General features: G+C 65.1%; 53 protein-coding genes and 1 tRNA gene. 26 read left to right on the top strand and 28 right to left on the bottom strand.

Annotation, left to right across the window (positions count from 1 at the left end; translation table 11 throughout):
• Together Q0R16_RS19555 and Q0R16_RS06780 are read left to right on the top strand one after the other, a co-directional pair.
• On the top strand, positions 1-102 hold a 102-nt coding region (locus Q0R16_RS19555), incomplete at its 5' end, for an IS3 family transposase (protein WP_366857042.1).
• Between the two features lie 37 nt (positions 103-139).
• Entirely contained in the window at positions 140-934 is a 795-nt protein-coding gene (locus tag Q0R16_RS06780) for a hypothetical protein (RefSeq protein ID WP_295633970.1), read from the top strand.
• A 190-nt stretch (positions 935-1,124) separates the two neighbouring features.
• On the opposite strand, the gene Q0R16_RS06775 is transcribed toward Q0R16_RS06780, so the two are convergent.
• The 3 genes from Q0R16_RS06775 to Q0R16_RS06765 all read right to left on the bottom strand — a co-directional run bounded on the left by Q0R16_RS06775 (position 1,125) and on the right by Q0R16_RS06765 (position 4,181).
• Positions 1,125-1,200 (bottom strand) — tRNA-Ile (locus Q0R16_RS06775).
• Between the two features lie 67 nt (positions 1,201-1,267).
• A complete protein-coding gene (locus Q0R16_RS06770; RefSeq protein ID WP_295633967.1) occupies positions 1,268-2,263 on the bottom strand; it encodes a polysaccharide deacetylase family protein in 996 nt (331 codons plus the stop codon).
• Positions 2,264-2,342: 79 nt separating this feature from the next.
• Positions 2,343-4,181: a histidine kinase dimerization/phospho-acceptor domain-containing protein gene (locus tag Q0R16_RS06765; protein ID WP_295633964.1), complete on the bottom strand. Its 1,839-nt coding sequence runs from the start codon at positions 4,179-4,181 to the stop codon at positions 2,343-2,345.
• A 293-nt stretch (positions 4,182-4,474) separates the two neighbouring features.
• Here Q0R16_RS06765 and Q0R16_RS06760 point away from each other — a divergent pair, with 293 nt between their 5' ends.
• Together Q0R16_RS06760 and Q0R16_RS06755 are read left to right on the top strand one after the other, a co-directional pair.
• Positions 4,475-4,939 carry an Lrp/AsnC family transcriptional regulator gene (locus Q0R16_RS06760; RefSeq protein ID WP_295633961.1) on the top strand — a complete coding sequence of 155 codons (465 nt, stop codon included), beginning with the start codon at positions 4,475-4,477 and terminating at the stop codon, positions 4,937-4,939.
• A gap of 10 nt (positions 4,940-4,949) precedes the next feature.
• Positions 4,950-5,582: an energy transducer TonB gene (locus tag Q0R16_RS06755; RefSeq protein ID WP_295633958.1), complete on the top strand. Its 633-nt coding sequence runs from the start codon at positions 4,950-4,952 to the stop codon at positions 5,580-5,582.
• Positions 5,583-5,590: 8 nt separating this feature from the next.
• Here the strand turns inward: Q0R16_RS06755 and Q0R16_RS06750 are convergent, their stop codons facing one another.
• Entirely contained in the window at positions 5,591-6,427 is an 837-nt protein-coding gene (locus Q0R16_RS06750) for an isocitrate lyase/phosphoenolpyruvate mutase family protein (RefSeq protein ID WP_295633955.1), read from the bottom strand.
• The gene (locus Q0R16_RS06745; RefSeq protein ID WP_295633952.1) at positions 6,424-6,723 is read right to left on the bottom strand and encodes a chorismate mutase; all 300 of its coding nucleotides are present in this window, start codon (positions 6,721-6,723) and stop codon (positions 6,424-6,426) included. The genes Q0R16_RS06750 and Q0R16_RS06745 overlap by 4 nt, the downstream gene beginning before the upstream one ends.
• A 122-nt stretch (positions 6,724-6,845) precedes the next feature.
• Here Q0R16_RS06745 and Q0R16_RS06740 point away from each other — a divergent pair, with 122 nt between their 5' ends.
• From Q0R16_RS06740 to Q0R16_RS06730, 3 genes are all read left to right on the top strand, one after another.
• Positions 6,846-7,871, top strand: a complete 1,026-nt coding sequence (locus tag Q0R16_RS06740) for a polyprenyl synthetase family protein (protein ID WP_295633949.1) — start codon at positions 6,846-6,848, stop codon at positions 7,869-7,871.
• 71 nt (positions 7,872-7,942) lie between these two features.
• Positions 7,943-10,045 (top strand): hypothetical protein, encoded by a 2,103-nt coding sequence (locus Q0R16_RS06735; protein WP_295633946.1) that lies wholly within the window; start codon positions 7,943-7,945, stop codon positions 10,043-10,045.
• Entirely contained in the window at positions 10,042-10,755 is a 714-nt protein-coding gene (locus Q0R16_RS06730) for a DUF3142 domain-containing protein (RefSeq protein ID WP_295633943.1), read from the top strand. The genes Q0R16_RS06735 and Q0R16_RS06730 overlap by 4 nt, the downstream gene beginning before the upstream one ends.
• A 59-nt stretch (positions 10,756-10,814) precedes the next feature.
• Here the strand turns inward: Q0R16_RS06730 and Q0R16_RS06725 are convergent, their stop codons facing one another.
• A complete protein-coding gene (locus tag Q0R16_RS06725) occupies positions 10,815-11,840 on the bottom strand; it encodes a hypothetical protein (RefSeq protein WP_295633940.1) in 1,026 nt (341 codons plus the stop codon).
• Between the two features lie 444 nt (positions 11,841-12,284).
• Between Q0R16_RS06725 and rsgA the strand changes: the two genes are divergently transcribed.
• Positions 12,285-13,349: a ribosome small subunit-dependent GTPase A gene (gene rsgA / locus Q0R16_RS06720; protein WP_295633937.1), complete on the top strand. Its 1,065-nt coding sequence runs from the start codon at positions 12,285-12,287 to the stop codon at positions 13,347-13,349.
• 22 nt (positions 13,350-13,371) lie between these two features.
• Positions 13,372-13,563 carry a hypothetical protein gene (locus tag Q0R16_RS06715; protein ID WP_295633933.1) on the top strand — a complete coding sequence of 64 codons (192 nt, stop codon included), beginning with the start codon at positions 13,372-13,374 and terminating at the stop codon, positions 13,561-13,563.
• On the opposite strand, the gene Q0R16_RS06710 is transcribed toward Q0R16_RS06715, so the two are convergent.
• Entirely contained in the window at positions 13,556-15,196 is a 1,641-nt protein-coding gene (locus tag Q0R16_RS06710; protein ID WP_295633930.1) for an alpha-D-glucose phosphate-specific phosphoglucomutase, read from the bottom strand. The genes Q0R16_RS06715 and Q0R16_RS06710 overlap by 8 nt on opposite strands.
• A 113-nt stretch (positions 15,197-15,309) precedes the next feature.
• Between Q0R16_RS06710 and Q0R16_RS06705 the strand changes: the two genes are divergently transcribed.
• The 3 genes from Q0R16_RS06705 to Q0R16_RS06695 all read left to right on the top strand — a co-directional run bounded on the left by Q0R16_RS06705 (position 15,310) and on the right by Q0R16_RS06695 (position 20,080).
• Positions 15,310-16,839 carry an acetyl-CoA acetyltransferase gene (locus Q0R16_RS06705; RefSeq protein WP_295633927.1) on the top strand — a complete coding sequence of 510 codons (1,530 nt, stop codon included), beginning with the start codon at positions 15,310-15,312 and terminating at the stop codon, positions 16,837-16,839.
• An 83-nt stretch (positions 16,840-16,922) separates the two neighbouring features.
• Complete coding sequence (locus Q0R16_RS06700) at positions 16,923-17,996, top strand: helix-turn-helix domain-containing protein (RefSeq protein WP_295633924.1); 1,074 nt, start codon at positions 16,923-16,925, stop codon at positions 17,994-17,996.
• Between the two features lie 137 nt (positions 17,997-18,133).
• Positions 18,134-20,080 (top strand): S41 family peptidase, encoded by a 1,947-nt coding sequence (locus tag Q0R16_RS06695; protein WP_295633921.1) that lies wholly within the window; start codon positions 18,134-18,136, stop codon positions 20,078-20,080.
• Positions 20,081-20,112: 32 nt separating this feature from the next.
• On the opposite strand, the gene Q0R16_RS06690 is transcribed toward Q0R16_RS06695, so the two are convergent.
• The 9 genes from Q0R16_RS06690 to Q0R16_RS06650 are packed head-to-tail and all read right to left on the bottom strand — an operon-like array spanning position 20,113 to position 29,959.
• Positions 20,113-22,956: a bifunctional YncE family protein/alkaline phosphatase family protein gene (locus tag Q0R16_RS06690; RefSeq protein ID WP_295633918.1), complete on the bottom strand. Its 2,844-nt coding sequence runs from the start codon at positions 22,954-22,956 to the stop codon at positions 20,113-20,115.
• A gap of 42 nt (positions 22,957-22,998) precedes the next feature.
• On the bottom strand, positions 22,999-23,379 hold the full coding sequence (gene speD, locus Q0R16_RS06685) for an adenosylmethionine decarboxylase (RefSeq protein WP_295633915.1): 381 nt from the start codon (positions 23,377-23,379) through the stop codon (positions 22,999-23,001).
• Complete coding sequence (locus Q0R16_RS06680; RefSeq protein ID WP_295633912.1) at positions 23,376-24,983, bottom strand: NAD(P)-binding protein; 1,608 nt, start codon at positions 24,981-24,983, stop codon at positions 23,376-23,378. Before Q0R16_RS06680 ends, speD begins: the two co-directional genes overlap by 4 nt.
• A 5-nt stretch (positions 24,984-24,988) precedes the next feature.
• On the bottom strand, positions 24,989-26,539 hold the full coding sequence (locus Q0R16_RS06675; protein WP_295633909.1) for a polyamine aminopropyltransferase: 1,551 nt from the start codon (positions 26,537-26,539) through the stop codon (positions 24,989-24,991).
• On the bottom strand, positions 26,532-26,741 hold the full coding sequence (locus tag Q0R16_RS06670; protein ID WP_295633906.1) for a DUF350 domain-containing protein: 210 nt from the start codon (positions 26,739-26,741) through the stop codon (positions 26,532-26,534). Before Q0R16_RS06670 ends, Q0R16_RS06675 begins: the two co-directional genes overlap by 8 nt.
• A 13-nt stretch (positions 26,742-26,754) precedes the next feature.
• Entirely contained in the window at positions 26,755-26,916 is a 162-nt protein-coding gene (locus Q0R16_RS06665; RefSeq protein WP_295633903.1) for a hypothetical protein, read from the bottom strand.
• A gap of 4 nt (positions 26,917-26,920) precedes the next feature.
• Positions 26,921-28,231 (bottom strand): DUF4178 domain-containing protein, encoded by a 1,311-nt coding sequence (locus Q0R16_RS06660; RefSeq protein WP_295633900.1) that lies wholly within the window; start codon positions 28,229-28,231, stop codon positions 26,921-26,923.
• The gene (locus Q0R16_RS06655) at positions 28,228-28,938 is read right to left on the bottom strand and encodes a DUF4178 domain-containing protein (protein WP_295633896.1); all 711 of its coding nucleotides are present in this window, start codon (positions 28,936-28,938) and stop codon (positions 28,228-28,230) included. Before Q0R16_RS06655 ends, Q0R16_RS06660 begins: the two co-directional genes overlap by 4 nt.
• A gap of 25 nt (positions 28,939-28,963) precedes the next feature.
• The gene (locus tag Q0R16_RS06650) at positions 28,964-29,959 is read right to left on the bottom strand and encodes an SPFH domain-containing protein (RefSeq protein WP_295633893.1); all 996 of its coding nucleotides are present in this window, start codon (positions 29,957-29,959) and stop codon (positions 28,964-28,966) included.
• A 155-nt stretch (positions 29,960-30,114) separates the two neighbouring features.
• Between Q0R16_RS06650 and Q0R16_RS06645 the strand changes: the two genes are divergently transcribed.
• Entirely contained in the window at positions 30,115-30,891 is a 777-nt protein-coding gene (locus tag Q0R16_RS06645; protein ID WP_295633891.1) for an enoyl-CoA hydratase, read from the top strand.
• Here the strand turns inward: Q0R16_RS06645 and maiA are convergent.
• The 4 genes from maiA to hppD are packed head-to-tail and all read right to left on the bottom strand — an operon-like array spanning position 30,888 to position 34,502.
• Positions 30,888-31,526, bottom strand: coding sequence for a maleylacetoacetate isomerase (gene maiA / locus Q0R16_RS06640; protein ID WP_295633888.1), 639 nt, complete (start codon positions 31,524-31,526; stop codon positions 30,888-30,890). The genes Q0R16_RS06645 and maiA overlap by 4 nt on opposite strands.
• Positions 31,523-32,812: a fumarylacetoacetase gene (fahA, locus tag Q0R16_RS06635; RefSeq protein WP_295633885.1), complete on the bottom strand. Its 1,290-nt coding sequence runs from the start codon at positions 32,810-32,812 to the stop codon at positions 31,523-31,525. The genes maiA and fahA overlap by 4 nt, the downstream gene beginning before the upstream one ends.
• Entirely contained in the window at positions 32,809-33,375 is a 567-nt protein-coding gene (locus Q0R16_RS06630) for a VOC family protein (RefSeq protein ID WP_295633882.1), read from the bottom strand. The genes fahA and Q0R16_RS06630 overlap by 4 nt, the downstream gene beginning before the upstream one ends.
• Positions 33,372-34,502, bottom strand: a complete 1,131-nt coding sequence (gene hppD / locus Q0R16_RS06625; protein WP_295633879.1) for a 4-hydroxyphenylpyruvate dioxygenase — start codon at positions 34,500-34,502, stop codon at positions 33,372-33,374. The genes Q0R16_RS06630 and hppD overlap by 4 nt, the downstream gene beginning before the upstream one ends.
• A 200-nt stretch (positions 34,503-34,702) precedes the next feature.
• On the opposite strand from hppD, the gene Q0R16_RS06620 reads away from it, so the two are divergent.
• The 7 genes from Q0R16_RS06620 to Q0R16_RS06590 all read left to right on the top strand — a co-directional run bounded on the left by Q0R16_RS06620 (position 34,703) and on the right by Q0R16_RS06590 (position 43,365).
• Positions 34,703-36,439, top strand: a complete 1,737-nt coding sequence (locus tag Q0R16_RS06620; RefSeq protein ID WP_295633973.1) for a class I adenylate-forming enzyme family protein — start codon at positions 34,703-34,705, stop codon at positions 36,437-36,439.
• Between the two features lie 139 nt (positions 36,440-36,578).
• Positions 36,579-38,690, top strand: coding sequence for a PQQ-dependent dehydrogenase, methanol/ethanol family (locus Q0R16_RS06615; RefSeq protein WP_295633876.1), 2,112 nt, complete (start codon positions 36,579-36,581; stop codon positions 38,688-38,690).
• A gap of 41 nt (positions 38,691-38,731) precedes the next feature.
• The gene (locus Q0R16_RS06610) at positions 38,732-40,156 is read left to right on the top strand and encodes an aldehyde dehydrogenase family protein (RefSeq protein WP_295633873.1); all 1,425 of its coding nucleotides are present in this window, start codon (positions 38,732-38,734) and stop codon (positions 40,154-40,156) included.
• Between the two features lie 202 nt (positions 40,157-40,358).
• The gene (locus Q0R16_RS06605) at positions 40,359-41,231 is read left to right on the top strand and encodes an amidohydrolase family protein (protein WP_295633870.1); all 873 of its coding nucleotides are present in this window, start codon (positions 40,359-40,361) and stop codon (positions 41,229-41,231) included.
• The gene (locus tag Q0R16_RS06600) at positions 41,228-41,698 is read left to right on the top strand and encodes a sulfur transferase domain-containing protein (protein ID WP_295633867.1); all 471 of its coding nucleotides are present in this window, start codon (positions 41,228-41,230) and stop codon (positions 41,696-41,698) included. The genes Q0R16_RS06605 and Q0R16_RS06600 overlap by 4 nt, the downstream gene beginning before the upstream one ends.
• Positions 41,691-42,464 (top strand): alpha/beta fold hydrolase, encoded by a 774-nt coding sequence (locus Q0R16_RS06595; protein ID WP_295633864.1) that lies wholly within the window; start codon positions 41,691-41,693, stop codon positions 42,462-42,464. The genes Q0R16_RS06600 and Q0R16_RS06595 overlap by 8 nt, the downstream gene beginning before the upstream one ends.
• A gap of 1 nt (position 42,465) precedes the next feature.
• A complete protein-coding gene (locus Q0R16_RS06590; RefSeq protein WP_295633861.1) occupies positions 42,466-43,365 on the top strand; it encodes a TauD/TfdA family dioxygenase in 900 nt (299 codons plus the stop codon).
• Between the two features lie 6 nt (positions 43,366-43,371).
• On the opposite strand, the gene Q0R16_RS06585 is transcribed toward Q0R16_RS06590, so the two are convergent.
• The 3 genes from Q0R16_RS06585 to Q0R16_RS06575 all read right to left on the bottom strand — a co-directional run bounded on the left by Q0R16_RS06585 (position 43,372) and on the right by Q0R16_RS06575 (position 45,952).
• Positions 43,372-43,770, bottom strand: coding sequence for a VOC family protein (locus tag Q0R16_RS06585; protein WP_295633858.1), 399 nt, complete (start codon positions 43,768-43,770; stop codon positions 43,372-43,374).
• A gap of 62 nt (positions 43,771-43,832) precedes the next feature.
• Positions 43,833-44,687 (bottom strand): formyltetrahydrofolate deformylase, encoded by an 855-nt coding sequence (gene purU / locus Q0R16_RS06580; RefSeq protein WP_295633853.1) that lies wholly within the window; start codon positions 44,685-44,687, stop codon positions 43,833-43,835.
• Between the two features lie 134 nt (positions 44,688-44,821).
• On the bottom strand, positions 44,822-45,952 hold the full coding sequence (locus tag Q0R16_RS06575) for an acyltransferase (protein WP_295633850.1): 1,131 nt from the start codon (positions 45,950-45,952) through the stop codon (positions 44,822-44,824).
• Between the two features lie 260 nt (positions 45,953-46,212).
• Between Q0R16_RS06575 and Q0R16_RS06570 the strand changes: the two genes are divergently transcribed.
• Together Q0R16_RS06570 and Q0R16_RS06565 are read left to right on the top strand one after the other, a co-directional pair.
• Complete coding sequence (locus tag Q0R16_RS06570) at positions 46,213-47,220, top strand: HWE histidine kinase domain-containing protein (protein WP_295633846.1); 1,008 nt, start codon at positions 46,213-46,215, stop codon at positions 47,218-47,220.
• 115 nt (positions 47,221-47,335) lie between these two features.
• Positions 47,336-47,818, top strand: coding sequence for an SET domain-containing protein-lysine N-methyltransferase (locus Q0R16_RS06565; RefSeq protein ID WP_295633843.1), 483 nt, complete (start codon positions 47,336-47,338; stop codon positions 47,816-47,818).
• A 12-nt stretch (positions 47,819-47,830) separates the two neighbouring features.
• On the opposite strand, the gene Q0R16_RS06560 is transcribed toward Q0R16_RS06565, so the two are convergent.
• Positions 47,831-48,166 carry a hypothetical protein gene (locus Q0R16_RS06560; RefSeq protein WP_295633840.1) on the bottom strand — a complete coding sequence of 112 codons (336 nt, stop codon included), beginning with the start codon at positions 48,164-48,166 and terminating at the stop codon, positions 47,831-47,833.
• 278 nt (positions 48,167-48,444) lie between these two features.
• Here Q0R16_RS06560 and Q0R16_RS06555 point away from each other — a divergent pair, with 278 nt between their 5' ends.
• The 4 genes from Q0R16_RS06555 to Q0R16_RS06540 all read left to right on the top strand — a co-directional run bounded on the left by Q0R16_RS06555 (position 48,445) and on the right by Q0R16_RS06540 (position 52,156).
• The gene (locus Q0R16_RS06555; protein ID WP_295633836.1) at positions 48,445-49,809 is read left to right on the top strand and encodes an MFS transporter; all 1,365 of its coding nucleotides are present in this window, start codon (positions 48,445-48,447) and stop codon (positions 49,807-49,809) included.
• A gap of 37 nt (positions 49,810-49,846) precedes the next feature.
• Positions 49,847-50,959 (top strand): S-(hydroxymethyl)glutathione dehydrogenase/class III alcohol dehydrogenase, encoded by a 1,113-nt coding sequence (locus Q0R16_RS06550; RefSeq protein ID WP_295633833.1) that lies wholly within the window; start codon positions 49,847-49,849, stop codon positions 50,957-50,959.
• 24 nt (positions 50,960-50,983) lie between these two features.
• Positions 50,984-51,364, top strand: coding sequence for a VOC family protein (locus Q0R16_RS06545; RefSeq protein ID WP_295633830.1), 381 nt, complete (start codon positions 50,984-50,986; stop codon positions 51,362-51,364).
• A gap of 102 nt (positions 51,365-51,466) precedes the next feature.
• On the top strand, positions 51,467-52,156 hold the full coding sequence (locus Q0R16_RS06540) for a heavy metal-binding domain-containing protein (RefSeq protein ID WP_295633828.1): 690 nt from the start codon (positions 51,467-51,469) through the stop codon (positions 52,154-52,156).
• 16 nt (positions 52,157-52,172) lie between these two features.
• Here the strand turns inward: Q0R16_RS06540 and Q0R16_RS06535 are convergent, their stop codons facing one another.
• The 4 genes from Q0R16_RS06535 to Q0R16_RS06520 form a co-directional block, all read right to left on the bottom strand.
• Positions 52,173-52,952 (bottom strand): SDR family oxidoreductase, encoded by a 780-nt coding sequence (locus tag Q0R16_RS06535; RefSeq protein ID WP_295633825.1) that lies wholly within the window; start codon positions 52,950-52,952, stop codon positions 52,173-52,175.
• A 15-nt stretch (positions 52,953-52,967) separates the two neighbouring features.
• Entirely contained in the window at positions 52,968-53,510 is a 543-nt protein-coding gene (locus Q0R16_RS06530; protein ID WP_295633821.1) for an NUDIX hydrolase, read from the bottom strand.
• A 6-nt stretch (positions 53,511-53,516) separates the two neighbouring features.
• Positions 53,517-54,197, bottom strand: coding sequence for a hypothetical protein (locus Q0R16_RS06525; RefSeq protein WP_295633818.1), 681 nt, complete (start codon positions 54,195-54,197; stop codon positions 53,517-53,519).
• Between the two features lies 1 nt (position 54,198).
• A partial coding sequence (locus Q0R16_RS06520) for a TPM domain-containing protein (RefSeq protein ID WP_295633815.1) occupies positions 54,199-54,715 on the bottom strand: 517 nt, incomplete at its 5' end.

The following is a 54,715-nucleotide window of genomic DNA, read 5'->3' as shown; positions in this document are numbered from 1 at the left end:
GCAGCGATCTTCCAGTACATCAACGGGTTCTACAACACGCGGCGGCGTCACTCATATCTGGCCGGGATCAGCCCGCTCGCATTCGAGGCCAAGGTGGCATAATGAGATAGGTGACCGGCACGAAACCGTTACAAGTCCAGTGGTCAGCCCGCTGGCGGGCATGATATTCGATGCGCAAGGCCGGCCGATGTCACCGTGCCACACGCGCAATCATGGGAGGCGATACACCTACTACGCGTCCAACCAGGCGGACGGATCACGCGAGCCGGCGCAGCGACTGCCCGCAGGCGAGCTTAACAGTTCCGCGCGGCAGGAGTTAGTGGCTCTCCTCAAGGACCAGCGGCGGTTGAGTGAACTGGGCGAACATCTCGACGTTGAGGCCCGCGGCGAGCTCTTCGCATATGCCTCAAATCTGGCGGATGTCATCACAAACGCAACCATTGCCGAGTTTCGCGATCAGCTCGCAGGGCTTTCGGCCAAGGTTACAGTGACGCAAGGCGCGGCGCTCATGACCGTATCGACCGCAGCCCTGTTTGCGCAATTGCAATTGACATCGCCCGAGATCGAAACCCTCACCGTCAAACTGCCAACCAAGGAGGCTTGCTACGGACACGAGTCCCGACTGAGACTCGATCCGCCATCTGGCCCGGTCCCCGTCCGTGATGATAAGCTTGCCCATCTGATTGGGCGGGGCTTTGCAGCGCGTGAACGGCTTATGTCGATGACCGCCGACGAGCACTCGGCCATGCCCCAAACCGAAGCTCGGCATCTCGAGCGTATCGCTCGGCTAGCTTATCTCGACCCCGCAATTGTACGCAACATCCTGTCCGGCACGCAGCCTACATCCATCTCTGCGCGATCGCTTTGGCGCATGGCGGCATTTCCGCTTGCGTGGGCAGAGCAGCGCCAAGTGCTGGGATTCGGCGCTAACTGACCACCAACTGCATCATTAGGTCGCTATTTCAGCCGGCGAGACTTTTCCAGCATTGCGGGCTCCGACTCTAGGTCAGTCAGTCTCAGTTATGCGAACCGGCCTCAATCGTACGCGCAAAGTCCCTGAGAATACGGAGAAAATTCGCAAGTCTCGGCTTGGGCAGGTGAGACGCAGGTGTACGGAAGGTGCGTGGTGGGCCCGGCAGGATTCGAACCTGCGACCTAGCCGTTATGAGCGGCCAGCTCTAACCACTGAGCTACAGGCCCCGCGCACCGAGCGTCGGCATTGCGGTTAGCGGGGGGGGCGGCCGGTTGCAAGGCGCGGGTTGGGTTCTCAGATCTCAACCGCGCTCATCAGTTCGCTGACCATTGCCGGCCGGACATTGCGCCGTTCCAGGTACGTGAAGATCCGGCGCCACCAATCATAGAAACTGTCGAGATCGTCCTCGTCGTGGACATAAGGCGTCAGCCCCGGGCGCAGCGACGGGCTGTGGAACGAAAACACCAGCAACGGCAGCCCTTCGTCGATCGCGATGTCGATGCCCTTGATGGCTTCGTCCGCGCTCACGCCTTCGGGGGTCAGCGGGATGCGTTCGAGCATGCCCAGCCGGGACAGCACTCCGCGCATCGCCGGCGCGCGCCACAGCCGCGGATAGATCCAATCGCCCTGCTGGCGCAGCACGCCCCAGAACACCGTGGTCAGCGGCAGTTCGATCAGGCCCGCCGCGCGGTCGATCCAGTAGGGCCGCAGCGGGTGCTGGCGATAATCGGGCCCGCCCCCGCCCGAATAATCGAACCGCGAACGGACCGACGTGTCGAAGGCGATGCCGGTTTCGGACAGGATGCCGGCGGTGGCGGGCCCCAGCCCATAGCGCCCGGCGCGGTAGATGCGTGGCGGCACGCCGAATGCGTCCTCGATCGTGTCGCGCAGCTTGTTGAACTTGGCGCGTTCCAGTTCAGGTTCGAGGTTTCCGGCAAAACTGTTGAATTCGTTGACTTGCTCGGTGTGCGGCGGGCTGACCCACGGGTGGAGCTGTACACCCACTTCGGCGCGTCCGGCCTTGATTGCCTCGCCCAGCACTTCCACCGTCAGCGGATCGCTCGCCACCGGGAAGTCGATCAGATAGACCGGGACGACCCCGCACCCTTCGCAGAATTGCTGGAACTTGCCCAGCCGGGGCACATGGCTGAGCCCGTGGCCGCTACGGTCCAGCGGCTTCGACCAGTCGAATTCTTCCTCGGTATCGACCGTAACGATGAAGCGCTGTCCGAAATCGGCGTGAAAGCGGACAAAGTCGGGTGACCTCGGCACATCCAGCATGTTCGGCATGTGCAAGTCCCCGGTTCCAAGCAATCGATCGATGGTCGCAGCCGACGGTCCGCCGCTGGGAATGTCCATACGATACGGATCAATCACCCGATCGCACGGCAGACGCTTCCCTGTGGCTAGAATTGGTTACCGAATGGGTCAATAGAGGGAGCGTAAGAGTTAAAAATCGTGCCGACCGGCGCACTGATCCTCCCGCCGCGCGTGCTTCTGCACCGAGCAGGCGCAACGAGAAGCCGCGGCCCAACAGCGATACGCCCTCGGCTTTATCCACGAACTGACCGGCCTCCGCGGTCACGAGTGCATCGGGAAGCTTTGCGGCAAGCCGCATCGTATCGCCTTCACGACCAAGCCGAAGGCTCAGGCGCTCGCCCGGAATCGCCGCTGCGGCGATCGTCGACAAAAGCCGCCAGATCATGGCCTCGAATGCATCGGGCGCGATCCCCAGCGGCAGCGGTTCGTCACCCGGCTGGAAGGCAAGATTGGCCTGGCGCTGGTCGAACAGCGGGGCCAGCCGATCTACCAGCGTGGTGAGCGCGTGGCGCGCATCGGTTTCCCCGGGATCGATCGGCTGGCGCCCCGATTCGAGCCGCACCAGTTGGTCGATCGCCTCGAACTGCGCGAGCATCGTGGCTGCATCTGCCACGATCGACGCTGCATAACCGCGGTACTGGTGCGCAACCGAGCCCAGTATTTCCTGCTGGATGAGCTCGGCAAAGCCCTGGATCGCATTGATCGGCGTCTTTAGTTCGTGAAGCAACTGGCGCAGCCGGTCATCGGTATCGTGCGGCTGATACGGCCGGTGGGACACTTCAGTCAGCAGCAGCTCGTCGTGGCCGTCATCGTTGGCCGGGCCGGGCTTGAGCCGCAGCGCGAGTGTGGATGGTTCCGCCACCGGCCGGGGTCGGCGCAGCCTCGCGCGCCAGCCGGTAAAGGTACGGGTGGCGGGATCGAAGCATGGCACCGCATCGATCTGCCAGTCGCCGGCGATGGCGGGTGCGCCTTCGAGGCTGACGCGGCCTTCGCGCACCGGGCGGCGCTGGCGCGTGGCGAGCAGTGTCGATGGGTCGCAATACGCCGCCGCACGGCGATCGGCGGTGAACGGGCGGTGGCCGATCAGCATCGCCGCCGCGCCGCCATCGGCGCCGACCACTTCGCCCGCCGGATCGAGCGTGATGTCGATTGCGGTCAGCGCGGGCGGCGCAAAGCCGTCTGCGAAGGGCAAGTGGGGGTGCGCGCCGGCGCTGTCACGGTCGGCCTCGATCTGCGCGGCGGTGGCCGCACGATTGCGCCGGAATGCCTCGATCCGCCGGACGATTGCGCTGATGCCCTGGACTTCCTCGGCCACGCGCGGCGGAAGAGCGGGGGCGGGAACGGGAGCGGCTGAGGGGGCGGAGATGTGTTCAGCAGGCGCCACCGCATCCTGACCCACCACGCGCAGCACCGGCGGCACCACGGCCGCCTCGTACCCCGCTGGCAGCGGCAGCGGCGAATCACCGACGCCCAGCCGCGCCAGCAGCCTGGCGGGTGCACTCGTCCGGTCGCGCCCCATATCGCGGCGATGGCGCAGCAGCCCGCGCGCCATCGGCGAAAGCGCGGGGATCAGCGCCAGCCATTGCGCGTCGGTCAACCGCGCGGCGCCGAGTGCGGCCGCTGCCACGCGCGGGCCGGTTTCTGCAAAGTGCGCGGCAAGCCTGGGCGAACGCAGCCCTGCTTCGGCCGCGATCTGCGCCTGTTCGTCCTGCGGCAGACTTTTCAGCCGCACGCCAAGCTGCGCCAGCGCGTCGTCGTGGTCCGCGCTCCATTGCGAATCGGGCAGGCGATCGAGCAGGTCGATCAACTGGCGCACTTGCGTACGCGTGCCCGGCGCCCCGGCAAGGGGCGTGCGCAACACGGTGGCAAGGCGATCGTCGATGATCAAGTAAGGCTCCGGTTGCGGCAATTGCGAACGATTCCGAGGTGGACTTCAAGCCGGGTTTGACGCGTGAGTGCGGCTTTTCGGTCTGGCGCTACCGCGATGCGGTGCTGCTGCCACTCCGATAGTACCAAATTCGGGCAGGCGAACCAGTCTTGCATCGGCCTGCGTTGCATTGTGGGACGATTGCGATAAGAAACAATAATATTTCGGCAGAGGCGCGTTGTGACGGTGGAAAGTTGCCGTGAGGCGTTTGCGGCTGCGATGACGGAAAGGTCGATACTGGGGTGGATTCTGGCATGGCGACACTCGACGCAATCGATCGGCGGCTTTTGTCCGAGCTGCAGGACGAAGGGCGCGTAACCAACGTCGAACTCGCGCAGCGCGTGGGGCTGACGGCGCCACCGTGCCTGCGCCGCGTGCGCAGCCTGGAAGAAGCCGGGGTAATCCGCGGCTATCACGCCGATCTCGATGCGGCCAAGCTGGGATACACGATCACGGTGTTCGCCTTGGTCAGCCTGAAAAGCCAGGCCGAAGACGCGCTGCGCAGCTTCGAAGACCACATGAAACTGCTCCCCGAAGTGCGCGAATGCCACATGCTCAACGGGGAAATCGACTTCATCCTGAAAATCGTCAGCCGCGATCTGCAGGGCTTCCAGGAATTCCTGACCAGCAAGCTGACGCCGGCGCCCAACGTGGCCAGCGTGAAAACCTCGCTGACCATCCGCACCGCCAAGCAGGTGCCCGGGGTTCCGCTGGACTAGGGATCGCGCAATGCCGTTCATGCTGACAATGGCCCTGGCTCTGGCCGGACCCGATCTCGATCGCGTGTTGAGTCCGAAAGGCTATCCGGCTGGCTCGGTCCAGCGGGGGCGATCGGCTGCGGCGCTGGTGCGGCTGCTGATCGATCCGGACGGGGTCGTCGTGCGTTGCGAAACCGTGGCAACGGTGGGCTATGGATCGCTGGCCAAAGAGGTCTGCGGACGCGCGCACCACAGCAAGGTCCGTCCGGCGGTCGACGCGAACGGCAACCCGGCATGGTCGCAGGCGACAACCATGGCGCAATTCTATGCGCCCGGCTCGCCTGAAGCCGACGATGTCGCGCGCAGCGGGCCGATCCCCGATGCGCAGTTGACCGTCAGCCGACTGCCGCACACGGCAGGCAGTGCCGCCAACCAGGCCGATGCCAACCAGTCTGATGTGCGCGTGGTGGTGGGTGTGGACGAGCAGGGCAAGGCGGTCGATTGCGCAATCGACCCCCGGCCGCCTTACGGCACAAACCCGAAGCTGGCCGCCGTGGTCTGCGCAAACCGGGCGATGCTCGGCACCAAGCCGGTCAGCGATCCGGGCGGGCGCCCGTTGCGCTATGTCACACCTCTGACCGTGCGGTTGATCGCCGGGGGCTGACGGCTGGGTTAATCACCGAAGATCGCGTTGAATTTCAACGGTGACATACCTTCGGCCGAGGCCGCAAGATCGCCTTCTGCCACCCGCGCCGCCACCCGGCCCAAGTGCCCCATCGCTCCCGAAAACAGCGCGCTGCCCAGGCTCACGCGCTTGACGCCGGCCGCCGCCAGCTCCTCCATCGGCACGAATTGCCCCCACGGTCCGATCAGCACGTTGACCGGTTTCGGTGCCACCGCCGCGACGACCTTGCGGATTGCGTCAAGGTCGGGAAGGCAGGGCGCGTAAAGCACATCGGCGCCGGCATCGGCAAAGGCGGTGAGGCGGCGGATCGCTTCATCGAGGCGGGCCAAAGGATCTTCCAAACGCCCGTGCAGGTAGATGTCGGTCCGGCCGGTCAGCAGGATGCGGCCTTTCGCCGCTTTTGCTGCCACAGCAACGCGCGCCACCGCCGTTTCGAAGCCGTGGATCGGATCGTCGGGATTGGCCGTGGTGTCCTCGATTCCCAGCCCGGCAAGTCCCCCCGCGATCGCGGCTTCGACCGTGGCCGCGCAATCCTCGGGCGAGGGGCCGAAGCCGTCCTCAAGGTCGCCGTTGACCGGCAGGCCCGAAATGCGCGCGATCAGCGTGCCGTTGGCCACCGCCTCGTCGCGGCTGACCGCATGCGCCACATCGGCGCGTCCGAGCGCGTGCGCGATCGCGGCGGACGATGTGGCCAGCGCCTGGAAGCCCGCCTCGCGCAGCACGATTGCGCTGGCCGCGTCCCACGCATTGGCGAGCACGAACGGTTCGGGCGCCTCGTGCAGTGCGCGAAAGGCGCGATACGCGGAGGCTTGCACGGCGCTCATGCTCCGGCTTGCGCCTGATGGTGGCGGATCACTTCCTCGATGATGAAGCGCAGGAATTTCTCGGAGAATTCGGGATCGAGCCGCGCGTCTTCGGCCAGCTTGCGCAGCCGCGCGATCTGGCGCTCCTCGCGCGCCGGGTCCGACGGCGGCAGGGTGTTGGCGGCCTTGTAGGCGCCCACCGCCTGGGTGATGCGGAAGCGTTCGGCCAGGATGTGGATCATTGCCGCATCGATGTTGTCGATCGACTGGCGAAAGCCCGCCAGAACCGCGTCCGCGTCACCTGCATCTTCGGTCATCGCCAAGTTCCCATCGCCTGAAATCCCCCGCCATCGCGCTGGCTTTCGCGCGAAGTGCAACCGCTAGCGCGCCGATTGGACCTTGCCAAGCAACCCCTGCAGCGCCTAGCGACTGCGACGCGATGAGTGCAACAATCCACCCACTGCGTAACGCCGCCCACGCCAAAGCGGCACCCTCGCTCACGCCGCTGATGGAACTGGTGGCGGACGAGATGAATGCGGTCAACGCGGTGATTCTCGATCGGATGCAGAGCCGTATTCCGCTGATTCCGGCGCTCGCCGGCCACCTGATCGCGGGCGGCGGCAAACGCATGCGCCCGATGCTGACTTTGGCGAGCGCGGCGCTGCTCGGATATGCCGGCAACCGCCACCACAAATTGTCCGCCACCGTCGAATTCATCCACACCGCCACCTTGCTGCACGATGATGTGGTCGACGGATCGGACCTTCGGCGCGGCAAGGCCACCGCCAACATCGTGTTCGGCAACCCCGCCACCGTGCTGGTCGGCGATTTCCTGTTCAGCCGCGCGTTCGAACTGATGGTCGAGGACGGCAGCCTCAAGGTGCTGAAAATCCTCAGCCACGCCAGCGCGGTGATCGCCGAGGGTGAAGTCGATCAGCTCACCGCCGCGCGGCAGGTTGAAACGACCGAGGAACGCTACCTCAAGATCATCGACGCCAAGACCGCCGCCTTGTTCGCTGCCGCGTGCCGCATCGCCGCGGTGGTCGCCGAACGGCCCGAGGCCGACGAACTGGCGCTCGATGCTTATGGCCGCAACCTCGGCATCGCGTTCCAACTCGTGGACGACGCGATCGACTACGATTCCGAAGCCTCCGAAATGGGCAAGGGCCAGGGCGACGATTTCCGTGACGGCAAGATGACGCTGCCGGTGATCCTGGCCTATGCGCGCGGCACCGCAGAGGAACGCAAGTTTTGGGAAGCCGCGATCCTCGGGCACCGCACTTCGGACGCGGATCTCGCCCACGCGGTCGAACTGATCAACGCACACGATGCGGTCAGCGCCACCCGCGAACGCGCCCGCCACTACGCCCGCCGCGCGATCGACGCGATCGCACCGTTCCCGAAAAGCGCGGCCAAGGCGGCGATGATCGAAGCCGCCGAATTCGCGGTATCGCGGCGGTATTGATCCTTCGCAGCGGCTTGCCAGACCCGCGCATTGTGCGAGATAATCGGGCTGGACGACAAGGGAGCCGGGCCGTGAACAGATTCCAGACCTGGGTTCGGGCCTTGCTGGTTGCGCTCGCCATCGGCCTCGCGAGCTTGTGCATTCCGGCATGGGCCAGCGGCGATTCCGGCTGCTATCCCACGTGGAAGCCGGTCAGCTTCACCACCGGCTGCGCCAACCATGCCGTGCTCGCGCCATCGAACGACACCCGCGCCAACCTCCTGCTGCTGACCTTGCGCCCCGGCACCCCCGCGCACGCTTACCCCAAGTTCGAATGGGAAGACCGCGCGCTCGGCCACACGTTCTTCACCTGGAACCAGTTGACGCAGGTCTATGGCCCGGCGGCGAACACCGGCGGTTCGGGCTCGCGCTGCGACAGCCTGGCCGCGGGCGCCGCCGATTTCCATGCGGCATTGGTCGCCAACCGGCAGGTGTCCGCCACCGAACGCGACGCGCTCGACAAGGCGCGCAGTGGGCTTGCAGCGGGATGCAACGGCAATGCAAGGCCGTTGCAAACAGACTGGGCTCCGGGCCTGGCCAGCGGCGCAGGCAAGGCATTTCTCGGCTACCTGCAAGCCGCAGATGCGTTCTATGCCGGCGACTGGACGGCCGCCCGGCAAGCCTTCGCCGCACAGACCAAGGCCCGCGATCCGTGGGTGGCCGAAGCCTCGGCCTACATGGTGATCCGTGTCGAACTGAACGCCGCGCAGGAAAACGCCTTCGACGAATACGGCACTTTCGCGGGGCCGGCCAAAGTCGACCAGCCCGCCATTTCGCGCGGCAAGGCAGCCATTGCCGCCTACCTCAAACGCTATCCCAAGGGCCGCTATGCCGGCTCGGCGCAAGGCCTCCAGCGGCGAGTGGCCTGGCTCGGCGGGGATCTTGCCGGCCTGTCGCGCAGCTACGATCGCCTGCTCGGCACCGTGCCGTCGGGCAGCGACCAGGCCATCGTATTGGTGCAGGAGGTCGATAACAAGCTGCTGTTCGCCAAGGACGCCGGCGCCGCGCTGCAATCGCCGGTGCTGCTCGCGGCCTATGACCTGATGCGGATGCGCTCCAGCGAGGGCGGAGACCAGAAACCGCTCACCGGCGCCGATCTGGCTGCGCAGCAACCGCGCTTCGCCGCCCGGCCCGACCTTTACGCCTACCTGCTCGCCGCGCAGGCGTTCTATGTCGAGCGCGACGCCGCCCGCACGCTTGCGCTTACCGCCACCCGTGCCAAAGGCAGCGGCCCCGCCCCGCTCGGCTTCAGCGCAGCGGTGCTGCGCGGCCTTGCCATGGCCGAACGCCGCGATCCCGCCGAAACCGCATTCTGGCAAGCCACACTCGACACCGCGCAGGCACCCTACCAGCGCCCGCTGGTCGAACTCGCGCTGGCGATCGGCTTGGAACGCGCCGGCAAGATCGACGCAATCTTTGCCCCGCGTTCACCCGTCACCGATCCCACGATCCGCGAAATCCTGCTGCGCAACGTCGCCGCCCCTGCACTGCTCCGCCGCGTGACGGGCGATGCCACGCTCGACAAGCATCAGCGCGAAGTCGCGTTGTTCACGCTGCTCGACGGCGATCTCAATCTCGGCCACTTCGCCGATTTCGGCCGAGACCGCGCACTCATCCCCGCCGATGCCGGCACCGAAGGCTTCATGGGAGCCGTCCCACTTACCGACACGATCCCCGTCGGCCTGTTCGCCAGCGGCACCTGGAGCGATGTCTATCCGTGCCCCGCGCTGGCGGCCACGGCGGCCAAACTCGCCACCAACCCGCTCCACCCCACCGCACGGCTGTGCCTGGGCGATTTCTGGCGGATCAACGGCTTCGACCGACTGGGCAGCGCCAACGACAGCGAACCCGCCAGCAAGGACGGCGGGCCCGCGCTCGGTTCCAGCCCCAGCCAGTTCACCGGCGCGCTGATGACCCGCGCCAGCCTCTACCCGCCGATCATCGCCGATGCCCGCAGCCCGGCGCCCGAACGCGCTTACGCGCTGTTCCGCTCGGTGATGTGCTACGCGCCCAGCGGGAATAACGATTGCGGCGGGGCGGATGTGCCCAAGGCCCAGCGCAAGGCGTGGTACGAAACGCTGAAAGCGGATTACCCCGATAGCCGCTGGGCGCGCGACTTGCGCTACTATTGGTGAAGTTGCGGCCGATTGCGGCGGCGCTGCTGCTGGTGCTGGCCGGGCGCAAGCCAGCCCCCGCGCCCGCGCCCAGGGTTACGCTGGTCGGCCACGATGCCGTCTTCCTCTGGCCCGGCGTGCGCCCGCCGCCCGAATTGGCGCAAGCGAAAACGCTGTACCTGCTCGACGGTGAAGTGCGGCGCGACGGCAACACGCGCCTCACCGTGCTGCGCCCCGCCGCGCCGCGGATCACGCACGCCGATGTGTGGCTGGTCATCCGCCTCGAACGCCTCGACTGGCAGCCCGAATTGACCCGCAAGGTAATGGCCGAACTGGAACGCTGGCAAGGCGCGGGCAGCCGGGTGGTGGGCCTGCAACTCGATTTCGACGCGGGCACGCGCGGGCTCGATCGCTACGCCGCGTTCCTGCGCGACATCCGCCAGCAATTGCCGCGCCGCTACCGCCTGTCGGTCACCGGCCTGCTCGACTGGAGCGCGCACGGCGATCCGGCGGCGCTGGTCAAGCTCGCCGGCACGGTCGACGAAGTGGTGATCCAGACTTACCAGGGCCGCCGCACGATCCCCGGCTACGAAACCTACCTCGCCGGGCTGAGCGCGCTGCCGTTCCCCTACCGCATCGGCGTGGTCGAAGGCGGCGAATGGCGCGAACCCGCGGGCCTGGCGCGCGATCTGCATTATCGCGGGACGGTGGTGTTTTTGCTGCGGCGGTGAGGGTGGGGGCAGGGAGGGAAGGGTGCGCAGCCCTTGGAACTCGTCAATGGCAGAAATTGCTAGTTTTTCGCATCCACCATGCATAAATCGACGTTGATCGGCGGAGTCTCTGAAAACATGTTTAACGTATAAAATTTCTTCTTATGACTCCACTTCCAGTCATGGTCATCTGGAAGGGATTCATATACTGGTTCACCTTTTCCTAAAATCTTTACAAAATAGTCCCTTATATCAGATGCAGACATTTTGGAGTTAAAACTGAGATAATCAACACCTTCGTGATTATCGCAAATGAACGACGTTTCCTTGTTTGTCTTATTGGCCTGGATGTCACTTGCATCGTCCGGAATTTTAACTCCGAATTGTTTCTCGGCACCGGCGATCAGATCAGTTCGTTGCTTCTCCAGATTTGCAAGGCGCGCGGCACGTTGTTCCGGTGTTTCCATAAAGACGTATCCGAGGCCGATTAAGAAAATCACCCCCAATGCCATTGCGACGAAGACCTTCGGCCTTGCTTGCCGCCATGCTGCGTCTTCCGCTTCCGCAGTTAGCCGTGCCCTCTCCTCTATATCTGCGATCCGAGCATCGCGAAGCTCCAATTCCGTGGCCTTCTCGGCTGCGATTTCAAGTTCTCGAGCGTGGAGTTCAGAAAGAGCACTTTCCAAGGTTTCGAAAGTGGCATCCCCAACCACGAAGCGATCAAAGACTGAATTGCGTTCCAAACCATACTTGGCGGCTAGCCAAAGCCGATATGGATCAGACGCAAGCTCTCTCGCTCCTTCAAAATCTGAATCTGCAGGAATCGCAGCAGGGACATCGGTCGGAGACAGTATCGCGCCACGGCCCCCAAAGATTGCCATCAGGGCTCCGATCAAAGTTACGAGCCCTGCAACGATCACATGATTCTGCCGACGCGCCATCAGGTCAATATTAGCGACGGTCCCACCTCCGACACTGCCGTAACCTGGGACATAAGTCGAAGTCGTCGACACAGCGACGTCCATGTTGAACGCGTAAAGCAGGTAGATGCAGCCGAAAGCCATGAGCCAGAAACCTAGAATTCTCATCATATCCCTCGGCTGCATCATTGACAGGGGTAAAAGGTAACCAGATGCGACAAGTATTTCAATAAGTTAATGAGTAATTATCCATAATTTTCTGAGCGACGTACCAATACTCTCTGCAACTTTCCTACATGGCCGAAATGTGGCTTATCCTTGGCGATGACGCTGAATCCTCTGAACCACCTTTCGGTTTTCCCGACCCCCACGGCGGCGGTCTTCGCTCCGAAATGGAAGATCACGCTCGCCAAAGTTGGGTTTGCGCAAGTCAAAGCGCGCGCGATGGGTCGATCTTGCGAGGCATGGACCGCCAACATCCTGGAAAATCGAAGTTCTTTCCGTTCTTTTCGGGCATCGCCGAATGCAGCCCTGACTCGGTTCGGAGCCCGGCAATGCGCGCACAAAAACCTCGTTGAGCGTCAACATCATGCGCGGTTTGCCCACCTTGCACAGCCGCGGCTGTGCAAGGTGGGCAAGCCGCCTCGGCTAGGCTATGGGCCGGCAATCGAACACGTATCACCCGAACCCAGCCTGGCCGAACTCGGCTGGAAGCCCTTCTTCGCCGCGCAAGTGACCGCCGACGAGGCCGCGAGCTGCGTGCCCGTCCGCGTAATGGCGGTGCATCGCGGCTGGCTGTCGATCGCGGGTGACGGGCCCGAGCGGATGATTCCATCGCCGCTCGCCGCGCCCGGCGAGGAAGCGTGGCAACCGGCGGCGGGCGACTGGTTGCTGCTCGACCGCGAAACCGGGCTGCCGGTGCGCGAACTGGAGCGGGCCAACCTGTTCAAGCGTCGCGCGCCGGGGGGGACGCGCAAGGTGCAGGTGATCGCGGCCAATGTCGATACGCTGCTGATCGTCGCCTCGTGCAACCAGGATTTCAATCTGGCACGGATCGAACGCTACCTGGTGCTGGCGCGCGAAGTAGGCGTGAATCCGGTGATCGTGCTGACCAAGGCCGATCTGGCCGATGCGCCCGAAAGCTTCGTCGAAGCCGCGCGCGGGCTGGAGCCGGGGCTACGGGTGGAACTGGTCAACGCGAAGGTTCCGGCCAGCGTGGCGCAATTGGCAGCGCTGTGCGGGATCGGTGAAACGGTAGCGCTGCTCGGCTCGTCGGGCGTGGGGAAATCCACGTTGGTCAACACCTTGCGGCGGTCGGACAGCATTGCGACGCAGCCGGTGCGCGAGGAGGACGGCAAGGGCCGCCACACCACCACCGCGCGCACGCTGCACCGGCTGCCCGCTGGCGGGTGGCTGCTCGACACGCCGGGGATGCGTGAATTGCAGGTCTCGGACGCGGCCGAGGGGCTGGCCGAAGTGTTCGACGACGTGACCGCGCTGGTGGCGGCGTGCCGGTTCTCGAACTGCACGCACCAGTCCGAACCGGGCTGCGCGGTGCGGGCGGCGTTGAAGGCGGGGACGCTGTCGGGCGAGCGGTTGATGCGCTGGCGCAAGCTTTCGGCCGAGGATGCCAGCAACACGCTGGATATTTCGCGCAAGAATGTCCGCTCGACCACGGGCAGCCGGCGGCGCTGATTGTTGAAAATACGGAGTTTTTATGGCCGACCTTTATCTGAAAGCGCTCGAAGCCGAACGCAAGCGCCTGTGGGCCACTTGCCGGCTGAAGGGCTTGCCCAAGGACACGCCCGAGCGGTTGCGGATCGTCGAGCTCGATGGGCTGCTGGCGGCGCACAAGGTGAAACTTGGGACCAAGCTTGCGGCGAAAACCGGAGCCAAGAAGCCTAAGTAATCACATCGGGCGCGGTGCGCCCGGTGTGGCGGGTGATCCCGGCAATGTGGTCCGCCGCCGCGACCAGATCGGCCAGCATCGTGCCGACATCGGAATCGAGGTTCCCGCTCGCCGGTTCGTAGCGTTCGAGATAGACCCGCAAGGTCGCGCCCTCGGTGCCGGTGCCCGAAAGCCGGAACACCACCCGCGATCCGCCCTCGAACAGCACGCGCAAGCCCTGGTTGGCGCTGACCGATTGATCGACCGGGTCGAGATACGAAAAGCTGTCGGCGGTCTGGATGACCAGCGGACCGAATGCCTGCCCGGCCAGCGTGGGCAGCGCGCCGGTCAGTTCGGCCATCAGCGCATCGGCATTGGCGGTCTCGATCCCCTCGTAATCGTGCCGCGCGTAGTAGTTGCGCCCGTACCGCGCCCAATGTTCGCGCGCCAGTTGATCGGCGCTGATCCCGCGCACCGCCAGCACGTTGAGCCACAGCAGCACCGCCCAGAGGCCGTCCTTCTCGCGAACGTGGTCGGAGCCCGTACCCGTGCTTTCCTCGCCGCAGATCGTGACTTTGCCGGCATCGAGCAGGTTGCCGAAGAACTTCCAGCCGGTCGGCGTCTCGAAGCACGGCACACCCAGCGCCTCGGCCACGCGATCGGCGGCGGCGCTGGTGGGCATTGAGCGCGCGATCCCGGCAAGCCCCCGCTCATAGCCCGGCGCCAGGTGGGCGTTGGCCGCCAGCATCGCCAGCGAATCCGATGGCGTGATGAAGCGGCCCTTGCCGATGATCAGGTTGCGATCGCCATCGCCATCCGAAGCCGCGCCGAAATCGGGCGCATCGGGCGCCATCATCAACGCATACAATTCGTGCGCGTGGACCAGGTTGGGATCGGGGTGATGCCCGCCGAAATCCTCCAGCGGCACGCCGTTGCTGACGGTGCCGGGCGCGAAGCCCAGCCGGCGTTCGAGGATCTCGGTCGCGTAAGGCCCGGTTACAGCGTGCATCGCATCGAACGCCATCGTGAACCCGCCCGCCACCGCGGCGCGGATCGCCGGGAAGTCAAACAGCGTGTCCATCAGGTCGGCATAATCGGCCACCGGGTCGATGACCGAGACGGTCATTCCGCCAACCGTGCTTTCGCCGATCCTGTCGAGATCGATGTCGGCGGCATCAACGGTATGCCAGCAATCGATCACTTGCGTGCGCGCGTAAATCGCTTCGGTCACGGCTTCGGGTGCCGGGCCGCCGTTGGCGGTGTTGTACTTGATCCCGAAGTCCTCGTCGGGCCCGCCGGGGTTGTGGCTGGCAGACAGGATCAGCCCGCCCGAGGCTCCATATTTGCGGATCACGTGGCTGGCAGCGGGGGTGGAGAGGATGCCGCCCTGGCCGACCAGCACGCAGGCGTAGCCGTTGGCGGCGGCCATGCGGATCGCTTGCTGGATCACGGTGCGGTTGTAGAACCGGCCGTCACCGCCGATCACCAGCGTCGAACCGGGCGCCACATCAGCGACATCGAACACCGACTGAATGAAGTTCTCGGCGTAGTTCGGTTGCTGGAACACACGCACTTTCTTGCGCAAGCCAGAGGTCCCGGGCTTCTGGCCGGCGAAGGGCGTGGTGGGTACGGTGATGCAAGGGGGCGTGGTCATCGGGTCTGCCTTGGCGAACGGTCGGAAAGTGTTGGAACGTCCCTGCTAACCCAGCCTGCGTGCGCGGCAAAGCTCGACTTGACAGCTTGCACGCGCCCGTTGATCGCTTGCGCATGAACAACGATCCCGCACGCATTCCCGTCGTCGTCGGCGTGGGCCAGATCAACGATCGGCCCACCGATCCCATGCTGGGCCTCGATCCGGTCGGGCTGATGGCCGCGGCCTTGCGTGAGGCCGACCACGATGCCGGGGGCGGGTGGCTGGAGCGGATCGACAGCTTGGCGATCGTCGACCAGATTTCGTTCCGCGCGATGAACCCGCTGCCCGACAAACTGGCCGATACGCTCGGCATCAACCCTGCGCATCGCTTCCAGACCCCGGCGCCGATGGGCGATAGCCCGGTGATGCTGCTGAACGAGGCCGCCAACCGCATCGGCGCGGGTCAATCCACGGTCTGTGCGGTGGTCGGTGCCGAGGCGCTGCGCACCGCTGCACAACGCGCCGCGCTGGCCGCCGGCAACGCCGCATCGGACCACAACGCCTTGCGCAGCCGCCACGATGCGCGCGCTACCGATATCCGCGCGCGCTACGGCCTGGTCGCGCCGGTCGACATCTATCCGCTTTACGAGAACGCCACGCGCGCCGCCTGGGGGCAGACGCTGGCCGAGGGGCAGGCCGAAAGCGGTGCGATCTGGGCGGGGTTCTCAGCCGTGGCCGAAGCCCAGCCCGGTGCGTGGTTGCGCAAGACGCGCTCTGCCGAGGAGATCATGACCCCCAGCCTCGATAACCGCCCGATCGCCTTCCCCTACACCAAGCTGATGGTGGCCAATTCGTCGGTCAACCAGGGTGCCGGGTTCATCGTAACCAGCCTTGCGACAGCGTGCGCGGCGGGCGTGGCCGAGGACCGGCTGATCTACATCGGCAACGGCGCGGCCGCGCACGAAAGTGACGACGTGCTGGCGCGCGATGGCTACGCTCACTCGGCCGGCATGCAAGTCTCAATCGAAACCGCGATGCGGATCAACGGCTTGTCGGTAAGCGATCTCGATTGCGTAGAGCTTTATTCGTGCTTTCCGTGCGTACCCAAGATGGCGCGGCGCGTGCTCGGCTGGCCGCTCGACAAGCCCGCCAGCGTGTTCGGCGGACTGACCTTCGGCGGTGGCCCGATCGGCAACTACATGAGCCATGCGGTGGTCGCGATGGTCCAGCAATTGCGGCACGCCGATAGTTGTTTGGGGGGAACCACAGGGCTGCTATTCGCCAACGGCGGCTTTGCCACGCACAACCACACGCTGCCGCTGTCGAACCGTCGCTTCGCCCATGCGCATTTTCCGCGCGACTTCGACTTCCAGCCCGACGCCGACGCCTTGCGCCTGGCCGTCCCGCCGCTCGATCCCGACTACACCGGCCCGGGGACCATCGAAACCTACACCGTGTTCTATGACCGCAGCGGCGCCGCTCGCGCCGGCGTGGTCATCGCGCGCAGCCCCGCCGGCGCCCGCTTCCTCGCCACGGTGGCGGAAGACGACACCGCCACGATTGCCTACCTTACCGACGGTACAACCGAACCCGTCGGCACACCGGGCATCGCCCGACCCGGCCCTGACCGTATGGTCCGCTGGCACATTGCCGACGCAGCATGATTTTCCTTGCGGCCGCCGCACAGCAAACCATTCCCTGACGCCGGGAACAGGCAAAGCCACAAGCCATGATCGCGTTCGGCTCGATGAGCATTACCCTGCTGATCGGTGTTCTCCAGGGCACAATGATCGCGATCCTGTTGTTGCGCAGCGCCGGCAATCGGCTGGCCAACCTCTACCTGGCATTGCTGATCCTGGCCTTTGCCGCGCTCATCACGCCCTATGTGATCGGGTTTGCAGGGTTTTACGACCGCTGGCCGTGGCTCAGCTTTGCGCCGTTTTCGTTGACGATGGCGTTCGGGCCACTGCTGTGGCTGTATACGCGTGCGCTGATCGGAATTTCGCCGGCGCGGGCAAGGCGCCATTTCGTCCCGGTCGGTGTCCAGTTTCTCAGCCAGGCGCTGGTGTTTCCGCTGCCGCTCGCCACCAAGAACTGGTGGGATGCCACCGCGCACGCGCCCTATATTTCGCCGCTGTTTGAAATCGCGACGATCGTATCGATCGCGGTCTACGGCGCGCTCGCATACCGGCATTATCGCGCCTATGCGCGTTGGCTGGGTGATGCGCGCGCCGATGCGGCGGATTTCGACCCGCGCTGGATCCGCAATTTCCTGATCGCAATGCTGGTGGTGACGATCGCCTGGCTGGGCTTCGTGATTGCCGACTGGATCGACCCCACCCGCGACTATTTCGACCATTTCTGGCTTTACGTGACGTTCTCGGTCCTGGTGATCGCATTGGGCGTCGAAGGTTGGCGACACGCGCAAGTCCGCTTTCCGCAGCAGCAGTTGCCCGATGCCATGCCCGCGCCGCCTGCGGATCGGGACTGGCAGGCGATGGCGCAGGCCTGGGTCGTTGAAATCGATCGGGCGCAGCACTGGCGCGATCCCGATGTGACGCTGGCTTCGTTGGCCAAAGCGCTCGGCACCAATACCGTTTATCTGTCGCGCGCGTTCAACCTGGGGCTGGGCGAGAACTTCAACGCGGTGATCAACCGTCGCCGCGTCGCAGCGGTTCAGCGCACGCTCGCCGATCCGGTCGAGACCCGCGACATGCTGACGATTGCGCTGGAAACGGGCTTCGGCTCGAAGGCCAGCTTCAACCGCGCCTTTGTCGATTTCACCGGGCAGACGCCTTCGGCCTGGCGTCGCAAATCCTGAAAATCTTTGCGGCTTCAACAATCCGAGGCGATTTTGCGCGCCGGAATGGCGCATCCCGAACCTGTCGCTGTCGCCCCGGAGTCTTCACCATGCGTACCCTGCTTTCCCCATTAGTCCTCGGTCTGGTTTCCCTGGCCATGGCAACGCCTGCAATGGCGCAAGTGGTTGCACCGCCCGCCACCGCATATGCGCCGATGATGCTAAGCGTGGCCGCCGCCCGGGCCGATGTTGCGCTGTTGCGGCGCGCGCTGGAAACGATCCATCCCGGTCTGTACCGGTATCAGTCGAAGGCGACGATCGATGCCGCCTTCGCCCGCCTCGAACGCGCGACCGAACAGCCGATCGAGGCGCTGGCGCTGCACCGTGAGATCGCGCTCATGCTGGCCACGATCCACTGCGATCACACCAAGGCCGAATTGCCCGAGCGGCTGGCGGACTATCGCCGCACGCACCCCACGCACTTGCCCTTGCGCTTCCGCCTGATCGAAGGGCGGATGATCGTGACTGCCAACGATGGCCAGCCCGGTGCCCCGCCGGTCGGCACCGAACTGTTGCGAATCAACGACATGGCGGTGCCGGCCTTGCTGCTGAAGCTGGCGCCCGCCGTCGCTTATGACGGTGATACCGATCAGGCGATCGCGGTGAAGCTGGCCGATGACAGCGACCTGACCGGCGATGATTTCAACGAGTATTATCCCTTGTTCTTCGGCTTTCCCGATCGCTGGACGCTGGTGTGGAAGGCAATCGGCGCGCGTGTGTCGAACACCGTCGCGCTGGCGCCGATTGCGTTCGATCGCTGGATCAGGCTCGATCCGCCCGGCGCGCGCTATCGCAGCGAATTCTACAACGGCATCACCTGGCGGCTGGCCGGAAAGGTTGCGCGGCTGCGGATCGACACGTTCGTCAATTACCGCAACCCGGTGCAGCCGACCGCGTTCCTTGGCGGCTTCTTCCGCGCGCTGCGCGCTGCGGGGACCGATCACCTGATCCTGGATCTGCGCAACAACGGCGGTGGATCGGATAACGTATCGGTGGCGCTGGGGCGTTATCTGTTCGACCGGCCGTTCCTTTGGTCCAAACCGGTGCGGTACAAGGCGATCCGCTATGGCGATCTGCCCGATCACATCGAAAGCTGGGGGAACCGCAATGCCGTGTTCAATCCGCCCATGGCCGCCTTCGATCGGACGCCCGACGGCTGGTTCGATCGCCGCCCCGATCCCGCCGCCGATGAAACCGACGACGATGTGAGCACGATTGCGCACCTGCCGGCTGCCGCCGATCGTTTCGCCGGCAAGCTGACCATCCTGACCGGGCCGGACAACGGCTCGGGCGCGACGCGAACGATCGCGCAGTTGAAGGAACGGCGCGGCGCGGTGCTGGTGGGCGAGGACACCTCGGGCAGCGCCGAAGGGCCGACCGCGGGCCACATCTTCCTGCTGACCCTGCCCAACAGCGGCATCAAGGTGCGCGTGCCTAACGCGTGGAACCGCACCAATATCGCAAATTTCGTGGCCCGCCGTGGCGTGGCGGCCGATCGCATCGTGGTGCCCACGCTGGCCGATTTCCAGGCCGGCCGCGACTCCGCGCTCGAAATCGCGCGGACCATGCCACCGCCGCCTGTCGACGCAGCGGCAGTGTTGGCGGCGGCCTTGGCCGGCAACTGGACCGGCGCGCTAGACTATCGCGATTACGGCAACGATGGGCGGGTTGTGCTGCCGACCGTTCTGGAAACGCAGGGCCTGTCGCTGGCGTGGACGTTCGACGATGGACCCGGCAAGACCGTGCGATCGGCCGAGCGCTGGGCGTTGTCGGGCGATCTGAAGACGCTCACCCTGGCGAGCGGAGACGGGCTATCGACCGCGCGGATAGTCCAGTTGGATGCAACCCCGGCAGGCGGGCTGACGCTGGTCATGGAAGGTTCGGCGCGCGAGAACGGGCGTGCAGTGATGTCGCGGACGATCCTGACTCAGGCCGGCGATCGGTTGCGCCTGACCGAAATGACCCGCGCGACGGGCGAGCCCTTCCTGATGCGCCACAGCTACGAACTTGCCCGCCAGCCGGGCCGTCCATCGGCGACGAAGTGACCGGCGGCCGCCAGGCAGCCGCTGGGTTGCGCTCAATTGCAGGCAGGTGCGCCGGCAAGCAACGTTTCGCGATTGGCGCTCAGGTCCACACCCATCCGCGCCACCGGCTCGGGGCCCTTGCCCAGTCCCTGCCACAGCGCGGCGTTGAAGGCGGCGGTGTCGAGACGGTCTTCCTTGCTGAAGTCCTGGCCGGCCATGGCGCGGGCCCAGTAGGCGGCGTCGTGGGGGGTGCAAGCCTGGGCAACCGGGGTCGGTTCGAAGCGGTCTGCCGCGATCGGCAACCGGGTGGCCTTGAGCACGTCCGAAGCGGTGGCGTGGTAAGTCCAGGTGCGCTGGTTCAGGTCGAAGGATTCGGTCATCGGCAGCGCGAGCGCGGCGTTGAGGCTGAGCGGTTTGAGGCCGAGCAGGTCCCCGATCGTGCGGACCATGCTGACGGTGGTGTAGCGCGTTGAAACCAGAGCCTTTTGCTTGACGAATGCGCCGGCCACGAAGGCGATCGAACGGCGGGCGTCGACGTGGTCGGCGCCGTTCTGCGCATCGTCCTCGATCACGAACACCATGGTCGATGCGGTGAAGGGGCTCTTGGCGATCGTTTCGAGGACCATCCCGACCGAATAGTCGTTGTCTGCCATCTGGGTTTCAACGGTGTTCACGCCGTCGATCGCGGTCTTGAAATCGCCGAAGTGATCGTGGCTGAGGCGCAGCAGCGTGAGGCGGGGCATCGTGCGGGTCTTGGCCTGGCCGGCGAACTCGCGCTGCCATTCCAACAGGCGCCAATAATCGGGCATGCGCTGGTCGAAGCCGCGGAAATACAAGTCGCTGCGCGTGGCGAGCAGCCGGTCCGCGGGGGTCCAGATGCGGGTCTTTGATTTGAACGGTTCGCGCAACTGCGGCACGTCACCGGGCTTGCCTTCATCATAGACCGAGGCGTCGGCGAAGCCGTAATTGCGCACGGTGAGGCCGGCCTTGATCGCCGCGGTCCACAGGAAGCCCGCGCCCTTCGCGTCGTCATCATCGCCGTCTCCGTCCTTGTCGTCGGCGTCGGGGGCGGTGAGCAGCGCTTTGCCGGGCAGCAGGTCGGGGTCGGCGGGCGTGGCGGGATTGACCGCGCGACGTTCGGCCATCGTCAGCGCAGTGGGCACGTTGCGGTCGGTCTCCTCGGCCTCGTAGGCAAGGCCGCGCTTGGCGTAGTTGACCGGCGCGGTCTTCTCCAACGTGTCGGGCACGCGCGCGGCGGTGGTCCAGGTCCAGCCGGTGCTCGATTGTTCGCCGCTGTCGTAGAAATTGTCGAGCGTGACGAACTGTTCGGCCAGGCGGTGGTGGTTGGGGCTGAGCCGGCGGCCGAGAATGGCCAGCGAGGGATCGCCGTTGCCGACCGGAAGATCGCCCAGGACCTGATCGTACGAACGGTTTTCCTTCACGATAAACACCACGTGCTTGATGCGCGTGCGCAGTACAGCCATCGTTTTGGCAGCGGCGGCGCGGGCGGCCTTGTCGTTTACGCCAAGGTTGCTGGCGACCTGGACGGTGGTCTGTGCCAGTGCCTGCGCCGATGGCATCGGGAAGCTTAGCAATCCGGCCTTTTCGAGCTGGTAGATGTACTGGTTGTCCTTGCCGCAGGCGGTGCCCTGCGATTTGATCGAGGCCAGCCTGGGCTTGCAGCCCAGGGGATTTGGGCCGGGCGGGCTCTTGCGGTTGACCACGAACACGCGCGAGCCGGTTTGGTCGGTGGCCACGGCGCTGGGGTACCAGCCGGTCGGGATCATGCCCTCGATGGTGCCCTGCGGGGTTATCACGGCCAGCGCGTTGATCCCGCCCAGCGTGACGAGCAGGCGGCCATCGGGGGTGAGCGAGAGGCCGTTGGGGTTGAGACCCTTGCCGAGGGGCGTGGCGCCGTCTTCCGTTGCGACACTCAACCGTGGTTCGGCCACCAGCCTGCTTGCAGCGGGATCGACGATCGCGATCCGGTCGGCGTTGTCTTCGGTGGCGTAAAGGCGGTGAGTCTTGGCGTCATACAGCAGCGCGGTCGGCTCGCCCACGGTGGCGATGCGGCCGGTTACGCGCACTTCGTTGCCGGTAATCGAAAGCTGCACCAGTTCGCGGTCGCGCGGCGAGGAAACCGTGGCGTGGGTGGCATCGGTCCAGGCCACGGCGAAGGGGAATTCACCGCCGGGCACGCCGGCCTTGGCGGGATCGATCTTGCCCGGCCGCAAATCGCGCTCGGCCAGCACGGCGTTGGTCGAAAGGTCGATCAGGCTGACCGAATCGTTGTAGTAATTGGCCACCAGCGCGCGGGTGCCATCGGGGCTGACCGCGACGCCGGCGGTCTGCGGCTTGACGTCGATCCCGTTGCCCGCCTTGTGACCGAGCCGGATTCTGGCCGCAGCGTGGAATCCGTCGGGGCCGCGATCGAAGCGGTGGACCACGTCGTCCTCGCCGCCGCCGACCAGGATGCTCTTGCCGTCGGGGGTCCACGCCACGCCCGAATAGGCGTTGGGCACGGTCAGCGTCTGGACGAGGTGGCTTCCGCTCCCGGCGTTCCTGGCGCCGTCGATCGCATAGCGGAACAGGTACTGGCCCGATTGCTCGGGGATGACCTTGCCGTCTTCGCCGACGATGCGGTTGAAGCCGCTGGTCAGCACCAGCATCTCGGCGCCATCGGGGCTGACCGCGACGGCTGCGGCGCCATCGGCCTGCGTTTCGGGGAGCGGCCCGGTATGCGCGACGAGCGGTTCGAACGTGGCACCCGGCGCGGCCAGCGGGGTGAGCATCTGCCCGGTGGGGAGCATCTGCGCGGCGGCCGGCGATGTGGCCAGGCCGACGGCGGTGGCCAGGAGGGCGAAGCGAGCTTTGGTCAAGGTTGCGCGGGTGGTCATGGCGGCCCTCATCTGGTCGTTCGGGAAAGTGCTAGGCATCGTTTACGACGAAGGTGTGACGGTGTCGCGCGCGTCGAGGCGGGGGATCAGGCTGACGAATGTGGCACGGCCTTCGAGCCGCGCCTCGATCACCGCCAATGCGGCGCGGGCGTCGGCCGTGGCGCCGCATACGAACACGTCGATCGCGGCCAGGCCATGCTCGGGCCAGGTGTGGATCGAGATATGCGATTCGGCGAGCAATGCCACGCCGGTTACGCCGTTGTGCCCACCGAAGTGGTGGAGCCGCACGTCGAGCACGGTGACGCGCGCGGCCTTGGCGGCCTCGCGCAAGGTGGCCTCGATCCAGGCGACGTCGTCCAGTCCGCGCTTGGCCGCGATGTCGGCGATGAGGTGCTGGCCGCTGGCGGATGGTGATGCGGTCACAACAGGCTCTCGAACGGGTGGCCCAACGCGGTCATCGCGCGTTCGGCGGCGAGGACGCCACGGAAATGCGCTTCCTCGAACAGCGACAGCCCCGAGAGGTCCGAATGTGCGTGGAGCAGAGGCGGCGCGGTATCTTGCGCAGCGCGGCGCGCCGGGTCGGTGAGGAAGCCCGGCGTCGGGCGCACCATCGCGTGGCCCCAGCGCCAGACATCGATGTGCGTGATCGCGCCTTCGAGTTCGGGGTGCATCGCCAGCATGTCGTCGCGCACTTCGGCTTGCCAGGCGGAGAGCGGCTTGGTGAGCATAGCCTTGCGCGCCGCGGCGGGGGCCTGGCGTGAGAGCGCGTTGTACCAGGTCAGCACGCTGGGCCCCTCGGCGCCGCTCGCGGTCTGGTGCGTGGCGACGACGTAGCCGAGCGATTCGCTCGCCGCCGAGACGTTGTCCCATGCCAGTCCGGTGCCGGGGCCGGAGGGCAGCGCCGAGACGTGCACATTGGCGACCACCCATGGCGCGTAGCTGAAGCTCTTTGCGCTGATGCCGGGCGTAATGCGCGCGGCGACGAATTGCGGCATCGCAAGGATCGCGGCCCTGGCGCGGAAGCGGTGCGATCGGTTTGCGGCGGTGTCAAAGGTGTCGATCACCGCTTCCTCGCCCTCGGCGGCCGCGCGGAAAACGGTCTGGCCGGCGCGGATGCGGCCGTGGCAGGCGGCAGCCATGAGGCCCGCGAGCCGGTCGTTGCCCTCGGGCCAGACCAGTTCGCTGTCGCCCACGCCGCCCGCCGCCCAGCCGCGCCGGCCGGCAAAGTAGTGCACGCCGGCCCAGGCCGAGACGTGTTCGGGCTCGGTGCCGTAATCGTCGCGCATCGAATAGCGGATGTGGGCGCGCAAGGGGGGCGATCGCCAGCCCTTGCCGTCGAGCCATTGGGCGAAGCTGGAGCGGTCCAGCGCGGTGAACGCAGGATCGGTGCTGGAAAGCGCCATCGGCACCGCGAAGGCCGGGCGGCCATCGTTGCCGTTGGCGCGCGAGAACTGGGCCATTGCTGCCTCGAAGGCGCGATGCTGGGCCTGGTCTTCGTCGCTGAGGCCGGTCTTGGGAAATAGCCCCTCCTGCCACGATCCGCGCCAGAACAGCCGCTCCTCCAGATCGGCGCAAAGCTGGAATTCGTCGTAGATCGGCGCGCCCGATGCGTCCGCTCCGGTGATCATGCCGAAGCGGGTCAGCATGTGGATCAGCGCGCGCGCCTCGCGGTTGGGGATCGGCAGGTAATGCGCGCCGAGCGGGAAGCGCGTGACCGCGCTTGCGCCCGATCGCGCATTGCCACCGGTGCGATCTTCGAGTTCGAGCAGCACGAAATCATGAAAGCCCGCTTCGGCCATGCGCCATCCCGCCGCGAGGCCGGCGACGCCGCCGCCGGCGATGACCACGGCTGAGCGTTCTTCCAGGCCGGTCGGGGTGGGCAGGGCGCCCGCGCGCAAGCGGTGGCCGCGCGAGAAATCTGCGCCGCCGAGCGTACCGGGAATGGTGGTTGTCGCGCAGCCGCTGGTTGCCAATGCGCCAGCTGCAGCCGCGCCGCCCGCCAACACGCCCCTCCTGCTAACGGTCATTGCGGCTAACTGTCATAATGCGCCCATTCCTCGCCGAAGCTGCGGACCAGCGCCTGGTTGTCGAGCCGGTTCACCGGGGTCGGGCGGCGCGCCATGTCGGGCGGGAAGAAGAACAACAGCCGTTCGGCCACCGGGCTCAGGAAGCGCAAGTTGACGGGCAGGAAATGTGCGTCGCCAAGCGGTGCATGCGCGGCCATCGTAAAGCCCCATTCGCCGAAGCTGGGTACGTAAACGTGGTAGCCGCGTGTCGACAGGCCGGCGGCCTCGAGCGTGCTCGCCACCGTCCAGTACGATCGTGGGGCGATCAGCGGCGATGTGCTCTGGATCGTCAGCACGCCTTGCGGGGCGAGCAGGCGGTTCAGTTCGCGGTAGAAACTTTCGGTGTAGAGCTTGCCGAGCGAATATTCGGTGGGATCGGGAAAATCCGCGATCACCGCGTCGTAAGGGCCCTTGGCGCCGCGCACCCAGCGGAAGGCGTCGGAATTCACCACCGTCAGTTTGGGCGAGGACAGCGAGCCCTTGTTGAGCGAAACAAGTTCGGCGGTCCCGCGGAACAGCTTGGTCATCGCCGGATCGAGATCGACCAGCGTGATGTGTTCAACCCGCGTGTCGCGTAGCACTTCGCGCGCGGCGAGCCCATCGCCGCCGCCGAGAATCAGGACCTGGCGCGGATGTTCCACACGCGCCAGCACCGGCCACACCAGCGCCTCGTGATAACGGTATTCGTCGCGCGACGAGAACTGGAGGTTCCCGTTGAGGTACAGCCGCAATTCGCCGTTGCGGCGGGTCATCACGATCCGCTGATACGGCGTGGAGCGCGCGTAGATCACGCGTTCGCCATAGAACGCGATCTCGGACCAGCGTTGCAGCCGCTCGGCATAAGCGAGGCCGATCAGCAGGCTTGCCATCACCGCCAGCGCGGCGGCGAGGTCGAACGCGGTCTTGCGCGAGTGGCGCAGCACCAGCAGCAGCGCGATCGCCACGCCGACATTGGCCAGCCCGAACACCAGCCCGGTGCGGATCATCCCCAGTTGCGGGACCAGCACCAGCGGGAACAGCAGCGACGCCACCAGCGCGCCGACATAATCGTACGTCAGAACGTTCGAGACCAGCTCGCGGAACGCGAAGCGGTGTTGCAGAATGCGGATCAGCAGCGGAATTTCCAGCCCCACCAGTACGCCGATGATCGTGACCAGCGCGTAAAGCGCGACGCGGAAATCCTGGCTCAGCGGGAACAACATGAACAGCAGCGCCGCCGACCATCCGCCCAGCGCCGCGATCAGGATTTCCACTCGCACGAACACGCCGATCTCGTCGGTGCGGACATAGCGCGACAGCCACGAACCCAGGCCCATCGCAAACAGGTACGTACCGATCACGGTCGAAAACTGGGTGACGCTGTCGCCCAGCAGGTAGCTGGCGAGCGTGCCTGCAAGCAGTTCGTAGACCAGCCCGCACGTCGCCACCACCAGCACCGAAAGCAGCAGGATCACCGCGTGGCTGCGCGGGGCCTCCCCACCGTCCCGCGCGCCGTCTGGCGCGGCAGGATCACCCATGCACGGCGGCGGCGATGATGCTCGAAATGCCGATCGCGACCGCGCCCGCCAGCAAGGCGACCGCGGTGTTCTGGCGCTCGATGATTTCCTTCCACAACTCGCCCGGGGTCAGCCGGTCGACCAGCACGAAGCTGACCACGAAGATGACGATGCCCAGCCCGGCGTAAATCACCGTGGCAAGAAAGGTGTTGAGCGTAATCATGATTGCGTCTCCCTCATTTGTGCATCGGACCGCCATAGAAACCGCCGCCGCGTCCACCCGGGCCGCCGCCGCCGCTGGCGCCCGCGAAGGGCGACCATGCCGAATAGGCGGCCCAGGTCGCGCCGGTCCAGACCAGCGCACACCATACGATGAAGGCGATCAACTTGCCGCTCATGCCCTTACGCGCCCTTCATCTTGCGCCACGCGAAGAAGCACGGCGGCGCGAACAGCAGCACCAGCACGACCATGAAGTTGCCCCACAGCACACCTCCCGTGGCCGCGCTCAAGGTCAGCGCTATCGTCCCGGTGGGATTGATCGACCAGGGGTCGTCAACCACGGGTGACGGAGCCGTCCCGTCGCTCCACGCATGCGCAGAAGCCGTCATCACAACGTCGTAGCTGCCACGCGGCACCCGTGCGATCATGGTGGAAGTGGAATGCGAACCTTCGGTCCACGGTCCGTCGGAATCGGTACCGGTGTAGTATTCCAGCGTGTCGCCCGCCTCGATCGCCTGGTGAGTCCGGCGATCGACCAGGGCGTAATCGAGATCGACCCACTTGTTGGCGAATTCGTCGCCGGCGGCGCTGATCGTGACCGTTTGCCAAGCGCGCTTGACCTCGACCGGGCCGAGCGTGACCGTGCGTTCGGGTCCACCGACGCCCAGCGACAGCGATCCGGTCGCGGGCGTGCCGTGCCCGCCGAACGCGGCCATGGTGATGAACGCCAGCGCCGCGGCGAACAGCGCGGCAACGAAAGTCCAGCGCACGAACGGGCGCGGCGATGACCGGGTATCGGCGAAGTGGTCGATCGACTTGCCCGGCGGTGGCCCGCTGCTGCCCAGTCCGCCGCCCAGTCCGCCATCAGGGCGGCTGCCGCCGTCGGGGTTGATCCCGAACGCCTTGCCCACTCCGTCCGAATCGATCGGGTCGAGCGCGGTCCAGTTGACTTCGTCGCGGTTCTGTTCGCACGATAGCTGGCGGCTGCCCGACCAGAAGGTGCGGCCGGTGACCGTCTCGTCCACTTTCACGCGCCAGTAGAATTCGCCGACCACGCGGATGGTGACCATTGTCGCGGGATCGTCCTCGACCTCCCACTTGGCGTCCTGCCAGCGCACGACATCGTCGGACAGCATTTCGGGCAGGCTTTCGAGCGCGCGGCCGAACGTCCACTCGCCGTCAGCACGCACCAGCCAGCGATAGCCGGCGTAAGGGTTGAACAGCAGGAATTCGTCCCAGCTCTCGCCAGCGGAACTGCGCGATTGCCAGCCGATCGCCTCCCACTCGATCCCGGCGATCGTGCCGCGTGTGCCGAGCGGGATGGCGAGTTCTGCCACCGCCTGGTGGTATTGCGTGATCAGCGTGGCATCGGGGCTCGCGACGTCGATCACCGAACCGCAGTAGCGACAGGCGACGGTGGTGGTGTAGCCCGCCGCGCGGATCTCCAGCGTGCCGCCGCAGCCGGGGCAATCGAATTTCCTGCCGGCGATCATGAGATGCCCGTCGCGGCGAGGGCGGTCGGGACCTGCCAGCCGACGATCTTGCGCAGACCGACCGGCTTCAATTCATCCAACGTGACATAGCGCCCGAGCCATGCCGAAACGCCGTCCGCGTCGCGCTGGAGGCTGAGCGCGCCGCCGGCTTCGCTGCGGAAGTCGACGTTGGTCATCGTCCAGTCGGCCGGGCACGGGAACGGCAACTGGCCTTCGCCGCCGAGGCTGTGCGCCTGCTTGATGTCGGTGGCGGTGAAGTGAGCGCCCGACACAACAAGCGTGGCACCCAGCGGAATCTCGGTGCCGCTCGCGAACTGATTGCCGAGCGGGGTTTCGAGCAATTCGGGCGCTTCGGTGACGAGGACGTAAAGCCCCATCGCCTCGCCCAGCCATGCGGTTCCGGCGCCGACCTGGAGCAGCCATTCGTTCCACGAACCGTCGGTCCAGCCCCAGCGGACGCGGCCGATCACTTCGAAGCGCTGGCCATCCGCCGTTCCGCGCGTGCCGATCTGGATGGGCGAGACGTCGAATGGCAGGACCGCACTTTTGCCGATCGCTTTGAGTTCATCGCCTTCGCGCAGGATCAGCGTCTGGCAGTGGCCGCAGACCGCGTAGGGCAAGGCGGCGCTGACGAGCGGAACCGGCGCGCCGCACGATGGGCACGCCAATTGGGGGCCCGATGGTTCGGCGCTGGCCTCGCCTTGCACTGGTCCTTGCCCCCCGTTTGTCGGCCTACTTCAGCCGTGCCAGCAATTCGCCCTTCTTGGCGTCGAATTCTTCCTGGCTCAAGGCGCCGATCGTCAGCAGCTTGTGGAGCTTTTCGATCAGCGCGAACGGGTCTTCTGTCAGAGTCGCTGGTGCTGCAGCGGGAGCCGCTGCCGGTGTGGACAGCGCCTGGTTCATCGTGCTGCCCAGCGCGCCGGCTGCGGCGATTCCGGCGCCAAGGCCCGCAATGCCGCCCGATTGGCCCGCCGCCTTTTCCAGCGCTTCGGCCGCCTGGAACTTGGCGTATTGATCGAGGTTGCCGACCGCACGCATCGAACTGCCCTTGTCGAGATGCGCCTGCACCTCGTCGGGCAAGGACACGCTTTCGACGAAGAAGGTGAGGCAGGTGAGACCCCACTGCGCGAAGGCCTTGTCGACCTCCACCTTGATCGTATCCGACATCCGCTGCTGGTTGGCGGCAAGATCGAGGAACGGCACCCCGCTGCTGCCCAGCGCCACCGCGATCGAGGTCATGATGGCGGAACGCAATTGCGGTTCGAGCCCCTCGGCGGTCATCTCGCTAAGCGTGCCGAACAGCCGTTCGACGAACACCTTGATGTCGTTGAGCTTGAACGAATAGGAACCGAACGCGCGCAGCCGCACCGCGCCCAGATCGGCGTCGCGCACCGTTACGGGCTGGCTGGTGCCCCATTTCAGGCCCGGCTGTTCCTTCAAGGAAAAGAACACCACATCGGACTTGAACGGCGATTTGAAGCCCTTGTCCCAGTGCATCAGGTCGGTCAGGATCGGCAGGTTGGCGGTGTTGAGCGTGTGCAGCCCGGCGCCGAAATAATCGGCCAGCTTGCCTTCGTTCATGAACGCGGCGATCTGATTTTCGCGCACCGTCAGTTGTGCGCCGTTCTGGATCTCGTGGTCCGCGAACGGCACGCGCCAGGCCAATTGGCCCGGGCTTTCGAGCCATTCGATATTGTCGATCAACTGTTTCTTGAGAAAATCGAGCATGGTTTGGCTCCGGTTGCAGCCTGGTCAAGCAAGGCCATTGCAACGCATCTGCAAAGGCCTTGCCTGACCAGAATGGAACTGCGCAAATGTCTTGGCAAGGTCTATCCGGCGAGCGACATGGTGGCAGTGACGAACGTATTCAAAAGGGCGCGATGATGCTGGTAACGATTGAACGAGACGGCGCAGTGGCGGTGGTCACACTCAACCGACCAGAGGCGATGAACGCGCTGTCACGCGCGCTGCGCTCCGATCTGGCGCGAGCCATGCGTGAGGTGAACGACGACGACACGATCCGCGCGGTGGTGCTGACCGGTGCGGGCACGCGTGCGTTCACCGCCGGGCTCGACCTCAAGGAACTGGGCGAAGACACGTCGAACCTGGGCGCCGCCAATGCCGAAGGTGCGGAGGAAAACCCGGTCAAGGCGATCGAGCAATGCAGGAAGCCCGTGATCGGCGCGATCAACGGCGTGGCGATCACCGGCGGGTTCGAAGTGGCGCTGGCCTGCGACATCCTGATCGCTAGCGAGAATGCGCGCTTTGCCGATACGCACGCGCGGGTGGGGATCATGCCGGGCTGGGGGCTGTCACAAAAGCTGTCGCGGATGATCGGGATTTCGCGCGCCAAGGAGCTGTCGCTGTCGGGCAACTTCCTCGATGCAGCAACGGCTTGCGCGTGGGGGCTGGTCAACCGCGTGGTGCCGGCGGACGACTTGCTGGCGGTGGCGATCAAGCTTGCGCAGGATATCGCCAGCGCCGATCCGGGCATGGTGGGCGCGTACAAGCGGCTGATCGATGAAGGCTATGCGCTGCCGTTCGGTGCCGCGCTGGCGCACGAACACGCGGTATCATCGGCGGCGAACGGGCAGGTCAGCGCTGAAGAGGTCGAAGCCAATCGCCGCGCTGTGATGGAGCGCGGGCGCGGACAGGCTTAATCCGCGTCGGGCTGCAATCCCGCGTGTGCCGCCGAAATCGCGGGGTGCGTGGCACAAGTCTCGGCCACGCGGCGGATCGCGGGAAAGGGCGTCAGGTCCACCTTGAACCGCAGCGCCGAGGCGGTTTGCGGGACCAGGCAGCAATCGGCCATCGTCGGGGTGTCGCCATAGGCATACATCCCGCCGTGGCGTGCGATCATGGTTTCGAGCGCAGCGAAGCCGGGTGCAATCCAGCGCGCGATCCAGGCCTGGCTGGCCGCCTCACGCGCTCCCAGATCGTCGCGCAAGCTGCTGAGCACGCGCAAGTTGTTGAGCGGGTGGATATCGCACGCGACGATCGCCGCCATCGCCCGCACGTGCGCGCGGCCCAGAGGATCGCGCGGCAACAGCGGCGGCTGCGGGTGCGTCTCCTCCAGCCACTCCATGATCGCCAGCGATTGCGTCAGCACCGCGTCATCGGCCTCGATCGTGGGAACCAGCGCCTGCGGGTTGAGCGCAAGGTAGGCCGGATCGCGCTGTTCGCCGGTGCGCAAGTTGTGCGCGATCTGACGGTATTCCAGCCCCTTGAGGTTGAGCGCGATGCGCACCCGCCAGGCCGCGCCCGAGCGCCAGTAGTCGTGGAGGGTCAAGCTCATCGCGCGGGCTGTATCACGCCTTCGCACGCGCCGAAACCGATGGTGCGATACCCCTGTGCTGATGCGTAGCCCGACAAAGTCAGCGCATCGCCATCCTCCAGGAATGCGCGGGTTTCGCCGTCCGGCAACGGGATAGGTTCGCGCCCGCCGCTCGACAATTCGATCAGGCTGCCGAACGCATCGCGCGTGGGCCCCGAGATCGTGCCGGTGCCGAGCAGGTCGCCCGGATTGAGATCGCAGCCGTTCGAAGTGTGGTGCGCGATCATCTGCGCCACCGTCCAGTACATGTTGCTGGCAGGCCCGCTACTCAGCCGATGCGCGGGCATTCCAGAGGCGCGCATACTGGCGCTGGCTATCGACACTTCCAGCGTGATCGCGAACGCGCCGGCCTGCTGGTCGTCCTTGTCCCACAAGTACGCCAGCGGTTGCGGATCGCCGGCAGGGCGCGGTGCTTGCGCGATGCGGAACGGGGCGAGCGCCTCTGAGGTCACCACCCACGGCGAAACCGTCGTGAGGAAATTCTTGGCCAGGAACGGGCCGAGCGGCTGGTATTCCCACGCCTGCAAATCGCGAGCGGACCAGTCGTTGAGCAGGCACAGGCCCGCAATCCGGTCGGGCGCATCGGCGATCGGCACCGGCTCGCCCAGATCGTTCGCGCCTGCGATACACACGCCCATTTCGAGTTCGTAATCGAGACGTCGGCATGGGCCGAAGTCTGGCGCATCGGCCTCGGGCGGCTTGCGCTGGCCGCTCGGGCGCACGACCGGCGTGCCCGAAACGCGTACCGACGAGGCGCGGCCGTGATAACCGATCGGAACGTGCTTGTAATTGGGCAGCAGCGGCTGGTCGGGGCGGAACTGCTTGCCGATGTTGGTGGCGTGATGGATGCCGACGTAAAAATCGGTGTAATCGCCGATGCGCGCGGGCAGGTGCATGGTGACGTCGGCGGCGGCGTGCAGGTGCGGTTCGACGTGCTCGCGCTGCGCCGGATCGGTCAGCAGTGCAAACACCGCATGGCGCAACGCGCGGCGCGCCTCGGGGGCACACGCGAACAGCGTGTTGAGCGTGGTTTCACCCAACGCGGGCCGGACTTCGGCGGGCAAGCGACCGGACAGCGCGGCGAGGTCGAGCACGAAATCGCCGATTGCGGTGCCGATGCGTGGCGCGCCATCCGCCGGCGCGAACACCCCCAGCGGCAGGTTCTGCACCGGGAAATCGGCGTGATCGTTCGTGCCCGCAACCCAACTGGTCGCGGCGGCGTCATGGGTATGGTCGATCGTGCTCACGCGCCCGGCCCGTTGCGATCGGCGTCGGGGTCCTCGTGCAGCCAGGCGGCGTGCCGCGGCGCGCGTTTGGTTTCGCTCCATTCCCTGAGCATCACCGGCGCCAGCGCACGCAATTCGGCGTCCTGCTCGGCCGTGCCGATATTGCACGCCAGTTCCAGCCGATGCCCGTTGGGATCGAAGAAATAGATCGAGCGGAACACGCCGTGATAAGTCGGCCCGATCACCGCTATGCCCTCGGCCTCCAGCCGTGCCTTGGCTGCATGCAGGCCCGCCACGTCGTCGATCTCGAAGGCGATGTGTTGCACCCAGGCGGGAGTGTTGGGGTCCTTGCCCATCTCGGGCTGGTTCGGCAGTTCGAAAAACGCCAGCACGTTGCTCCCGCCGCAATCGAGGAACACGTGCATGTAGGGATCGAATTCGCCGGTCGAAGGCACGTGGTCCTCGGCAAAGGCGGTGGTGTAGGTCATGCCCATCACGCGTTCGTACCAGGCGACGGTCTCGGCGGCGTCGCGGCAGCGGTAGGCGACGTGGTGGATGCGCTTGAGTTCGGGGAAGCTGCTCATTCGGCCGGCTCCCCGATGCTGGCCTTCTCGCCGATCACGCCACGCTCCATTTGGTCGCGCTCGATGCTCTTGAACAGCGCGGTGAAGTTGCCTTCGCCGAAGCCTTCGTCCTTCTTGCGCTGGATGAATTCGAAGAACACCGGGCCGATCACGGTGTTGCCGAAGATTTGCAGAAGCAGGCGCGGATCGTTGTTTTCGGTCGAGCCATCGAGCAGGATACCGCGCTTTTGCAGTTCCTCGACCGGCTCGCCATGGCCGGGCAGTCGCTCGTCGAGCATCGCGTAATAGGTGGCGGGCGGGGCGTTCATGAACGGGGTGCCGAGCGCCTTGAGCTTGTCCCAGGTGCCCAGGAGATCGTCGCACGCCAGCGCGATATGCTGGATGCCTTCGCCGTTGTACTGGCGCAGGAATTCCTCGATCTGGCCACCGCCGGAACCGCCTTCCTCGTTGAGCGGGATGCGAATCTTGCCGTCGGGCGCGGTCATGGCCTTGCTGGTGAGGCCGGTATATTCGCCCTTGATGTCGAAGAAGCGGATCTCGCGGAAGCCGGCGATGCGCTCGTAGAAGCCCGCCCAATGCGCCATCCGCCCGCCATAGACGTTGTGCGTCAGGTGATCGAGCGTGTGCAGACCTGCGCCCTTGGGATGGCGTTCGGCGCCGGGCAGCATGACGAAATCGATGTCGTAAATCGTCAGGCCAAGATCTTGAGAATTTTGGCCGCTTTCGTGGCCCTCATACCGGTCGATCAGGTAGATGATCGAACCGCCGATGCCGCGGATCGCGGGCAGGCGCAGTTCCATCGGCCCGGTGCGGACCTCGACCGGTTCGGCCCCGCGCGCGATCGCTTCTTCGTAAGCCTTGGCCGCATCGCGCACGCGCCAGCCCATGCCGCAGGCCGATGGGCCGTGCTCGGCGGCGAACCAGGCGGCTGGGCTGCGCGGTTCGTAATTGGCGATGAGGTTGATCGCGCCCTGCCGCCATACGCTCACGTCCTTCGAACGGTGGCGCGCGATCTCGGTAAAGCCCATCGCGGCGAACACGGGTTCGAGCAGGCCCTTTTCGGGCGCGCAGAACTCGACGAATTCGAAGCCATCGAGGCCGAGGGGGTTGTCGAACAGATCGGGCATGCGGCTCTCCGTGGCGAAGGATGAACCACGAATAGCACCAATCGTCCAAAGGTGAAAAACTATTTGCAATTGAAACCAGTTTTCGGGTGCGCCGCTCCGGATCTGCGATGACACCAATTGACGCGAGCGAAGCGCGATGATGTAACCCGTTGACCGGGCGCAGTTCAGATGCCCGGTGGGAGAGTCGCTTGATCGAGACCATGGAGCCCGCCGCCGGGCCGTCGATTTCCATACCGCAAAGCTGGCCGGCGCTTTCGCTGGGCGAGATCGAGTCGCTGCTCTGCGCGCCGGGCGGGAAGTTCGAATACGAGACGGTCACGATTGGCGGCGTGCCCACCAAAGTGTGGACGCACGCGCCCGCCAACCTGGCCGAAATCGCCAGGCTGGGCGCCGCGCATGGCGACGCGACGTTCATCGTCTATGAAGATGAGCGCGTCAGTTTCGATGCGTGGTTCCGCGCGGTTGCGGCGATGGCGGCGTATTTGCAGTCGCTCGGCGTGAGCAAGGGTGATCGCGTGGCGCTGGCGATGCGCAACCTGCCCGAATGGCCGGTGACGTTTTTTGCCGTGACCGTGCTGGGCGCGATCTGTGTGCCGCTCAACGCCTGGTGGACCGGCGGCGAACTGACGTACGGCCTCGTCAATTCGGGCGCGAAAGTGCTGGTTTGCGATGCCGAGCGGCTGGAGCGGATCGCACCGCACCGCGCAGACCTCTCCGCGCTCGAACACGTGATCGTGGCGCGGCTTGACGAGGCCGGTCCCGGCGTGGCGCGGATCGAGGACGCGATAGGGCCGGTTGCCGGCTATGGCGGCTTGCCGGAACGCGCCTTGCCCGAAGTGGCCATCGCGCCCGACGATCCCGCAACGATCCTCTATACATCGGGCACTACCGGCAATCCCAAGGGCGCGCTCGGCAGCCACCGCAATCTCACCACCAACATCATGACCAGCGCTTATGCGGCAGCGCGATCGGTGTTGCGGCGCGGCGATCCGTTGCCCGATCCGGTCAAGAAAACCATCCTCACGGTGATCCCGCTGTTCCACGCCACCGCGTGCAGCGCCACGCTGATGGGGGCGATCGCGGCCGGCCACAAGATGGTGTTCATGCGCCGCTGGGACACCGTCCAGGCGTTCGGCCTGATCGAGCGCGAGCGGGTGCACGCCACCGGCGGGGTGCCGACGATTGCCTGGCAACTGCTCGAACATCCCGACCGCGAGAAATACGATCTCTCCAGCCTCGAATCGATCGCCTACGGCGGCGCGCCCTCGGCGCCCGAACTGGTGCGCAAGATCCACGAGGTGTTCGGTGCCTTGCCTGGCAACGGCTGGGGCATGACCGAGACCTCTGCCACCGTCACCAGCCATTCGGGCGAGGATTACCTCAACCGGCCCGACAGCGCCGGGCCACCTGTGCCCGTGGCGGACTTACGCATCACCGACGAGGATGGGGTGACGCTGATGCCACCGGGCGAAGTGGGCGAATTGTGGGCGCGCGGACCGATGATCGTGCACGGCTACTGGGCCAACCCCGAAGCCAGCGCCGCCACTTTCGTCGAAGGCTGGGTGCGCACCGGCGATCTGGCGCGGGTGGATGCGGACGGGTTCCTCTATGTGGTCGACCGCGCCAAGGACATCGTGATCCGTGGCGGCGAGAACATCTATTCGTCCGAGGTCGAGAACGCGCTTTACAGCCACCCCGCAGTCACCGACGCGGCAGTGGTCGGCCTTCCGCACCGCACTCTCGGCGAAGAACCGGCGGCGGTGGTCCATTGCACGCCGGGCACTTGCGCCAGCGAGGCCGAATTGCAGGACTGGGTGCGGACGCGGCTCGCCGCGTTCAAGGTGCCGGTGCGGGTGCTGTTCCTCGATGAAACGCTGCCGCGCAATGCCAACGGCAAGATCCTGAAGAAGGATTTGAAGGCGCTGTTTGCGGCCTGACCGGGCCGATAACGGGGAACTCGATTGCATTTAGGGACTCGATTCCATGCACTGCAGCGGGCAAGGTGCGGGTGAACGCGTTACGCTTGATAAACTGACGACGCCGGAAGAGCGGGTCGCGACGGGAAGAGGATGGGGAATGCGGAAGAGTTCAGGTTTGCTGGCATTGGCGCTGTTGTCGCTGGCGGGATGCCACAAGAACGGGGATGCCGGTTCGGCCAAGCTGGCTACTAGCGGCGTCACCGATGCGATGCTGACCAATGCCAGCGACAACGAATGGCTGAGCTATGGGCGCGACAGCAACGAACAGCGCTTTTCACCACTGACCGCGATCAATGACCAGAACGTCGGGCAGCTTGGCCTTGAATGGTCGGCCGATCTCGATACCGCGCGCGGGCAGGAAGCGACCCCGCTGATGCACGACGGCATGCTTTACGTGACCACCGCCTGGTCGAAGGTGAACGCTTACGATGCGAAAACCGGCCAGCTCAAGTGGAGCTACGATCCCAAGGTTCCGCGCGAAGTGCTGGTTCATGTATGCTGCGATGCGGTCAATCGCGGAGCGGCGCTTTATGGCGACAAGCTCTATTTCGGCTCGCTCGACGGGCGGCTGATCGCGCTCGATGCCAAGACCGGCAAGGAAGTCTTCGCAAAGAAGGTCGTGCCCAACGACAGCGACTACGCGATCACCGGCGCGCCGCGCATTGCCAAGGGCCGCGTGCTGATCGGGGCGGCCGGCGGCGAGTACAAGGCGCGCGGTTACCTCGCGGCTTATGATGCCGAAACCGGCGCGGAAGTGTGGAAGTTCTACACCGTGCCCGGCGATCCCTCGAAACCTTTCGAGGACAAGGCGCAGGAAGCCGCAGCCAAAACTTGGTCGGGCGAGTGGTGGAAATACGGCGGCGGCGGCACGGTGTGGGATTCGATCGTCTACGATCCCAAGACCAACCTCGTCTACTTCGGCACCGGCAATGCCGAACCGTGGAACCCCGGCCCGGTCGGGCGCAAGGGCGATAGCCTTTACACCTCGTCGATCGTGGCGGTGAATGCCGATACCGGCGCTTATGCCTGGCACTTCCAGGAAACCCCGCAAGACCGCTGGGACTTCGATTCGGATGCGCCGATCACGGTGGCCGATCTCAAGATCGGCGGCCAGGACAAGCACGTCGTGATGCACGCGCCGAAGAACGGGCATGTCTATCTGATCGATGCGAAGTCGGGCCAGTTCCTCTCGGCCAAGGCCTTCACCACGGTCAACTGGGCGACAAGCATCGATCCCAAAACCGGCGCGCCCACGTTCAATCCCGATGCCATGTACGAAAAGACCGGCAAGCCGTGGATCAGCCTGCCCGGCGCGCTGGGAGCGCATTCGTGGCAGCCGCAGAGCTTCAGCCCCAAGACCGGGCTGTTGTATATCCCGGCGAACGATCTGGCTTACCCGTACCTGGGCGCCAAGGATTGGAAGGCCACCGACATCGGCTTCCAGACCGGGCTCGATGCAGGATCGGTGGCGATGCCGGCCGATCCCAAGGCGCGCGCGGGCGCGGCGGCGGCCACCACCGGCAAGCTGATCGCGTGGGACCCGGTTACGCAAACCGCCAGGTGGACGGTCAAGTACGAAGGGCCATGGAACGGCGGCGTGCTGTCGACCGCGGGCAACCTGGTGTTTCAGGGCACCGCCGGCGGCACATTCGCGGCTTTTAGCGCCGACAAGGGCAGCAAGCTGTGGTCGTTCGGCACGCAAAGCGGCGTGATTGCCGCGCCGATGACGTATGCGATCGATGGGCAGCAGTACGTGGCGATCATGGTCGGTTGGGGCGGGGTCTACGATCTTTCGGCGGGCACGCTGGCCAACAAGTCGGGCGCGGTGCGCAATATCAGCCGGCTGATGGTGTTCAAGCTGGGGGCAAAGGGCGTGCTGCCGGCGATCAAGCCGCTGGCGCAGCTTGTGCTCGATCCGCCCGCGTTCAAGGGCACGGCCGAGCAGGCGGCGCATGGCGCCGCAGTGTTCGGACGGTATTGCGCGGTGTGCCACGGCGATGCCGCGGTAGCGGGCGGCCTGGTGCCCGATCTGCGCCATTCGGGTGCGATCAATTCGCCCGACGCGATCCGCTCGGTGGTGATCGACGGTGCCTTGCAGCATAACGGCATGGTTTCGTTCAAGACCGCGCTCAAGCCCGAGGATGTCGAAGACGTGCGCCAATACGTGATCAAGCGCGCAAACGAGGACAAGAAGCTCGGAATGAAGTGAATTGGGGGGCACCCCCGACGCAAACCAGTTGGAGAAACCCGATGGCTGAACAGTACCGCAACCTAATCGACGGCGAGATGGTCTCGACCGCAAAGACGCTCGACGTTATCAATCCCGCCAACGAACAGGTCGTCGGCCACGTGCCCGCTTGCGGCGCGGAAGAACTCGATCGTGCTGTCGCCGCCGCCCGGCGCGCGTTCAAGACGTGGTCGAAGACCCCGGTCGACGATCGCCGCAAGGTGATCCAGGCGATGGCCGGAGTGATCCAGGCCAATTTCGACGAGCTTTATCGCCTGCTCACCACCGAACAGGGCAAGCCGCACGCGCAGGCGCAATACGAAATCGGCGGCGCCTCAGCGATGATGAACGCGCAGTCGACGCTGACGCTCGAGGACACGATCAACGAGGATAGCGACACCCGGCTCAGCCGCACCCGCCGCGTGCCGGTTGGCGTGGTAGGCGGGATCGTGCCGTGGAACTTCCCGGTCTTGATGGCGGTGCAGAAGATTGCGCCGGCCATCCTGTCGGGCTGCACGATCGTGCTCAAGCCCAGTCCGTTCACCCCGCTGACCACGCTGCGCATTGCCGAACTGATCAAGGACGTGGTGCCCGCGGGCGTGGTCAACATCATCACGGGCGAGGACAGCCTCGGGCCGCTGATTACCGCGCACCCCGATATCGACAAGATCACCTTCACCGGATCGACCGCGACCGGCAAGAAGATCATGGAAGGCGCGAGCAAGGACCTCAAGCGCATCACGCTCGAACTCGGTGGCAACGACGCCTCGATCGTGCTGCCCGATGCCGATGTGAAGAAGGTGGCCGAACAGCTGTTCTGGTCCAGCTTCACCAACGCCGGGCAGATCTGCGTCGCGGCCAAGCGCATCTACATCCACGAGGATATCTATGACGAGATGAGCGCTGCCATCGCCGAAGTTGCCAGGGCGGTGACGGTGGGTGATGGCGCCAATCAGGGCACGGGCGTGGGTCCGATCCAGAACAAGAAGCAGTTCGACCGCGTGTGCGAACTGATCCAGGACGCCAAGGACAACGGCTACAAGTTCCTGGTGGGCGGCAACATCGATCCCTCGGGCTCGGGCTATTACGTGCCGATCACGATCCTCGACAACCCGCCCGAAGACGCGCGGATCGTGGCCGAGGAACAGTTCGGCCCGGTCATGCCGCTAATGAAGTTTTCGACCGACGAGGAAGTGATCGTACGCGCCAACAATTCGGATTACGGCCTGGCCGGTGCGGTGTGGACCAAGGACACCGACCGTGGCGTGAAGATCGCCGAGCAGCTTGAAACAGGCACGGTGTGGATCAACGAATTCCTCCACCTTTCGCCGTTCGCGCCGTTCGGCGGGCACAAGCAATCGGGCTTCGGCGCGGAGTATGGCGTCGAGGGGCTGAAGGAGTTCACCTATAGCCAGGTGATCACGGTGAAGAAGGACGCGCTGGTCTGACGGGCTGACGAGACCGTCCCCACACACTTGTCACCCTGAACTCGTTTCACCTTCGGTGACTGGCGTTCCAGGGTCCATCATGCCGCGCGCTTTGCGTTTGCCATTCAGGCTCGGCGCTCGCGGCGCTATGGATGCTGAACCAAGTTCAGCATGACGGGTAGAGAGACGATTGCCTCGCGTACTTGCAAAATAGGATTGCCCCATGCCCATCGACCTCAGCCTGATCAAGGCGATCGACGTCCACGTCCACGCCGAAGTCAGTTGCCACGATCCCGAAGATCCGGTGATGGGCGCATTCTTCGACGCCGCCAGCGCCTACTTCAAGGCACCGCGCGAACGGCCCAAGATGCCCGAAATCGCCGAGATCTACCGCGAGCAGCAGATCGCGTTCTGCCTGTTCACGGTCGATGCCGAAAGCGGGCTGGGCGCCAAGCGCATCTCGAATTACGAAGTTGCCGAATTCGCCGCCAAGCACGACGATATCTGCATCCCCTTCGCCTCGATCGATCCGCACAAGGGCAAGCTGGGCGCGCGCGAGGCGAGGGACCTGATCGAAAACCACGGCGTGCGCGGCTTCAAGTTCCACGGCATCATGCAGAACGCTCACCCGGCCGATCGCATGGCCTATCCGATCTACGAGGTGATCAACGCATACAAGCTGCCCGCGATCTTCCACACCGGGCATTCGGGCATGGGCACCGGGATGCGCGGCGGCGGCGGGGTGCGGCTGAAGTACGGGCAGCCGATGCTGATCGACGATGTCGCGGTCGATTTCCCCGACATGAAGATCATCCTGGCGCATCCAAGCTGGCCGTGGGTGGATGAGAGCTTGTCGATGGCGCTGCACAAGGACAACGTGTTCATCGACTTGTCGGGCTGGAGCCCCAAGTACTTTCAGCCGCAGATCATCCAGTACGCCAATACGCAATTGCGCAAGAAGATGATGTTCGGCAGCGATTTCCCGCTGATCCACCCGGCCAAGTGGATCGAGGCGGCCAAGGGCGTGGGCTTCAAGGACGAAGTCATGCCCGGGATCATGAAGGACAACGCCGCGCGCGTGTTGGGGCTGGTGTGAACGTGGGCGAGACGGCAGACCCCGACCACATCCGGGCATGGCAGCGGCTCGATGACCAGACCACCACATCGGGCCGGATCGAGGATGGCGATCTGGTGGCGCTGACAACGCTCGGCACCGGCCACGTCATCAACCTGGCACTGGCCGATCATCCCGAAGCGCTGGCCGACGAGGGCGCCAAAGTCATGGCCGCGGGCATGGCCTACACGCACATCCCGGTGCCGTTCGATGCTCCTGACGAGGCGCATTACCAGGCTTTTTGTCGTGCGATGGGCGCGCATCAGGGTGCGGTCCACGTCCACTGCATCATGAACTGGCGCGTTTCGGCGTTCTTCTACCGGCTCAACCGCGAGCAGGGCATGGACCGGGCGGCCGCCCGCGCGCTGCTGCACGCACAATGGGCACCCGAAACAAGCGATGATCCGCGCGCCAAAGTGTGGGCCGATTTCGTAGCCCAGGGTGACTGACGCGATGGCGAGCGACAAGGCCGGCTTCGTCCTGATCCACGGCAGCTGGCACGGCGGCTGGTGCTTCGATGATCTGGCCGCACGGTTGCGCGCGCACGGCCACGCGGTATCGGCGCCGACGCTGCCGGGCATGGGCGGGAGCGAGGCCGAACTGGCGGCGGTGACGCTGGGCCGCTGGGCTGATTTCGCACTCGACCAGTGCCGCGCCATGCGCGCGCAAGTGGGCGATGCGCCGGTGGTGCTCGCCGGGCACAGCCGCGGCGGGCTGGTGCTGAGCGCGGCTGCCGAACGTGATCCGGGCGCGATGGACGCGCTAATTTATATCTGCGCGATGATGCTGCCATCGGGCCTGTCGCGCGCACAATTCAAGACGATGGAGCAGCCCAATCCGGCGTTCGACGCGATCATTTCGCGCACGGCGGGCGGGGCGGGTACCGTGGTCGACCCGGCGCTAGCGGGCGCGGTGTTCGCGCAACTGTCACCGCCCGAGAAGGTGGCGGCGGTGCTGCCGCGCTTGATGGCCGAGCCGCATGGGCCGCGCTCCGAAGTGCTCGATCTGACGGCCGAGCGATGGGGCAGTCTCCCGCGCACTTACGTGGAATGCACAGAAGATCGCACCATTCCGATTTCCAGCCAAAGGCTGATGCAGCAGCGTTCTCCGGGCGCAGCGGTGGTCACGCTCGATGCCGATCACAGTCCCTACCTGTCGCGCGTCGAGCAACTTGCCGAGGCGCTGATTGCCGCAATTCCGCAAGGGGACCAATGACATGCGCGAAGTTCGCATCAGCCCCACCGGTCACTTCGACAACGCCGCGCGGCCTTATGCGCATATCATCGCGCTGCCGCTATCGGCGGCGATGGGCGCCGAGATCACCGGCGCCGACGTAACGCGATTGTCCGACGCCGCGCTTGCCGAAATGCAGGACGCGTTGTGGCGGCACAAGATGATCTATGTGCGGGGGGCGAGGATCACGCATGAACAGCACCGCGATTTCTCCGCGCGCTGGGGCGATTTCGCCACCGATGCCTACACGCAAGGCGTGCCCGGCGTTCCCGAAGTCCAGCCGGTGATCAAGGAAGCCGAAACCCGCACCAGGGCGCTGTTCGGCAGCGGCTGGCACACCGATTCGGCGTTCCTGCCCACGCCGCCCGCGATCAGCACGCTGCGCTCGGTCGAGGTCCCGCCCTTCGGTGGCGACACCACCTGGGCCGATTGCGCGCTGGCGTTGCGGATGCTGAGCCCGGCCATGCAGGCGATGCTGGCGCCGTTGAAAGTGCGGATGTCGGCCGAGGCGAACATCGCGACCTCGCTCAGGCTGGAGGGCAAGGCGCTGCCCTTCGCCAGCGAGCAGGCGCAGGCCGATGCGATCGCAGGCACCGCGCACCCGCTGGTTCGCACGCATCCGGTGAAGGGCGAAAAATCGCTCTATGTCGACGAGGTCTACGCTTGCGGCATCGACGGCATGACCGAATCCGAAAGCCGGCCGCTGCTCGATTTCCTGACGCGGCATATCACGCAGCACGCCTTCACCTGCCGGCTGCGCTGGGAGCCTGATATGCTGGTGATGTGGGACAACCGCCTGTGCCTCCACCTCGCGCCCAACGATTATGATGGGTATCGGCGAGAGATGTACCGCACCACGATTGCGGGCGGGGTGGTGGAGTAGCGCTGCTCAATCCCCGAAGAAATTCAGTTCCAGCAGCACGTTATTGGGGTCGGGCGTAAAGATCTGGCGCAGGCCGATAGCGGCGACGGTGTTGGTCTTGAAGTCTCGGCCCATGGCCTGGAGGCGGGCGGTGACCTCGTCATGGCCCGAGCAATTGAGCGCGACATGGTGGATTGCGCCGGTCAGCGCGCCGGGTTCGACCGGGCGTTCGAAGGTGCGCGGGCAGTCGGTGCTGTTGATGTGCACGATCGGCTTGCCCCCGGCGTACATCCATTGCGCATTCATCGGCGTCAGCGGCGGCGGGCCGTCGCGGCGTTCCAGCCCCAGCAGCGTGGCGTAGAACGTAGCGGTTTCGTCGAGCTTGTCGGTGATGATGTTGATGTGATCGAGCGCGTTGACTTGCATGGCGGGCCTCACTTTGCGCTGGCGAGCTTAGACTGACTACCTGGCAGTGACAAATCCCGACCTCAGGTCCTGAACACCACCGTCTTGTTGCCGTTCAGCAGCGCGCGGTCCTGCAAGTGCAGGCGCACGCCTTCGGCCAGCACGCGGCGTTCGATGTCGCGGCCCTTGCGCACCAGATCGTCGGGGGTGTCGGCGTGGGTGATCGCCTCGACGTCCTGGTGGATGATCGGGCCTTCATCGAGATCGGTGGTGACATAGTGCGCGGTGGCGCCGATCATCTTGACCCCGCGCGCGTGCGCCTGGTGATAGGGCTTGGCGCCCTTGAAGCCGGGCAGGAACGAATGGTGGATATTGATGCAGCGGCCCGAAAGGTAGCTGGCCATATCGTCCGACAGGATCTGCATGTAGCGCGCCAGCACGATCAGTTCGGCGCCGGTCTCCTCGACGATCGCCTTGATCTGCGCTTCCTGTTGCGGCTTGGTGTCCTTGGTGACCGGCAGGTGGTGGAACGGCATATCGCCGATCATCGACTGTTGCAGCGCTTCCCTGGGGTGGTTGCAGACGATCCCGACCACGTCCATCGGCAGTTCGCCGATGCGCACGCGGTAAAGCAGATCGCCCAGGCAATGATCGAACTTGCTGACCAGCAACAGCACTTTGGCGCGCACCGCGGTGTCGCGCATCGACCAGGTCATGCCGAATTGCTGCGCCAGGTTGCCGAAGCCGCCGCGCAGCAATTCCAGCGGAGTGCTGCCCGGATCGAACACCACGCGCATGAAGAACCGGCCGCTCTCGGTATCGTCGAATTGCTGCGCTTCAAGGATGTTGCCGCCCAGATCGGCCAGAAATCCGGTCACGCGCGAAACGATGCCGGGCCGGTCTTCGCACGAAAGGGTAAGAATCAACGGCGCAGTCATTCATGGGTCTCCCGTCCAGGTCGCTCGCATTGTTCTGGATGGTGCGCGATGGCAAGTCTCGGCACAGGCCATGACTTTTTTGGGGGTTGCCATGCCCCCAGCGCAGGCGGGCCGATGGCGATGCACCACACGGATCACCTTCCCGGAAGAAACTCTGGCTGTTGTGCTGCGCGGCGCGAGCCGAGGCCGGCGATGCGCTCGACCAGTGCGGCAACCGTCGGTTTCACGCGCCGGCGTTGGCCTTCGGTGATCATGGCCACGAGCAGGATGACGACAAGGGTCACGGCTGCAATCGCTGCGGAACGCCACGGGCCGAGCGGCACCGCGGCCAGGCACGCGGCCACCATCAGCAGCGCCGGCTGATGCAACAGGTAAAGCGTGAACGAACGGCTCGCCAGAAAACGGATCGGGCGCCGCACGGGGGCGAGCACTGCCCACAGCGGCGGGCCGAGCCGCTTCGCACCCACCAGGTGCAACGCGATGCTGGCCCCCAGAATACTGTCGCTGATGACGTAGCGCGACCAGGCGAGCCCGTTGCGCCACGCATCATGCCCGATCAGAACCTCCAGCACGTGCCGTCCGCCCTCCGACAGATGCAGCCGTTCGAACGCCGCCAGCATCACAACGGGTTGCGCGAACAGGGCAACGCTCAGTCCCATCGGCATTCTTTCGGACTTGTGCTCGACATAGGCGAGCCAGCCCATCAGCCAGATCGGGAACAGCAGCAGGATCTTGGGGCCGGCAATGATCGCGGCGGCCAGGGTGGCCAGCACTCGCTGCCCGCCCTTGAGGTAGAACAGCGCTGCAAACAGCACGTAATACCAGAATTCGTAGGAAATCGACCAGTAGGGCGTGTTCGACAGCATCTGCACCGAAACCCACGCCTCGTTCAGCATCGCGCCACCGATCGCCAGGCGGAACAACGACGATCCGGTGGTGGTCAGCCCATCGTAGAAATCGGGCGCCAGACGATGGCCGATCAGGTCGAACGCGAAGGTCAGCAGCAGGCAGGGAACGGCCACCGAATAGACGCGCGCCAAGCGGCTGGTCGCGAACGCCGCGATCGTCGGATCGCCCACTTGCACCGCGTGGCGGATCACGAAGCCCGACAGGACGAAAAAGATCGTGACGGCTTCGTGCCCATAGGCATTCCACGGTGCGCGATGGAGCCCGGTAAAGCCGAAGGCGGCCAGGTGAAACACGAACACTTCGACCGCCGCGATCAGCCGCAGGAAATCGAGATAGATGGAGAGGCCGCGCGACATGGAGTGGCGGTCCTATGGCAAATAGGTTTACGCAACCCGAATGCCGGTGGGCCGAACAGCTTCAGTTTTTGGGCCTGAGCGCATCCGTCTTGCGCGCGGCGCGGCTGCCGACTTCGGCAAGGAGAGCGGACAGGCCGAGCCAACTCCTTGCCATTGTTCGAAGTCCGTCCGCCAAAGCTGGCCAACCTGCGCTGCACGGGCTAGTCCTTGGTCCACCGTGCGCCAAACTCGGGCCAACGCATCGTGACCCTGGAGTATCGATGACGACGCCGGACAAACATCAGCCAATCCATTGGGAATCAAGGAACCTCATCCGCGCGATCGAAGCGGCGGGTGTGGCGCTGTGGGCGTGGAATGTGGACTCCGATAACCTTACATTGGACGATCACGCTTACGATCTGTGGGGCGTGGAGCGCTGCAAGGACGTGACGTTCGAAGACCTTTCGGCGCATATCCATCCCGCCGATCGCGATCGTGTGCGTGCCGCTTTCAACGCCACGCGCGCGATCATCGGTGCTTTCGAGATCGATTTCCGCGCGATCGTCAATGGCGAGCTGAAGTGGATCGCCGCACGCGGGCAGGGCGATGATGAAGGCATCATCAACCGGGTCATGTTCGGCATTTTCCTCGACGTCACCAGCCGCAAGCAGGCCGAGGAAGGCCGCGAACTGCTCGCCGGCGAAATGAGCCACCGCGTCAAGAACCTGCTGGCGATCGCCTCGGGGCTGACCGCGATTACCTCGCGATCGACCACCACCGTCGACGAGATGGCGCACGAATTGACCCTGCGGCTGACCGCGCTGGGCCGCGCGCACGATCTGGTGCGGCCGGTTCCGGGCCAAACCCATGCACCATCCTCGCTTCTGGGCGATCTGCTGACCGTGCTGCTGGCGCCTTACGACGATCTGGGCGCGTTCAGCGGGCGGATCAGGGTGTCGGTGCCGCGCATCAGCGTGGGCGAAGCGTCGACCACGGTGCTGGCGCTGATCATCCACGAACTGGCCACCAATTCGCTAAAATACGGGGCGCTGTCGGTCAATACGGGCACGCTCGATGTGTCGAGTTCGGCGCATGACGCGGCAATCACGATCGTCTGGGCCGAACGGGGTGGCCCGAAAGTCACGGCGCCAACGGGTCCCGCGGGCTACGGCAGCCGCTTGGTCGAACGCAGCATCACGGGGCATTTGCGCGGATCTATTGTATACGACTGGGCGGAAGAGGGCCTGGTCGTTACGCTGCTGGTCGATCCGAACCGGCTGGCGAGCTGATTCCCGAAGCGAATGCGCAGAGCCGCACTGGCGCTAAAAGATGACCGCGAGTTCATTTGAATGCACGCGATCGGGGCGGCTAGTAACCCAACCGGACAAGGACCGGGGGTACGGCATGGAAAACAGGGTTGCGGGCGACGATCGGCTGCATGTGATGCGCAATGCGCAAGGCTATCACCGCGCCATCGCAGCGGTTGCGGTTGCCGAGGGTGAGGTGCTGGCGCCGTTCGGCGCGCGCGAAACGCGCGATGTGCCCAATTACCTGACCGTGCAGACCGGCCCGGATGCTCATATCCTGCTGGCGCCAGAGCACCTTCAATACATCAACCACAGTTGCGATCCGAACGTGTTCTTCGACACCGCGCGCATGGAAATCCGCGCGCTCCACCCGATCGCGCCGGGCGACGAGATCACGTTCTTCTACCCGTCGACCGAATGGTCGATGGACCGCGCGTTCGCTTGCAGCTGCGCAAGCCGGGATTGCCTGGGGCAAGTTGCGGGTGCGGATCAGCTCGATGCCCGTTCGCTCGCCCGCCACCGCTTCAACGGCCATATCCTCGACGAGCTGGCAGAGCGGATCGCCACGGTCGCGGCATAAGCGCAAGAAATTCTAGCGCTGCAACCGGGCCAGGAATGCGCGCGCCTGTTTCGGTTCACCCACGGCTTCGGCGCCGGGCGGGCCGCGTTCGGCCATGAATTCGGCATGGAGCGCGAAGACCTCCATGCCCAGCCCCGCGCGCGCCTCGTCGATGTCTTCGGCAAGCTCTGCAAGCTGTGCGATCAGCGGCGCGACGCGCGCGCGATCGTTGCGGTCCTGCCGGTGATCGAACAGGCCCCAGGATCCGGCCACGGTGTGTTCGAGCGCTTCGACCAGCGCGGCGGTGTAATCGGCTTCGAGATCGCACCGCTTGCGATCGAGCCGTTCGAGCCGGTCAGCGCGGGCCATGTGCAAGTCCTGTCATGCCAAATCCGTTCACGATACGCGCCACACCCTTGGTCCGTCCGGCGCCAGATAGCACGCGCCCGGACAAATCAAGACCGGCTTGTTGGACAGCGCAAGGCCAGGCGCGCGACTCCCGCGAAAGGCGTGCTTCGTTTTTCGATCAAGTAAGGTGCAATTGCTGCTCGACCTGCTTGCGCCGATACACGAATAAGGCGACGGGGTGTGCCCGGCCGAGTGTAGGGGCGAGGACAGTGGCATTGCTTCGAGGGGGAAGTGCCGGAGTGACAGCAATTTACGCCGTGCGCGATCCGCGCGGGATCATCGAGCAATCGCCGATGGGCCTGCGCCAATGGATCGTGGTCGGTTTGATGATCGCGCTCAACGCGCTGGACGGGTTCGACGTGCTCTCCAGCGCGTTTGCCGCGCCTGGCCTGGCGAAGGAGTGGGGCGTCCCGCGTGAGGCGCTGGGCGTGGTGCTTTCGGCAGAACTGGTCGGCATGGGCTTTGGTTCGATGCTGCTGGGGGGTCTGGCCGACAAGTTCGGGCGCAAGCCGCTCATGCTGGTGTGCCTGGTCGACATGGCTCTGGGCATGTTCATGGCGCACAATGCGCATGGGGTTGGCGATCTGACCGCATGGCGCTTCGTCACCGGGATCGGCATCGGCGGGATGCTGGCCGCCACCAATGCGGTCACCGCCGAAGTATCGAGCACCGCGGGCCGCAGCCTGGCGATGTCGCTCTACGTCGTGGGCTATCCGCTTGGGGGGGTGATCGGCGGATATGCCGCGCAAACCTGGCTCCTGGTCGATTATGATTGGCGTGCGGTGTTTCTGTTCGGCGCGGTGGTGACCGCGCTGCTGATGCCGCTGGTGCTGTGGCTGGTGCCCGAAACTCCGGCGTTCTTCGCAGCGACCCGGCCGGCGGGTGCGATCCAGAAGATCAACCGCTCGCTCACGGCCTTCGGCCTGCCGCTGATCGGCGGTCTCCCGGAACGCACGGCTGGCGCGCCCAAGCCGCGCTTCACCGACATCCTGTCCAACCCGAAACTGCGCCCCGTCACGCTGCTGCTGGCATTCGCTTACCTGTTCCACACGATCACCTTTTATTTCGTGCTCAAGTGGGCGGTGAAGATCGTGGCAGACGCCGGCTTCACCCAGCCGCAAGCGGCCAGCACGCTGACTTTCGCCAACGTGGGCGGAGTGATCGGCGGGCTGCTGTTCGGCCTGGCCATGAAGCGCTGGCACATCAAGGCGCCGACGATCACGGTGCTGCTTCTGGGGATCGTGGCGGTTACCTGGTTCGGCATGGGCCATGACACGCTATGGGGCTGGCGGTTTGCCGCGGGGTTGGCGATGTTCTGCACCAATGCCGCAATCGTCGGCTTTTATGCTGCCCTCGCGCTGGGCTTTCCCGCTTATGCACGCGCCACCGGCACCGGCTTCGTGCTCGGGATCGGGCGCGCCGGGGCGGCTGGTTCACCGATTCTGGCCGGCTTCCTGTTCAAGGCGCTGGGCAACGATCACCTTGCGCTGGTCGCATCGATCATGGCGATGGGATCGGCGGTCGCGCTGGTGCTGGTGGCCATGTTGCCGCTGCGCGATGGCGATGAGCTTGAACCTGTGCCAGCCTGCCGACCGCTAGACTGATCCAAACCCCACAACTTTGTTATCGAGGAGACAACCGATGAAGACCCGTGCCGCCGTAGCCTTCGCCCCCAAGACCATGCTCGAGATCGTCGAACTCGACCTCGAAGGCCCCAAGGCCGGCGAAGTGCTGGTCGAAATCATGGCGACGGGTATCTGCCACACCGATGCCTACACGCTCGATGGGCTGGACAGCGAGGGCCTGTTCCCCAGCGTGCTCGGCCACGAAGGCGCCGGGATTGTGCGCGAAGTGGGCGCAGGCGTCACGTCGGTGAAGCCGGGCGATCACGTGATCCCGCTTTACACCCCCGAATGCCGCCAGTGCAAAAGCTGCCTCAGCGGCAAGACCAACCTGTGCACCGCGATCCGCGCCACGCAGGGCCAGGGCCTGATGCCCGACGGCACTTCGCGGTTCAGCTACAAGGGCCAGACCATCTTCCACTACATGGGCTGCTCCACTTTCTCGAACTTCACCGTGCTGCCCGAAATCGCAGTGGCGAAAATCCGCGAAGACGCGCCATTCCAGTCGAGCTGCTACATCGGCTGCGGCGTCACCACCGGCGTGGGCGCGGTGGTCAATACCGCCAAGGTCCAGGTAGGCGATAATGTGGTCGTGTTCGGGCTCGGCGGGATCGGGCTCAACGTGATCCAGGGCGCGCGACTTGCGGGCGCGGGCAAGATCGTCGGCGTCGACATCAACCCGTCGCGCGAGGAATGGGGCCGCAAGTTCGGTATGACCGACTTCCTCAACAGCAAGGGCCTGAGCCGCGAGGAGACAGTCGCCGCGATCGTCGCGCTGACCGACGGCGGCGCCGACTATACCTTCGACGCCACCGGCAACACCGAAGTGATGCGCACCGCCTTGGAAGCCTGCCACCGCGGCTGGGGCACGTCGATCATCATCGGCGTGGCCGAAGCCGGCAAGGAAATCGCCACGCGCCCGTTCCAGCTCGTGACCGGCCGCAACTGGCGCGGCACCGCGTTCGGCGGTGCCAAGGGCCGCACCGACGTGCCCAAGATCGTCGACATGTACATGACCGGCAAGATCGAGATCGACCCGATGATCACCCACGTCATGGGGCTGGAAGACATCAACAAGGCCTTCGACCTGATGCACGCCGGCGAGAGCATCCGCTCGGTCGTCGTGTTCTGAATCTGTTACTCAGGAGAATAGGCTATGTTTTCACACACATTTCTCGGCACCAACAACATCGATGCCGCGCGCAAGTTCTATGACGCGACGATGGCCGCGCTCGGTTACGCCGGCATGCCGCTGCCTCACGGCACCGCCTATCCCAGCCCCAGCGGCGCGCTGATCGTGGCCAAGCCCGCCAACGGTGAACCGCACACCGTCTCGAACGGCCACACGCTGGGCTTCAAGGCTGTGGAATCGAGCAAGGTCGATGCCTGGCACGCCGCCGGCCTTGCCAATGGCGGTGCGGACGATGGCGCGCCCGGCGTGCGTCCAAACTCGCCCGGCCAGCAATACGGCGCCTATTTGCGTGACCCCGACGGCAACAAGATCTGCGCCTTCGCGCCCAACCCGAACGCGGACTGAGAGGCGGGCGGGGCATCAGCAGCGTGGTGGTGTTTCGACATTTGCCAATGGCTTGTCAGCCTGTAGGTTGAGATAAAGTTCGCAACCAGGGATGACCGTAGTATGAGCGATGATTGCCTAAATTGCGGAGCAAAAATCACGTCTGGCGGCATAATTAAGGCGCCGAATCCGCGAAAGAGCGATGCGGACATCAATTTTGTAAATTTTATTGAGGGAATGTCGTATCCAGAACTATGCGACAAGTGTGGCTACGATAAAATCTTGAAAGCACGGAATAGGGTGCATGAGGCTGTTGGCGATCTTTCCGATATAATTAAACAAAATATACATTTTTTCCCAATGTTTACATCAGGAATGTGGGGTCAAATCGGACCGGTAAAATTGATTGGAATGGTGACCGCCAACGTGACGGTTGGGACTGGTTTTTTCAACGAGTTCAGTCAGGGTATTTCTGACATTTTTGGTACGATAAACGTGGATTCGGGCATGGCGTCCAAAGTGAACAGCGGAGAAGCGGCGGCAAGGGCCATCGTTGTAAACAAGGCCATCTCGTTGGGCGCTAACTGCGTCTTGGCGGTCGATATCGATTATGGAACGACCGCCAACAACGCCGCCACAGTTAATATGCAAGGAACCGCTGCATTTATTGAGAACATCGACAACGTGCTTGAAGCTGGATCAGCACTACGCGCGAAAAAGCTCTCGAACTCGATCGCAAATATGGAGATCACGCGCGGTTGGCTGAGGGGAGAACTCATCCCGACTGACGAAACATGCAGCCTTCGGACTTGAGATTCGACATGAACATCTACTTCGCCGAAATTCCCCCATCCACCTTCAATTCCGCCCCCGTCACGAACTTGCTCTCGTTGCTGGCGAGATACAGCACCGCGTTGGCGATATCGTTCGGTTCGCCCACGCGGCCGATCGGGATCTGGCGTGCCAGTTTGCCCATGATGACCTCTTTGGCGTGACCCGAACTGGCGACCATGCCGTCTAGGATCGGGGTGTCGATGAAGGTCGGGTGGACCGAGTTGCAGCGGATATCCCAGCCCTTTTTGCCGCAGTAGAGCGCGACCGACTTCGACAGCATCCACACTGCCGCCTTGCTGGCGTTGTAGCCGGGCATGGTGTCACTGGCGATCAACCCCGCGATCGACGAGATGTTGACGATCGAGCCGGGCTGGTTGTCCATCATCAACGGCAGCGCGGTCTGGCACCCAAGGAACACGCTGTCGACATTGACCGCAAACCCGCGCCGCCATTCTTCCAAGGTGCAAGTCTCGATATTGCCGCGCACGCCGATCCCGGCGTTGTTGACCAGGATCGATAGCCCGCCCATGGCGCTGGCGGCGAGCGCGATCGCGGCTTTCCAGTCGTCTTCGCTGGTCACGTCGTGGCGCATGGAAAATGCCGTGCCCGCGCCGCATTCGGCATCGATCGCGGCGGCCTGTTCGGCGGCGCCATCGGCATTGATGTCGGTCAGCAGCACCTTGGCGCCCTCGCGCGCCAGCATCCACGACGTTGCAGCGCCCAGTCCCTGCGCCGCGCCCGTAACCAAAGCCAGCTTGCCGTTTACGCGCCCCATGATGATCCTCTCCGTTTATCGTCTTTTCAGAAATTCCACGCCTAGCACGGTCAGCAACTTCACGTCGATCGCATCGCCCAAAGCGCGGCGATCGGCAATGAAGTCGGCCAAACCCGCCAGCGGCACGCGATGGACGGTGATATTCTCGCCCGGAACCCCGCCACCGGGGCCGATCTTTTCCAGATCGTGCGCGGCGAACAGCGAGAAACTTTCGCTGACCATGCCGGGCGAGGAATAGAATTCTCCGAGCGGCTCCATTCGGCCCGCGCGGTAACCGGTCTCTTCCTCCAGTTCGCGCGCCGCCGCAATCGAGGCGTCCTCGTTGGCATCATCATCATGATCGCCGATCAGCCCGGCGGGCAGCTCAACGCAAACCTTACCCAATGGCACGCGAAACTGCTCGACCAGGATTACATGGTTCTCGGCATCCACCGCAAGGATCACCGCAGCGCGGATGTTGCGCGCGCGGCTGACATATTCCCACGTGCCCCGCTTCTTGGCCACGACGAAGCGGCCCTCCCACATGATCTCTTCGGGAAGCTCGGCGTTATCGGTCATGCAGGATCAAACCTCGATCAGGCGGTCGGGAATGTCGTTTGTCGCGGCGGCGCGCGGCGGCAGGTGCTCGGCCAGCACGGTGCCGACCTTGCCGATCGCGGCGACCATGCCATCAGCCACGCGGCCCTGCCGGATCGGCCCGAGCAGCGCGTGCATCGCATCGCCCCACACGTCGGGCGAAACTTTCGAGGCAATCGCCGCATCGGCCAGGATCACAGCACGGTGTTCGGCCAGGCTCAGGTAAACCAGCACGCCCGTCCGCCCCGCGCTGCGCTGTTCGGCGCCCAGCTTGAACGCGGTGACCGCGCGCGCCTGAACCCGCGCTGCCTTGATCGCCGATGGCACCAGCCACAACCGCAACGGCTGCCACATCTGCAACAACACCATGCCCGCGAATTTGAGCGTGGCGACGGTCAGCGCCAGGCTCAGCACATCGCGCGGGGTCCAAACCTCGCCCCAGCGGCCGAGCACGCGATCGACCAGCCCGAGGTAGAACGCCGGCGCCATATCGAGCACTGCCAGCGCCAGCAGCGCCACGAACGCGCTCCATGCCAGCGCCACGTCCCAATAGCCATCGGCGATCGGGCTGAGCACGGTGACGATCTCGCCCGAACTGTGCGTTTCGGCTTGGGTGACTGCGGCCGCGATGGCTGCGCGGTCGGTGTCGGTGAGGGGGGGCAGGGCCATGTTACCAGTCCCCCGAGGCGCCGCCGCCGTCGAAGCTGCCGCCCCCACCGCCGCCAAAGCCGCCGCCATCCGAACCGCCGCCCCAGTCGCTGCCGCCGCCCCAAGATCCGCCGCTGCTGCCGCCGCCCAGTTGGCGTGCAATCGCATTGGCCGCCAGGTTGCTCGCAAGCCCGCCGAGGAACCCGCCGCCGAAGCCGCCACCGCCGGGAGGATAGACCGAGACGCCGTCCTTGCCATAACGCCGCCCACCGCCGCGCATCGCGCGCAGCATCGGCAGGACAAAAAAGAAGAACACGATCACCAGAAACACGATCGTGCCGAAGCCGATCTGCGGCTGTTGCGCTTGCCGCGAATGGGCTTGTGCCTTCGCCGCGGCTTCGGCCGCCAGTTTCTGCGCTTCCTCGGGCGGGAGCTGGATCAGTGTGGCAAGCTGGTCGATACCGGCATTGATTCCGCCGGCATAATCGCTCGCCTTGAACTTCGGCGCGATCTGCGTGTTGATCACCACGCTCGATACC

The sequence above is a fragment of the Novosphingobium sp. genome (assembly GCF_025351285.1).
Taxonomy (GTDB): Bacteria; Pseudomonadota; Alphaproteobacteria; order Sphingomonadales; family Sphingomonadaceae; genus Novosphingobium.
This window is presented reverse-complemented; position numbering and strand designations above follow the sequence as displayed.

Coding starts and splice junctions, on each gene's coding strand:
- Q0R16_RS06770 (WP_295633967.1), bottom strand. CDS start 2,263: ATGCCGAACATGCTGGATGTGCCGAGGTCACCCGACTTTGTCCGCTTT.
- Q0R16_RS06760 (WP_295633961.1), top strand. CDS start 4,475: ATGGCGACACTCGACGCAATCGATCGGCGGCTTTTGTCCGAGCTGCAG.
- Q0R16_RS06755 (WP_295633958.1), top strand. CDS start 4,950: ATGCCGTTCATGCTGACAATGGCCCTGGCTCTGGCCGGACCCGATCTC.
- Q0R16_RS06750 (WP_295633955.1), bottom strand. CDS start 6,427: ATGAGCGCCGTGCAAGCCTCCGCGTATCGCGCCTTTCGCGCACTGCAC.
- Q0R16_RS06745 (WP_295633952.1), bottom strand. CDS start 6,723: ATGACCGAAGATGCAGGTGACGCGGACGCGGTTCTGGCGGGCTTTCGC.
- Q0R16_RS06740 (WP_295633949.1), top strand. CDS start 6,846: ATGAGTGCAACAATCCACCCACTGCGTAACGCCGCCCACGCCAAAGCG.
- Q0R16_RS06725 (WP_295633940.1), bottom strand. CDS start 11,840: ATGCAGCCGAGGGATATGATGAGAATTCTAGGTTTCTGGCTCATGGCT.
- Q0R16_RS06715 (WP_295633933.1), top strand. CDS start 13,372: ATGGCCGACCTTTATCTGAAAGCGCTCGAAGCCGAACGCAAGCGCCTG.
- Q0R16_RS06710 (WP_295633930.1), bottom strand. CDS start 15,196: ATGACCACGCCCCCTTGCATCACCGTACCCACCACGCCCTTCGCCGGC.
- Q0R16_RS06705 (WP_295633927.1), top strand. CDS start 15,310: ATGAACAACGATCCCGCACGCATTCCCGTCGTCGTCGGCGTGGGCCAG.
- Q0R16_RS06700 (WP_295633924.1), top strand. CDS start 16,923: ATGAGCATTACCCTGCTGATCGGTGTTCTCCAGGGCACAATGATCGCG.
- Q0R16_RS06695 (WP_295633921.1), top strand. CDS start 18,134: ATGGCAACGCCTGCAATGGCGCAAGTGGTTGCACCGCCCGCCACCGCA.
- Q0R16_RS06690 (WP_295633918.1), bottom strand. CDS start 22,956: ATGACCACCCGCGCAACCTTGACCAAAGCTCGCTTCGCCCTCCTGGCC.
- Q0R16_RS06680 (WP_295633912.1), bottom strand. CDS start 24,983: ATGACCGTTAGCAGGAGGGGCGTGTTGGCGGGCGGCGCGGCTGCAGCT.
- Q0R16_RS06675 (WP_295633909.1), bottom strand. CDS start 26,539: ATGGGTGATCCTGCCGCGCCAGACGGCGCGCGGGACGGTGGGGAGGCC.
- Q0R16_RS06670 (WP_295633906.1), bottom strand. CDS start 26,741: ATGATTACGCTCAACACCTTTCTTGCCACGGTGATTTACGCCGGGCTG.
- Q0R16_RS06665 (WP_295633903.1), bottom strand. CDS start 26,916: ATGAGCGGCAAGTTGATCGCCTTCATCGTATGGTGTGCGCTGGTCTGG.
- Q0R16_RS06660 (WP_295633900.1), bottom strand. CDS start 28,231: ATGATCGCCGGCAGGAAATTCGATTGCCCCGGCTGCGGCGGCACGCTG.
- Q0R16_RS06650 (WP_295633893.1), bottom strand. CDS start 29,959: ATGCTCGATTTTCTCAAGAAACAGTTGATCGACAATATCGAATGGCTC.
- Q0R16_RS06645 (WP_295633891.1), top strand. CDS start 30,115: ATGCTGGTAACGATTGAACGAGACGGCGCAGTGGCGGTGGTCACACTC.
- maiA (WP_295633888.1), bottom strand. CDS start 31,526: ATGAGCTTGACCCTCCACGACTACTGGCGCTCGGGCGCGGCCTGGCGG.
- Q0R16_RS06630 (WP_295633882.1), bottom strand. CDS start 33,375: ATGAGCAGCTTCCCCGAACTCAAGCGCATCCACCACGTCGCCTACCGC.
- hppD (WP_295633879.1), bottom strand. CDS start 34,502: ATGCCCGATCTGTTCGACAACCCCCTCGGCCTCGATGGCTTCGAATTC.
- Q0R16_RS06620 (WP_295633973.1), top strand. CDS start 34,703: ATGGAGCCCGCCGCCGGGCCGTCGATTTCCATACCGCAAAGCTGGCCG.
- Q0R16_RS06615 (WP_295633876.1), top strand. CDS start 36,579: ATGCGGAAGAGTTCAGGTTTGCTGGCATTGGCGCTGTTGTCGCTGGCG.
- Q0R16_RS06610 (WP_295633873.1), top strand. CDS start 38,732: ATGGCTGAACAGTACCGCAACCTAATCGACGGCGAGATGGTCTCGACC.
- Q0R16_RS06605 (WP_295633870.1), top strand. CDS start 40,359: ATGCCCATCGACCTCAGCCTGATCAAGGCGATCGACGTCCACGTCCAC.
- Q0R16_RS06590 (WP_295633861.1), top strand. CDS start 42,466: ATGCGCGAAGTTCGCATCAGCCCCACCGGTCACTTCGACAACGCCGCG.
- Q0R16_RS06585 (WP_295633858.1), bottom strand. CDS start 43,770: ATGCAAGTCAACGCGCTCGATCACATCAACATCATCACCGACAAGCTC.
- purU (WP_295633853.1), bottom strand. CDS start 44,687: ATGACTGCGCCGTTGATTCTTACCCTTTCGTGCGAAGACCGGCCCGGC.
- Q0R16_RS06575 (WP_295633850.1), bottom strand. CDS start 45,952: ATGTCGCGCGGCCTCTCCATCTATCTCGATTTCCTGCGGCTGATCGCG.
- Q0R16_RS06570 (WP_295633846.1), top strand. CDS start 46,213: ATGACGACGCCGGACAAACATCAGCCAATCCATTGGGAATCAAGGAAC.
- Q0R16_RS06565 (WP_295633843.1), top strand. CDS start 47,336: ATGGAAAACAGGGTTGCGGGCGACGATCGGCTGCATGTGATGCGCAAT.
- Q0R16_RS06560 (WP_295633840.1), bottom strand. CDS start 48,166: ATGGCCCGCGCTGACCGGCTCGAACGGCTCGATCGCAAGCGGTGCGAT.
- Q0R16_RS06550 (WP_295633833.1), top strand. CDS start 49,847: ATGAAGACCCGTGCCGCCGTAGCCTTCGCCCCCAAGACCATGCTCGAG.
- Q0R16_RS06545 (WP_295633830.1), top strand. CDS start 50,984: ATGTTTTCACACACATTTCTCGGCACCAACAACATCGATGCCGCGCGC.
- Q0R16_RS06540 (WP_295633828.1), top strand. CDS start 51,467: ATGAGCGATGATTGCCTAAATTGCGGAGCAAAAATCACGTCTGGCGGC.
- Q0R16_RS06535 (WP_295633825.1), bottom strand. CDS start 52,952: ATGGGGCGCGTAAACGGCAAGCTGGCTTTGGTTACGGGCGCGGCGCAG.
- Q0R16_RS06530 (WP_295633821.1), bottom strand. CDS start 53,510: ATGACCGATAACGCCGAGCTTCCCGAAGAGATCATGTGGGAGGGCCGC.
- Q0R16_RS06525 (WP_295633818.1), bottom strand. CDS start 54,197: ATGGCCCTGCCCCCCCTCACCGACACCGACCGCGCAGCCATCGCGGCC.